Consider the following 57,671-nt stretch of genomic DNA (forward strand, 5'->3'; position numbering starts at 1 on the left):
CTTTATTATTACGTTAAATCTGACATCCCCAGTGTGCAAGTTTTAAAAGATGTACAACTGCAAACACCGATGCAAGTTTTTTCTCGCGACGGACTGCTCATCAACCAATTTGGTGAAAAACGACGTATTCCCGTTACGATAGATGAGATCCCTCAACCATTAATTGACGCACTTTTGGCTACTGAGGACTCCCGTTTTTACGATCATATAGGCATTGATCCTATCGGTATCGTACGCTCAGCGCTAGTGCTTGTTTCAACTGGCGAGAAAAAACAAGGCGCAAGTACTATTACAATGCAGCTTGCTCGTAACTTTTTCTTAACAAGAGAAAAAGCCTATATTCGTAAAGTTAAAGAAATCTTCATTGCACTGCATATTGAGAACTTACTAACCAAAGATGAAATACTTGCTTTGTATCTTAATAAGATTGAGTTAGGCAATCGTGCTTTCGGTATTGGTGCTGCAGCTCAAGTATACTACGGAAAAGAACTGAAGGAATTAACTTTAGCACAAATGGCGATGCTAGCAGGTTTACCAAAAGCCCCTTCTGCCTTAAACCCTATTCGTAATCCTGAACGTGCTAAAGCTCGACGAAACGTTGTACTTGGCCGAATGCTTGATGAAAAACACATAACGCGTGAACTCTACGAAAGTACGATTAACGAGCCAATTACAGCCCGTTTCCATGGTGCTGAGATTGAGTTATACGCACCTTATATCTCTGAAATGGTACGCGCAGAAATGGTCGAACGCTATGGCTATGAACGCGCTTACAACACTGGTTTTAAAGTTTATACCAGCGTTGAGTCTGATGTACAAAAAGCAGCTCAAACAGCAATTGTTGATAATTTACATGCTTACGATATGCGCCACGGCTACCGAGGTATAACGCAGTTACTGTGGGATTTTGAGACTCAAACCGCATTAAGCCACGCTGATATTATAGATAAACTCAAATCAGTAAAGGAAATTGGCCCATTACTGGCAGCAGCCGTACTGAGCGTTGATGAAAAAACAGCAACTGCGTTACTCAAAAATGGCGAACAAGTGACGCTTGATTGGGATGGTTTAAAATGGGCGCGTAAATACATTACGCGCTACCGCCAAAGTTTTCCGCCTAAAAAAGTAAGCGATATATTCAACCCAGGCGCGCAAATTTGGCTTCGCAAAAATAAAGACAATAGCTATGTACTTAGCCAACTTCCTGAAGCATCAAGTGCATTAGTGTCTTTAGACCCTAATGATGGCCGAATTAAGGCCATTGTCGGCGGCTATAGCTTTGAACAAAGCCAATATAATCGTGCAGTTCAAGCAAAACGACAAGTCGGCTCAAATATTAAACCTTTCATTTACTCTGCTGCGCTTGACAGTGGTTATACGCTGGCCTCAATTTTAAACGATGCGCCAATTAATCAGTGGGATAAAAGCCTAGGTGTTGCATGGCGACCTAAAAATAGCCCTGCGATATATAATGGTCCTATTCGTATTCGCCGCGCCTTAGCACAATCTAAAAACGTTATTTCAGTGCGTTTATTACGTGGTGTTGGTTTGCAGCGTACAGCGGATCATTTACTTAAGTTTGGTTTTCAAAATACAGATATCAATCGCAGTGAATCTTTGGCATTAGGCAGTGCTTCAATAACACCGATAGAACTTGCCCGTGGTATGAGTGCATTTGCAAACGGTGGCCATTTGATTTCACCCTATTTTATAAGCGAAATCCAAGACTTTACTGGTGAAGTACTATTTAAAACTGAGCCTTTGTTAACCTGTGATGCTATAGAAAATGAGCTATTTGCAGATCAAACGTTAACAACGACACAATTAAATCAACACGACCAAAATAACGCAGATATACCCGCCCTCCCCCGCTGTGCTCCGCGTGTCATTTCTAAACAAAATGCATTCTTAGTTGCTGACGCTATGAACAGCGCTATATGGGGTGGTGGCAGTTGGAGTCATAAAACAGGCTGGAGTGGTACAGGTTGGCGCGCACAAGCATTAGATCGACGCGATTTATCTGGCAAAACTGGTACAACCAATGACTCTGTTGATACTTGGTTTAGTGGTTTCAATCGAAACGTATTAACAACCGTTTGGGTAGGTTTTGATAATCCAGGCAATCCACTTGGACGCTCAACTTACAACAATAACTTATCCAGTGCTCAAATTTCCGGTGCTGAGTCTGGTGCAAAAACAGCACAACCTGCATGGGTTGATTTTATGCGTGTAGCGCTTGATGGTAAGCCTGAGGCGCCGATCGAACCGCCTGAAGATCTAGTATCGGTACGTATCGACTTAGCAACAGGACTATTAAGTAAAAAGAATGACTACACTAGCCGCTTTGAATATTTTGATAAAGGTACTGCACCTACTAAATATGTACTGCAAGATGTAGAAAATATATTTGAAGAAGACACAAAAACGGAAGAAGAGCTATTTTAAACAGAATATAGTCTCTTTTAAACTAAAAAAGCGCCAACTTGGCGCTTTTTTGTTATGTTTCTCATAACTTAACTTGGCATCACTTTAAGTTTTGTACTAACCAATATAAATCAGAATGCACACCCGCAGCGGTGACTTCTTTACCTGCGCCGGGGCCTTGAATAACTAACGCATTATCGCTATACCACTGGCTGTTAATCACAAAAATATTATCGCCTGGTGTTAAATTAGCAAGTGCATCGCCTTGTGTCGCATAGGCTAAACCAACTTTAGCCGTTACTTTGCCATCAAGAATTGATAATGCGCCAGTGTAGCGCAGTACTTTATTATCTTTGGCCGCGTCTTGCGCTTTTTCAGCAATAAAATTATCAAGTAAGTGTTTTTTATCCAAGAATGACTGCCAATCCCCTTGTGCTAACTCTGCAGGCATTAACGGTGTTAATGCGATATCATCTAACTCAAGCGTAAGTCCAAGCTCACGCGCTAAAATAAGCAACTTGCGCTGCATATCGCGACCAGATAAATCTTCGCGCGGATCAGGCTCAGTAAAGCCCATCTTCTGCGCTTCTAATACTAAATCTGAAAATGCTACACTACCGTCATAGCTACTGCACAACCAAGATAAAGTACCCGAAAAAACCCCTTCGATATGAGTAATACAATCGCCACTGTTTTGTAAATCAGCTAATGCGAAGTTAATCGGTAAACCGGCACCCACACTGGTGTTATAACGCCACAATAAGTTACGCTCAGCTAAGTTTTGACGCAAACTTTGATACCAGTCGTTATTTGCTGTACCGGCATATTTATTAGCACTAATCATATGACAATCTAAATTAACAAACGCAGGGTAAAGCTTACTAAACGCTTCACTCGCTGTAATATCAATCACTACTTTATGTTCGTAATCTAATTCACCAATATGTGCTAACAGATCTGCTTCTTGGTAGTCTACAGCCTCGTTTTGCCATTGCGTTTGCCACTGTTCAAGTGTTATACCACTTGGGCTAAATAACATAGAACGTGAACGCAATAAACCAACGAGCTTGACACTAAAATGCTGCTGTAAGCGATTAAGCTGCTGACTTAATTGATCAATAAATACCTCACCTACATTACCAATACCAGCAACAATGATCGCGAGCTCTTGACCTTTATTTATTAACTTGTCATGCAGTAATGTAAGTACATCGCTATCAATAGATTGATCGGTAAGCAGTAGTAAATAATCATTATCTTGATGACTAAAACGCGGCGCTAAACTTTGCTCACTCAGCACCTGCGTTGCTTGCTCAAGTAACTGAGTTACATCATTGCGTGGCGCAACAACCGCACAACCATGTAAATTTGATTCTATAATATTAGCTCGCCCTTGCAGGTGGCTGACGACTTGATGCGTCGCTTCTGCTGGTACTAATAGGTATGTATCGCCATTTTGAATAAAATGATGCAGGCTATGTTGAATTAACTGACTTAACTCTCCCACTTCACCAGCACGAAGCTGATCAATGCGCAGTAAATCAATATTCTCCAACGTCGTAATAAACCGTTTAGCTTTACTGTAACCTTCTTTAACAATTTCTGTGGCACTGGCATCCGTATCATAACTACTGCGTACCACTAGTTTTATGTCGGTATTTTTCAAAGGTGATAACGTCTTAGCATGTAAAACAGGGTTACCTAAACGCGCAAGTAAATTAGCTTGACCACGACAGACCTTAGAATACTTAAGCGCTTTTTTAACTTTACGCGGATCAGTACTAAATACACCTTGCGTGTCGGTCCAAATTGACACCTGATTAGCATGACAGTAACTCCCTAATAAAGTGGCACTGTAATCACTGCCATTGCGCCCGAGAGTAATCGTATTGCCCTGACAATCTGACGCAATAAAACCGGTTACAACATTAATACAGTTAGCCGAAACCAAGTCTGCACATGCTTGTTGATTTTTTTGGTGCAGCAACTGCCCGTCATTAAGTGTAAATAACTGGCGCGCATCAATATCTTTCGCCTCAAGTCCTAGTTGCTGTAAATAAGCAGCCAATAAACGGGCTGACCATACTTCACCGTGAGCAAGCAATGAAGCTTCCTGTAAGCTTTGCTGTTGAGCTTGCTGTGCTATTAAGGCTAACTCTTGCTTTAACACATCAATTGCGTCGTATTGCGCTGTTGGGCTTAATAGCTGCTCAATCAAAGTACGCTGATGATTATCAAGCTGTAATAAAATATCACTTACGGCTTGTTGATCTCCTTGCTGATAACTTTGCCATAACTTAACCAACGTATTGGTTGTTTTACCTGCTGCCGACACAACAACACAGTCACCTGCTTCGGTGTGTGCTAAAATAATATTTGCTACGGCTTGATAACGCTCCGCGGAGCTTAAGCTTGAACCGCCAAATTTATGAACTATATTTACCATTTTCTATTACCACAAAGCCGTATGTGCAGGCGTTAATTTGAATGAATTTGTTTGCTCTGTACTTTGCTGCGTCGAGTTACTCTTAGTAGTCGTCGAACTACAATTACCTTGGCCTGGCTTAACTTTGTTAAACACACGTTCTAAATCAGCAACTAAGTCTTTTACATCTTCAATACCCACCGAAATTCTGATCAACGTATCACCCACACCCGCCTCTAAGCGAGCTGTTGCATCCATACCAGCATGAGTCATCGTTGCAGGGTGACATATTAGGCTTTCTACACCGCCTAACGATTCCGCTAAACTGAATTCTTCTAGGCTCGTTAAAAATGCTGCTGCATCATTTACATCACCAGCAATATCAAAACTTACCATGCCACCAAAACCACGTTGTTGTTGTTTTGCTAACTGATGTTGTGGATGAGATTCTAAACCAGGGTAATATACTTGGCTCACATAGGGTGAACTTTCTAAATATTGCGCAATGATAAAGGCATTTTCTTGGTGCTGACGTAAACGTACATTTAAAGTCCGCAGGCCACGTAATGTTAAATAACTATCAAATGGTGCACCTGTAATACCAATATTATTTGCCCACCAAGCAAGCTCGTCACCCAGCTCTTGTGTTGCTGCAATGACAGCGCCGCCAACAACATCGGAGTGGCCATTAATATATTTAGTGGTTGAATGCACAACAATATCAACACCAAATTCAATTGGGTTTTGTAAGGCCGGTGATAAAAACGTGTTATCTGCGCCAACTAAAGCGCCGCACTGCTTTGCAATTGTCGTAATCGCTTTAATATCAGTTAAACGTAAAATTGGGTTGCTTGGTGTTTCAATCCAAATTAGCTTAGGTTTAATCTCAAGTATTTTTTGATGGTTTTCAGCGTTTGTTAAATCTAGAACCACTAATTTTAATAAGCCGCGCTTTTCAAGCGAAGTAAACAAACGGTAGCTGCCGCCATAACAGTCATGTGGAATGACTAACGTATCATCACTATTTAGTAATTGTGTTGCTAAATGTACTGCCGCCATGCCGGTAGCAGTTATAATGCCTTTGGCACCGCCTTCAAGCTTTGCGAGTGTTTCGCCAAGTAGATCACGATTAGGATTACCGCTACGGCCATAATCATATTCGCGCTTAGTATCAAAATCGGCAAATGAATAGGTGGTCGATAGGTGGATAGGAGGCACAACAGCACCGTGATGTTTATCAGCATCAATGCCATTACGTACTGCGATTGTCGCTTTATTTTTTTTGCTCATACCGTCACCTATATTAACTGGATGTTTAGACGTCTAAAAGGTTAGATGATCAAATTTAAGAAGTCAAAACATTTATACCCCTAGATGGCTAAATAACTAGTATTTGACTATCTTTTTTAAAACGATAGAATTTCCGCATCTTTGCGCTACAAAATGGTCGCGCAAACAATTAACAACCTGAGGCAACGATACATCTTATGGCTAAATGGAATGGTGAATATATTCACCCATATGCAGAACACGGGAAAAAATCAGAACAAGTTAAGAAGATCACCGTTTCGATCCCGTTAAATGTATTAAAGGTTTTAACTGATGAGCGTACTCGCCGTCAAATTAATAACCTTAGACATGCAACAAATAGTGAATTACTTTGCGAAGCATTTTTACACGCATTTACTGGCCAACCATTGCCAAACGATGAAGACTTACGTAAAGATAATCCAGAAAAAGTACCAGAAGAAGTTAAAAAGATTATGCAAGAGATGGGTTTAGAAGTGCCTATCCTGAATGAAGACTGATCTTCACCTGTAAATAACGTGCACCTGTTTCAGGCAATGATTTGGATACAAAAAACCTCAATTCAGTGAATTGAGGTTTTTTATTGCCAAATAGTGCCTATTACGCCATATAGTTTTCAGGCATATCAATTTGTGCAACACCTGAATCAATAGCCGCTTGCGCCACTGCTTTTGCAATGCGCGGTAATAAACGCGGGTCCATTGGTTTAGGGATAATATACTGTGGTCCAAATTCAAGTTTATCAACACCTGCTGCTTTTAATACTTCAGCAGGCACTGGCTCTTTAGTAATACTGCGAATTGCCTCAACTGCGGCAATTTTCATTTCATCATTTATTTTGCTCGCACGTACGTCTAATGCACCACGAAAAATAAACGGGAAACACAACACGTTATTTACTTGATTTGGATAATCAGAACGACCCGTTGCCATAATCAAATCATCGCGCGCACCATGAGCAAGCGCAGGTGCAATTTCTGGATCTGGGTTTGAACATGCAAAAACAACTGGCCTATCAGCCATCAGCTTAAGATCTTCCGGTGCAAGCAGGTTTGGTCCTGATACACCAACAAATACATCAGCATCAGCAATAACATCTTGCAAAGTGCGCTTATCTGTATTGTTAGCAAACAACTGTTTATATTCATTTAAGTCATCACGACGCGTATGAATAACACCTTTACGATCAAGCATATAAATGTGCTCACGCAATGCGCCACACTTAATTAATAGCTCCATACATGCAACAGCGGCTGCACCGGCACCCAAACAAACGATAATCGCATCTTCAATGCTTTTACCCTGCACTTCAAGTGCGTTAATCATACCCGCAGCAGTCACAATAGCTGTACCGTGTTGATCATCATGAAACACTGGAATACTACAGCGCTCAATCAATGCTTTTTCAATTTCAAAACACTCTGGGGCTTTAATATCTTCTAGGTTGATACCACCAAAAGTATCAGCAATATTTGCAACGGTATTGATGAAATCTTCTGTGGTTGTGTGTTTTACTTCAATATCAATTGAGTCAAGGCCAGCAAAGCGTTTAAACAACAAAGCTTTGCCTTCCATAACTGGTTTTGAAGCAAGAGGTCCTAAATTACCTAGGCCTAAAATAGCAGTACCATTGGTAATTACTGCAACCATATTACCTTTGCCAGTATATTTATAAGCATTAGCTGGATCTGCGGCAATTTCACGCACAGGCTCAGCCACACCAGGGCTATAAGCTAGAGCGAGATCTTGTACGGTTTCTGCTGGCTTAGTAAGCTCAACACTGATTTTTCCTGGAACGGGGTGCGAATGGTAATGTAAAGCTTGTTCACGAAAGTCTGACATAACGCGATTTTATCCTGCAAGTAAGTTAAAAGTGAGAGTAAGCAGTTCTATTCTATAGTCTGTATCTTGGAACGATACCTATATTACAATTAAATTCAAGCAATATCAGGTCTATCCTGTTATAAGCTAGATCTGTTAATTTTATGCGTTTTATCGACCAGTTTTGTAAAAAAACCTCAAAATCCAGCAATAACACGCCAAGAAAGCATCAAAAAACCTGTTCTAAAATCATCTAAATAGTACTTTATTACACCTAAAATACACATTCCCTATAAAAGATATAAATATACGACGTTAGCGTCATTTAGGCTCATTAAATGACTTTTTATCAACATAACATCAATTAATTAAACAAAATATATTACTGAATATAGTTAAAATCTAACTGTTTGTCTGTTATTTAGTGGCTATAGTCACTATAAAAACTAAAAATGATGGTTACTTTAGGCAGGGGTAAAAAAGGGTGAATTTAACCGCTGATACTTGGGCGTGTTGTCCTTTGTGGATTGAAATTTGTTCAATCTAGGGGCGATTTAATCGCGGCGCGAGGTTTGGAATCGAGTGGGCTAAGTAAAAACCGAGCAAAGCTTCCGCGTCCTGCTCACGCCCCTTTGTTACCTCCATGTAGGTAACAAAGAGTTAATCGCCCCAAGGAATAACTCTTTAGGCAGCGCATGTTTGGCATTTATACTGCGTTATCGCCTATTTATGGGGAACACCACACTGCATAGGCGCTGCCTTGCTTAAATACCAAACATGCTGCAAAATTAATCACGAAAGGTCACACGCCCTAACCAGTTTTAATTAAATTGCAGGCATAAAAAAAGCACCCTAAGGTGCTTTTTCCGACACAACAGCAATAATTACTTGCTGCTAAGTGCACCGAAACGCTTGTTAAAGCGATCAACACGGCCACCAGTGTCTAAAATCTTTTGCTTACCAGTGTAAAACGGGTGACACGCAGAACATACGTCTAGGTGAATGTCTTTACACAAAGTAGAACGAGTTTCGAACTTATTTCCGCATGAACAAGATGCTGAAATTACTTCGTACTTAGGGTGAATACCTTCTTTCATAGAAACCTCTAGTTAAGGCCGCATCGCTCTCCAAACCCGAAGTCTGGCACCATACGTCGTTAAAATCAAAATAATTAGGACGCGTATTCTAAGCAACAACCCTGCCGACGACAAGCTTTAAATACATTATTTGCTAATAATATAAACAAAAAAAATAAACAGCCTATTTGCTGGTAGGCTTTTTTCTGCAATTTTAGTACATTATCACTCTTACTTGCTTTTATTTGAGTTGTTATGAGTTTTGTTGAAGTTGCTATAAAGGTGCCATTACATCGCACCTTTGATTATCGCCTACCTGAGCAACTTGATGGGTTGAATTCACAGCTACATGTTGGCTCACGCGTATTAGTCCCTTTTGGTAATCAACGAAAGGTTGCGGTGGTTTTAGCACTTAAAGACACAACCGAGGTGCCTTTAAATAAAATAAAAAGTATTTTTGAAGTTATTGACGACGCGCCAATATTAACCACAAGCCACCTAGATCTATTACGATTTACTGCTCGTTATTATTGCTACCCACTAGGTGAAACAATCCATATAGCGTTGCCAAGTGCACTACGCCAAGGCCATTGCCCTGATAAAACGAGTATTTCTATGGTCGCGTTAACTGAAAAAGGTGCCAAACTTCCTTCGTTAAAAGCAAAAAGCCAATTAAATTTACTTAAACAATTAGCGCAATCAGGTAAATCATCCTTAACAGAATTAAAAGCGTTAGGGTTTAATAAAAAAACCATTGATAGTCTGATCAGCAAAGAGCTCATTAATCAAAGCATTGAGCACGACAACTTGTGGCAGCAGCAAGCACCAACAGTCGGTACTAAACCAACGCTGAATAAAGAACAAGCAGTCGCCTGCACAGCAATAAATCAAAGCACTGGCTTTAATAGTTTTTTACTTGAAGGCGTGACCGGCAGCGGGAAAACAGAGGTTTACCTACAGTGCCTTGAAGAGGTGTTAAAACGCGCAGAACAAGCACTCGTCTTAGTGCCTGAAATTGGCCTAACACCACAAACAGTCAACCGGTTTCGCCGTCGTTTTCCCGACACGCCTATTATGCTATGGCACTCAGCATTAACCGATAACGAACGCCTGCAAACCTGGCGATTTTGTGAAAAAGCCAGCTGCGCAATCGTAATTGGTACTCGTTCGAGCATTTTTTTGCCTTTTTTAAAACTTGGGATGATCATTGTTGATGAAGAACATGATAGCTCTTTCAAGCAACAAGATACCTTACGCTATCACGCTCGCGATTTAGCCGCGTATCGCGCTTTTCAGCATAAGATACCGCTCATACTCGGCTCTGCTACGCCAGCTCTAGAAACATTGCATAAAGCGATTAATAATAAATATCAATTACTAAGCCTTACTCAGCGCGCACAAACCAGTACCGACAATAAATTTCAATTGCTTGATATGAAAGGCCAACCAGATCAAGCAGGCATTGCACATGCAAGCCTTGCAACCATTCGCCAACACTTAAAGCGCAACAAACAAGTCATGGTGTTTTTAAATCGCCGTGGTTTTTCGCCCACGCTAATCTGCCATGAATGTGGCTGGTTAAGTGAGTGCACGCGCTGTAGCACTAGCGCAACCTTTCATAAAGCAATTGGTCAGATGATTTGCCACCACTGCGGTGAACAACACCCAGTACCCCATCAATGCCCTGATTGCGGGAGTACACAAATATTCCCTAACGGTAAAGGCACTGAACAAATTGAAGAATTTTTAACAGGTGAATTTCCAGATACACCGATAAGCCGCATCGATCGCGATTCAACACGGCGAAAAGGCAGCCTAGAAAAAGCCCTTGATGAAATTAACTTAGGCGGCTCACGCATCTTGGTTGGTACACAAATGCTCGCTAAAGGGCATCATTTCCCGGATGTAAGCTTAGTGCTGATTTTAGACGTAGACAGCGGTTTATATTCCTGTGATTTTCGTGCTACAGAACATTTGGCACAGCTAGTTACCCAAGTAGCTGGGCGAGCTGGACGCAGCGGGGAGCCTGGGCAAGTATTACTACAAACTCATTTTCCTGAACACCCACTATTACAAGATTTGGTAAACAATGGTTATCAAGATTTTGCCCGCTTTGCGATACAAGAACGTGAGGACGCACTATTGCCCCCCATTACCAACATGGCAATTGTGCGAGCAGAAGGACACAGCATAAAACAAGTCGTCGATTTTTTAACAGATTTAGTTCCAGTGCATGGTCTAACTGGTATACAATTGCTAGGTCCAATTCCTGCTCCATTAGAGCGAGTAGCAGGTAAGTATCGTTTTCAATTACACATTCAAGCGCACGATCGCCCTCTTTTACACCAATATCTCGCGCAGATGGTCGATTATTTAAGCACCAGTAAATTAGCACAGAAGGTGCGCTGGAGCTTAGATGTAGACCCAATAGATATGATTTAAGGTAAGAAACAAAAAGCCATGGCACGACACGATTTTATCAATAAAGAACCAGGCAAACGTTCCAGTAAAAAACAAGCCCCACCAAAAAAGCCATTTCCAGTATTGTTAGTATTGCTAACTATGCTTCTTGTTGGTGGTTTTAGTTTTGGCCTGTGGTACGTAAAAAATAATGCAGATCCAAAACTTGTAGAGCAGCAGGCAAATCCAACGCAACCCACAGTAAAAGTTGAGCCCGCAAAACCGCGTCCGCCTGAGTTTATTAAAGAAATAAAAGAACACGAAATTCAAGTTGAAGTAAAAGAGCTTGAGCAAAAAGGTCCTTATGTCATGCAATGCGGATCTTTTAGAACCCATGGTCAAGCTGAAACCCTCAAAGCTAAAATTGCCTTTGCAGGTTTAATTGCTGAGATACGTGAAACCACTGGCACCAATGGTATTTGGTATAAAGTACGTTTAGGCCCCTATAAAACCAAGCGCTTAGCTGAAAGCGACAAAAACAAACTCAAGCGTAGCAAAATAACTGGCTGCGGAATTTGGCTTTGGACTTGAATTTAGCCCATTAACCCATATTAACTCATCATCAATCGCTTTTAACGAGTCGCCCCTGCGGCTCGATGATGAGGAATAACATGACCACTATTGTAAGTGTACGTCGCGGCGATAAAGTCGTCATTGGTGGCGATGGCCAAGTTTCGCTTGGCAACACCGTAATGAAGGGCAATGCCCGCAAAGTTCGACGCCTTTATAATGGCAAAGTGATCGCTGGTTTCGCTGGCGGCACTGCTGATGCCTTTACCCTATTCGAACGTTTTGAAAGCAAACTTGAAATGCACCAAGGTAACCTAACCAAAGCCGCAGTAGAAATGGCTAAAGATTGGCGAAGTGACCGCGCGCTGCGAAAATTAGAAGCCCTCCTTGCTGTTGCAGATTCAACCGCCTCACTGATCATTACAGGTAACGGTGATGTAGTGCAGCCAGAAAATGACTTAATAGCAATCGGCAGCGGTGGTAATTTTGCTCAATCCGCCGCCACCGCATTATTAGAAAACACCGATTTAAGTGCCCATGAAATTGTAGAAAAAAGCCTAACAATTGCCGGCAATATCTGTGTATTCACAAATAACTTCCAAACCATCGAAGAATTGTAATAGGAACTGCTATGTCTGCTATGACTCCCAGAGAAATCGTCCATGAACTTGACCAACATATCATTGGCCAAGCAAAAGCAAAAAAAGCCGTGTCTATTGCACTTCGTAATCGCTGGCGCCGCATGCAATTAAATGAAGATTTGCGTGCTGAAGTAACACCAAAAAATATTTTACTTATCGGCCCAACCGGCGTAGGTAAAACTGAAATAGCACGTCGCTTAGCTAAACTTGCCAACGCACCTTTTATTAAAGTGGAAGCAACGAAGTTCACTGAAGTGGGCTACGTAGGTAAAGAAGTAGAAACGATTATTCGTGACTTAGTTGACGTATCAATCAAAATGACACGTGAACAACAAACCAAAAAATTTAAGCACCGCGCTGAAGAAGCCGCAGAAGAACGCATTTTAGATGCCCTACTGCCACCGGCAAAAGATTCGTTTGGTGAAAACCAGCGTGATGAAGGCTCGTCGACTCGTCAAGTTTTTCGCAAAAAATTACGTGAAGGTCAGTTAGATGACAAAGAAATCGATATTGATGTAGCGCAAGCACAGCCCAATGTTGAAATCATGGCACCTCCTGGTATGGAAGAAATGACCAATCAACTGCAAGGCATGTTCCAAAATATGTCGGGTGACAAGCGCACTAAACGCAAACTTAAAATTAAAGAAGCGTTTAAGCTGTTAATTGAAGAAGAAGCTGCAAAATTAGTTAACCCTGAAGAGCTAAAAGAACAAGCTATTTTTGCCGCAGAGCAAAATGGCATTGTTTTCATCGACGAAATTGACAAAATTTGTAAGCGCGGTGACTCTTCAGGCCCTGACGTGAGCCGTGAAGGCGTGCAACGTGACTTACTGCCGCTAATTGAAGGTTCAACCGTTAGCACTAAGCATGGCATGGTTAAAACAGATCACATGTTATTTATTGCCTCGGGCGCATTCCAAATGTCTAAACCATCTGACATGATCCCAGAGCTGCAAGGTCGCCTGCCTATTCGCGTTGAACTTGAAGCGCTCACCGCAGATGACTTTAAACGCATTCTAACAGAGCCACACGCATCGCTTACTGAGCAACAGCGTGAGCTACTTAAAACTGAGCAAGTTACAGTAGAGTTTAGCGATGACGCAATAGAGCGCATAGCTAAAGCCGCATGGCAAGTAAATGAGAAAACCGAAAATATCGGCGCTCGCCGCCTACACACTGTGATGGAAAAGTTAATGGAAGAAATTTCATACGACGCATCAGAGCAGGCCGGTACAAGCATTGTTATTGATGCCGCATATGTTGAAAAACACCTAGGCGCATTGGTTGAAGATGAAGACTTAAGTCGCTTTATTCTTTAATTTCCTCTCTTATTTTAAGATATACTTTAAAGCCTCCAGTTGGAGGCTTTTTATTTACGCGAGTTTAGCCATGAAACAAGTCACTAAAGTTCATTATCACAGTGTTAGTAAAAACCTTGATGTTTATTTTGACGATAACAGCCATTGTACTTTTAGCTGTGAGTTTTTACGTGTTCACTCCCCTTCAGCAGAAGTACAAGGCCACGGCAACGAACCGATGAAACTCGTACTTAATAAGCAATCCGTCGGTATTAAACACATAGAACCCGTAGGCCACTACGCACTGCGCTTAGACTTTGACGATGGCCACAACAGCGGCTTATTCAGCTGGGCATACTTCAGCCACCTACAAGCCCAACATGATGAATTATGGCAAACCTACCAACAACGCATCGCAGAGCATCAAGCTAGCAAAGACAGCGTACCGATAAAGTTTGTGCCTTAATGAGCTATAAGTTTTAAGTGGTAAGTTTTAAGTTTTAAGCGATAAGTTTTAAGCTGCTCGGCGTTAAAGTTAACTATGTGGTTCTGGTTGAGTGCAACGAAGATAATCAGAAGGCGCTAGGTAGCTAGATTCTAGGTTTTCATAAGCTCTAAAATAGCCTAAACAGATTAGATTAATGAGCTTCAATCAAACCTGACCGTCGCGTTTGTGCCATGAGCGGACTGTCAGTAAGTCTCAAGTCGATATTGCTCCCCAGTCTTTGAGCATACTCCTATACACTAATGATCAACGGTCTGTTATTACTTTTGGAAAGTTCATAAGTATTAATAGCAAATATTCACCTTTTTATTAAATCTCACCATGACATTTAGAAAAAGATCTTCCACTACCGCAATAGCAATCATCAAAAGGTTCTTTTAATCCATGTTTTTTAAAAAGCTCTAATTGGCGTAATTCAATATGTTTCTTTTGTTTTTTTTCAATAAACGATGCAATTTTTTCGTCTAGATATACTTCAGGACTCCAGTTATCTAGAAGCTTAGGAATAAAAAAGGAATCAATAGCAGAAGCTGTTATACCCAATGGAGCGTTAAATAAGCCAATAATTGTAGGGTATAAAAACCTTACAGCACTTGCTTTTATAGATTTAGTCTTCTTTTTCAATACAGCGGAAACCAACTTTTCTTTATCAAAGTCATTTGATTTTAACCACTTTCTGAAGATACTCGCTTGGCCTGAATCTCTGATCTTTATCACATCATCAACGCTTAAAATATTTCTTTTAAACAAATAAAAAAGATCTGGAATCCCTTTTTTTTGTAATAAATATTCAAACCCCTCAGTTTTTGTTACTGAGTTTGAATTTAAAATAATTTTTTGTCTCAGATAAGATTCTGAAATAGAATCTTGTATTATTGATTCAGCATTGCACTTACTTTGTAAAACAAAACCTTGAGCTACCTCACAAACCCTAAGTTTAATTGATTTTTCAACTAAGTTAGGAGTATTGTCTACAACCCCCAGAGCAGTTCGCAATTCCTTAGAATTGAAATCTCTTGTAATTTCACTAATTATTTTTTCTTCATCAGAATATTCCGCATCTTGATCTATCAGAATCTTTTTTGAGTCAACTAATTGCCTTAGCTTTGACTGTTCTTTACTGCTTTGGCATTTTATATTGGTATATCCATCAAAAATATCTCTAATTGGCTTTAACTTCCCTAATACACTTAACTTTAAACCACCATCTTTCTCTAAAAATGCAAAGTCACGCAGATCATATAAGACTGTTAAAGCGTCTTCTTTCATCAAAGTCATAATATTTCGAGAGCCTAACAGCTCAATACACCTAACAAAATCATCGTACCTCAAAATCACCTTATCATGCATTAGCAAACCAAGAAATAATTGCTTAAGAGAGTTATCAAGGGCAGCATCATATTCCATTTTACTAAATGCGAACCCTGAAAATCCTTTGGGTATCTCTTCGAAACTTTGTTTATCGTTACTGTATATTGAAAAACTACCTAAAGCTTTCGGAAATGAATTAATTAATACATTTGACAAATTTATCCCTCTTCATAACTGACATCTAAATGTTTGCTCACTATAAAAAATATATATGAGAATACTATCTATACAAAATTACCTTCAGAATCGTAATAGAAACACCACTGCATATTGATTACTTAGTTAAGGTGCGATCAACGTAATACAAAAATCCCTTGGAATCATCCACTAACAAAAAATTATTTTGCTTTTGGAAATACCTGTTAGTGCCATTTCCGGACGTTCGTAACACCAGCAATAACACCGCGGAAAAACGTCCGAATTGATTGCTTTTGTTAGATTTCATTTGTATGGCCATTCATCATGCCCAAATTCAATAGTACGTGAATCATCAAACATCAAAGCATTTGTACGTGTAAATGATTTATCAGATATATCCATATAAACCTCTATCGTTACATCAAAAAACTCACCTTCTTCAACCGTAGAGCTATATGAAGGAATATAGATATACTCTTTATCCTCACTGTCCCATATAGCTGAGTCATAATCTTCACCACTCACGTCAGCGGTGAAATCAATATGCATGGAGATACTTAAAAGGGCTCTTTCCTCGTCAATTTCAATAACACTTAATTCAAGGTTCTGAATTTCAGTAACGTTTACATTCTCTACGTGAGCACCTACATCGGGCCGAAAACTAAACTCGCACTCTTTAAACTCTTCCTCGATGATGGATAGCAGCCATTCTTTTTCGGTTTCAAATATCTCATGAACTAAGTATGTTAATTTCTCTTCGGTTTTGTTGTATAAATCTATAAAATCATTGAGAGACTTCAGGTAATAGAACCCTTTATTGTTCTTGCACCATTCTTCCGCGTCACCATCACCACTAACTATATAGATTCCTTCCTTATGATCCTTAGCCCAGCTTTCTAATGAAAGAAACGATATTGCATCAGGAAATTCATCTTTCTTTTTTGCACTAAATGGTGGTGACTCATCAAAATATTTCGATAATAAGACTGAAGTATCAACGACGCTTGAGGATAGAACGGATGCACGTGAAGTGCTCACATAATCTGTCCATACTCTCTTGCCATGAGAATCCAACACGTCCTCATTTAGAACTTCATTTATGAACGAAATAGCATCGGATATCTTTACGCTTATTAAGTCAGACTCTTTAATGAATTTATTCAATGCTAGTCGGGCATTTTTGGTCTTTTCTCTTATTTTCGTCTCGACCTCTTTTACAACGACATCAGTGAGAACTAAGTTTATCATTCGCCAAGAAGCTAGCTCCCGAAGGCGCTTCAAAGCTGACCGCTCTAGCTGAATACCGTGCCTGACAAAAACTTGAGTATCTACGAATACATGCCTTGTTTTAAGCGTATCACTCAAAATATTCCCCTATGAAATCTAGCAATTTAATATTGCGTTCATCGCGCATATTTCTGCCGACGCCACGCTCACCTTTCTACAATATATACGTTTTAACAAATAACCTAAGGTACTACTATCACTCAGTTTTCTAAAACTTTAAAGAAAAGTTTAATAGAACAATATACGCGCGTAGCTCATTTTCATAAATATATGAGCAAAGAGCAGTTTGAATAATCAATTAACTCTTATATTTAGCTAATCTGAATGTCCGGTCATCGCTCATACCCGAATTCTTATGTAGCGAGCTAAGCTTAAAACTCCATAAACACCGGAGTACAACTAATGCACCAGTTAACTATATATCAGCCTAAAGAGCCTTGGAATAAAAATAAGCTTGTAGGACAAAAGTTACCTCTAAAATTACAGCAAATATGGGCTATCCGAATACGACTAGAACTTTTTCATAAAATAAGAGATCTAGCACTATTTAACCGTAAGCGTCTAGCAAAGTGCACCTGCCAATAGCTCATCAAACCGATTAAGCTATTTCTTAATTTCAATTAGGAGATAGCCATGAGAAAAACACGTAGCCTTGAGCAGTGGCGTAACATTATCGAAGAACAACAAGCCAGCGATTTAACTATTACTGAGTTTTGCCAGCAACATGCCTTATCTAAAACAAGCTTTTATGCGGCACGAAGTAAGCTTAATACTGAATCCAGTCGTTTTGTTCAAGCAAAAGTCACTAAACACGTCGCCCCCACTGAACAGCAACAGCCGATCATGCTTACTATCGGCAGCGTAAAAATTAGCTTACCACCCACAATGCCTGTCGCTTATTTGAGTCAATTATTACGTGAGCTTGCCTTATGAAAATGTTTGTTGAACCCGCGCGTATTTACTTGCATCGTGACGCCGTGGATTTTCGAAAGTCCATTGATGGTCTGGTCGCACTCGTTGAAAGCGAGCTTGAACGTGACGCTTACACTGGCGCATTATTTTTGTTCTGCAATAAATCGAAAGATAAACTCAAGCTGGTTTACTGGGATAAAACGGGGTTTGCTTTGTGGTACAAGCGTTTAGAAAAACAAAAGTTCAAATGGCCAAGTAAAGTCAGTTTGCAAGAATTTGAACTCAGTCCTGGGCAATTGGATTGGTTGTTGTCGGGATATGATGTGCTTGGTCATGAAGAATTGCAGTATCAATAATGATCTTGTAGTGCATGACTACATATCAACGTGCTTACAGCACCTTGCTGAGCAGCCCGGTGACCTTGAACCGCTATTACCTTGGAATATTAAGCAAGGCTAGGTGTCGTTAGCTATACGCTTACATTTAACCTAGCCATAGATAGCAAACTAAGAGGGTGTGATTTAGTTTCACTAAAAGTTAATGACATCGCACATGGTAAAACAATCCAATCAAGGGCAATAGTCGTTCAAAAAAAGACTGGTATGCCTGTTCAATTTGAAATTACTGGAAATACAAGGAAATCAATTGTGGCGCTCATAGAGCAATTTACTCTCAATTCTTATGATTACTTGTTTAAGTCACGAATTCATTCCTCTGAACACCTTTCAACCCGTCAATATGGACGTATAGTTGATTCTTGGGTCACCTCAATTGGGTTAGATAAGACTCAATATGGCACTCATTCTATGAGACGTACCAAACCATCACTAATTTACAAAAAAACTAAAAATTTAAGAGCCTGTCAGCTTCTACTTGGCCATAGAAAACTGGAGAGCACAGTCAGGTACTTGGGAATAGAAGTTGATGATGCGTTAGAAGTATCAGAACAGATCGATGCTTAAATTTGAACCTAAGCCAGACTCGAAGTTAGAGTCTGACACGTGCCATCAGCAGACATTGGTAATGCTGCCAATATAGGCAGTCCAACCAAATTGCTGGCGTTTGTGATTAGCCTTATTAGCTTACTTTTTCCAATGTATAAATAATACCTTGTCGAGGTAATACCCCACCTTCTACTTTGAAATTTTTATGAGTATCACCCTCAGAAATTATTTTTAGCTCATTAGATAAAGATGGATAAACAGTAAATATATAGCCTTTTGGAAATACAGCATTTATATTCAAATCAATTATTGGATACTTAGTGTGTTGACAATCATATACTGTGTCAGTGAATATTGTCGAATACTCAAAAGTTGATTCTATATAGTCATTAGATGGAACTGTTACAGTATACTTAACTAACTTCCCACCACTTTCAGTATCTTCAATTGTAATATTTTTATTGTTATCTGTATTCAATGGATCATATTCAATTAAAGCGGTACCGTCACTTGATAGACATCTAGCCATATTTATAGTTTGATCTCCTGAAGATAGGGGTTCCATAACTATTTTTACAGGATCTGTAACAGGCTCTTTACTAACATTATGTAATTCATAATGTGTTGTAGCCGTCATTTTAATTTCCCCATCAACCTCTTCAAAAACATGCGTCCAATGAGCTTTTTTTCGGATTGCTTTGTTTTCTATTATTTCAGTTTTCACTATTTGGAAAATTTCTTTCGGGATAAGAGTTTTGAAAAGGGCATCAAATACATTTACATTTACTGCTTCCCTTAACTTTTCTAACTCCTCTTCATGTTTTTCTTTTTGGTCTTGCTCTAACTTTCTTGCCACAAATATTGTTGCGAACAGAGCTACAGCTAAACCATAGAAAAAATTCGCAACCAACTTATAGCTCTGAACAATAGTTGGAACAACAATTATTGTTTTAGTTTCTGTCTGATTTGGACCCGTAGCCACATTTACACTTTGATAAGTTACAGGGTAATTGTTTGCTTGGAAGTCAATGGCAACACCAACGATTACTATAGATAGAATGAATAGTATCCACCCAAATGATTTTGCATAATATTTTTTCTGACTCATTATTACCTCGGTGATTATCGAATAGACAATCAGCTAACATTTTAGTATTTGTGCGACACGTAGTTTATGTCGCTTAATCGCTTGTTGGGTGAATAGCTACCAGCTCAGTGTGAGAGCGTTGGTGTTGTTTATGCTATGGGAATTTGCTTTTTAGAGGCTCAAGCTAAATCAGCTTACCTATTATAATTTCAGCTTTCCCTGCATTGCTCAGCTTTTATTAGGTAGCCATTACACCTAAATTCTACTCGATAAGCAATTATATTTAGTCAACCCCGCTGAGCGCTCGTTGCTGAAGTACGCCTATGTGCCAATTGCAGACGGTCAGGAGTTATAATGTCTGTGGTCAAGGTTTGACTCCTTTGGCTTCACTTACATCTCCCTATAAACAAAACTAAGTTTCCTATTAAGCGATACAGCTAACCTCACCACCAAAATCCAATCTGGTCGACAAAAAAATAACTATTTGGTCATTCCCAAGAATTAAAAATTAAACAGGTTCAAGTCATAAACCAAAATAACTATTTCAACATGTAGAGCTCTTTCTCAAAGTCATTCAAACCACCTAAATGAATTACTTTAAGAATACAGTTAGATAATATGTGTGATGCTTTATCAAGGACATCCCTAGAGGGCACCTCCTTTCCAACATCCCTTACCGGAACGACATCTTTAACCTTGGCATTATGGATAGCAGACGAGCGAATGTTGTAGAAGGCTTTTAAGTAGTTATAATTCACTTCTCGCTCCTTATATTTATCTGAAGACAGCTTGGCACCAAGTAATCGTACTTGTAACGACAGCTGTTCTGAACTTTCACTCTTCGTTAGAATTGATTCAGCACACATCCCTAAATCAACCGCCTTATCAACAAGGTCATGAGAATTCATAGAAGACGATTTACGTTTAAGCGCCAATTCAGTCGCCCCTTTGGTTTTACTATTTAACGCGTTGTACTTGCTAAACACGTTCCTCAACGTGTCTTTATCATCAAAATACAAATCATCATTGTAAAAAGGACGTAGCACTTGCAGTGCGCTAATAATATTCATATCAATAAAGCCAGAGCATGGCACTGTATCGTCAAAAAGCATTCTATTACGCGTAATACACGCACCATATTCCTTTGTGAAGAGCGACAAGAAATTTGCCTTCAAGGTATGCGATTCTAAAATATCGTGAAGTGATCTTCTTTCATCACGAACCACATCGTCATAATCATGAACATCAAACACATTTTGATGAACTGTGGTTACGATAAAAGAAGGCCTATCCCCAGGGTAATCACGACTGATATCATACCAATCCCTATTAATCCTGTTTTTAACCCCATCTGGGAGCGCTTCAAACCCACAAATACGCGTATTCTCATCAAAATAATAGTTTGCTCAGGATAAACGCCTTCCACCAGTGAAATAAGATGCAAAGGAACGGTTTGGTTATCTGCAAAATCAAGAAAATATTTAAACGCTTGCTTAGCATCTACATCATTCGCTTTCTTACAAAGCCACTTAGCCACATCAAACGGGGATATTGTAGTGCGACCTGTTGACGTTCCCCACAATCTGTTTACTAAGTTAGGATAACTCGCTAATAACGCATCCATTAATTTAAGCGGCTTTTTAGCCACCCCACCTTTAACAACCATGCTTCGCCAATCAACAAGTGGACTCACCATTTTCAAAAAGTGTTCATCTTTACGACACTCGTCTATAAGTGAGATTATGTCCTTTTGATACGCTTCCATACTCTTTCCATTACACGTTCAATTCACGCGCTATAGCAGGCCCATTGCCACACTAAAGCCCGCTCTTTGATTATTAAAGCCAATTGGGTCAAAAAACTTGATTTCATACACCATAATTTACCACTGTACTGTTATAGCTCAAAGCTGAACTACTTCAAAGTGCCAAAAATGGACGGTGGTAACGCTTTGTTATAAATTTATTTATCCAATTCTGATTTGTCTTTTAAAACGAAACCATCTAGTCGCCCTTTATGGAAAACACGCTGAACTGACATTACAGCCTTTGCTTGATAATAATCGATACCGGCTGCAACCATCTGTTCCCTTATTTCTATCATTTTAACGAAACTTTCAGCCATAAACTTTTGTGCTTTTTTGTCTAACGATTCCCATAGCGGCATATAAAGATGCTGATGTACATTTACAAAAAAAAGCCCCTCTTTAAGAACAAATTCTGAAGGAGAAAACTCTACAACTACTACTAATTTTTCATTTTCTATATCGTCGTAATCAAACCAGTTGCAGCCAATAGACTGAACTTGATTATCATCGATCATAATGCCATCCGGTCCACATAAAGAATCTAACAATGGCTTTATTATATTGTCTATATCGGCAGACGCAGTGGTTTCATACCTTTTTTGCTCATGGCTATACCATTCAATTGAAATCTTCACGTCACCCGAAAGTAAAAAACTAACTGACTTTAATTCTTCAACCACAAATTCTTTAAATTCTGATCTTCTATCAGACTTCGCTTGAAGTGACACAGGAGATCTTTTTATTTCAAAAGAAAACCTACCATCTTCTGATGGTCTCTTTCCGTCTAGCATAAAACTCCTTAAACTTATAACAACTTTATCAGAGGACACTTTCCTCTTAATATTACCAAGCTAATGACAACTCACCTGGATTTCCTTGTTATGTGCGATTATAAAAAATATAGGTTTGCTAGCTAATATGTGTAGTTAGTATTTTTCAAATACCACCTTTCACTATGGTTGATCTATATCAGCCATAACTTGCAATGAGGCGACAGTGATTATCCAATTTTGTTAGAAATGTGTGAATGCTCGTTTGAGGCGTCAAGTCCCTATATTGTCCTGTAATTGACTGAGATTGATCCGCAATAATTAGTGCTGCTGCCGTGTAAATGTTTTTTAAAACCAATTTTTTACAAAGCAAGTCATATCGTTCTAAGTATGAAACTCCCTGAACCCTGGGATAAATACCCAATGCATTGGGTCGATAAGTAGTACCTCTAATGCTTTCATCTGCAAGAAAGCCAGGCATTACTGGAAAGTGGTTCATATTAATAGATGGAAAGTTACGACTAGCTACAGAATCTTCTACTAGAATCAGGTAGCCTGTAAATATTTCAGCATCAGTTCCAAAAGCTCCTTCTTCGATAGCGGTGTGGAGATCAGTGCCGCTACCAAGAACTTCCTCTGTCCTGTTATTAAAGTTATTCCCAATTGATCCAACTTGAGATTTCAACTCAATAGCTGCAACTAAACGCCCCCTAGAAACGGCGACCACATCCCAGGACTTATGGGGTCTGAAATATCCGGGTAGTTGGGAAGCCTGCTTATTTGTGTGTATTTGTACCTCGGGTATTCCTGAGTGCAAAATAACTGAGTTGATGACTTCAATAAATCCATCTAAAGTTTTTCCACCAAGAACTCCTTGCCCTCCAGATCTAACATTCCAGAAGTTTCTAACCGCATTATTTATCATATTCGACATTTAGTACCCTAGTATCTGCTTTTCACTTTCAGAAAAATTATACAGTGAAAAAACAATTTTCTTAGCCTCTGAAAGATCACCAACTACAGCAGCATTTTCTAGCTGAAGTCTGGTTGTTTTGGAAATATTTTTCCACTGTGGTAAACGAATTTTCCTCAAATGTTGCGCTTGAAATCTTAAATTTCCACCTGAAACCTTTGTTGAATATACAGAAACAAACAACTGCCCTAAACCTGATAGGAGAACTGCTTGCAACGCCCTTAAGCTCCAAGATTCTGAACATATATAATAGATTGAGTTATTAGGATGAAATCCTTCACTATATATTACAGTTAATTGTGATTTTATATCTGGTATTAACAATTTAGCTTTATCAGCACGTTCAGGATATACGCGATCAATAGTTTTAAACCATGCATCCGGTTGCTTTTTAGCAATGTGTCTAGACTTTAGTACCTCGGAATGTATTTCTAGGTATGATTGTAGTTTTGGAAAGCGTTCTAAGTCAATAACACCATTTTCGTCGTAAGTATTAATAAGAAACTGTTGTGCATCTCGGTGATATCCGTCCTTTAGATCTCCAGCCTTCACCATAGGGATTTTACGGCACTGCTCAATATCAAGATTGCCATTTACAACATATACTTTATTATTTCCAGTCGCAGCACCAATGTAAATTTTACAACCAGAATCTTCGATTAATGGAAACTCACTTTCTAATCTACTGATTAACTTTAACTCATCGGGCGAGCCAAACATCCAAGGTTTATCAGAGTTCACAACATCTTTTCTTACAATAGCGCCTTCGAAGTCAACGATATTTCTATTTAATGATCTAGCTACCAAATTAGAGAATAACTCATCAATGTTCGGATTATGAATGATGATGGTTTGTTTATTGCTTTGCTTGGAGATTTGCGTTATTGCTGGGTATGTAAGTACTTCTGCTTTAAAAGCATTTTGCCCATACAAATCGACAAATAGATCAAGTTGATATGAATTGGAAATATATTTTCTCAGGGATGATCCATATCTGTTTTTCGTCCATCGATCTGTACAAATAAAAGAAAGAACACCTTTATTATTGAGTAAGGATAAGGATTTTTCAAAGAATGCAATATAAATATCTGCTCTTTCTTTCATCGTAGAAAATGTTTTCCTATATGCTTTAAGCAGATCTACAGGTATGTTTTCAATTCTAATGTAGGGAGGGTTCCCGATAACATGTGTAAAACGGGACTGCTTTTCCTCAAGTAAAAAGTCAGTATTTTTATACCATTGCTCAACAAGTTCTTTGGAGTCTTCAAAGCTGAAGGTAGAATTTAATACCTCAAGCGTTTTTCTTTTGGCGTTTGAAATATTCTCACTTGAAATGTCATAGGCTGTGACTAATGAATTGAATCTACCGCCATTTACAATCCCGTTTAATGATGCTTTTTTGCAAAGCTCTTTAGCTATTGCTAATACGAAATCACCTTGACCACAAGATGGCTCTAATATTCTTGTTTCCGTAAGCAGTATGGCTTGATCAATTCCTGAAGTCTTAATCATAAAATCAACGATGTTTTGTTTGGTAAATACCTCACCCTTTTCAGCTCCAGAATCACCCCAAGCTAATGCGCATTTAGATAACAACTCGTTTTCGCTTGAAATATTCACTGGTTCTGCTTAAGCCTTAAATAAATGGTGAGAAATTTTATCATAAAATCCGCATAAATTAGATCTGGCATAAATATATTATGCTGAAGTGATAAGTGGGTGTTACATTATTGCACTCGACAGATGCTCGTTTATCCGAGGAAGCACATAACATCTTTGTCAGAGGACACTTTCCCTATTTTAGTGCGAAGACATCCTTATTTAGTGAACTTATATTAATAGCAAATACTATAAGTTATTGCCAACTATAAATATTACTCTTCCTGCGGCTTATATAAACATGTAAAAAAGAGGAAAGTGTCCTCTTATTCTTACTAAGTTAATGACAACTTACCTGAGTGACGGCTTATCGCTCATAGCTGCCTATTAGATAAAGTCCTAATCTATTCATCGAAACTGTAAGAAGATATGTGCCACTGCAATATGAGCTACTACAAATAGCCATAACTATTTACCGTTAAGAGCCATCAAGTTGAATAACTGCCCATTTAATTATCCAAACAAAAAAGCCATAAGCTCAAAGCAACTCAAGGCTGCTTAAAACTTATGGCTTATGGCTTATAACTTATAAGTTATAACTGACGGCTGACGGCTAAACCTTAAACTTATCTATCGCTTTATGAAGTACACGCGCTTGTTCAGAGACTTCTTCACTTGTTTGTGCATTGGTCACTGAATGGGCCGATGCATCTTCAGCAATATCACGTATCCGTACCACGTTTTTATTTACTTCTGAGGCGACTTGGCTTTGCTCATCAATTGCCGTTGCTATATGCGTACTCATATCCATAATCGTTTGTACATCTTCAGTAATCGAGCTCAGTAACTCACCCGCTTTAGTCGCTTGTGCTGCGCTTTCTCCACCTTGTGTACGGCATTGTTGCATGATGCTAACCACTTCTTGAGTGCGCTCTTGTAACGTTGAAATAATACTTTCTATTTCTTGCGTTGAGCTTTGAGTACGTTGCGCCAACGAACGAACTTCATCTGCAACTACAGCAAAGCCTCGCCCTTGCTCACCCGCACGAGCAGCCTCAATTGCGGCATTTAATGCCAATAGATTAGTTTGCTCAGCTATCGCTCGAATTACATCAAGTACAGACCCTATAGTCTCACCATCTTTTTCAAGCTGTGATACAACACTAGAGGCTTTACCTAAAGATTCAGATAATTGATTAATATGATTAACTGTTGATTCAACTTCACGGCGGCCTTGCTGAGCACTCACATTCGTTGATTCAGCTTTTTTAGCTGCGGCTTCTGTATTATGTGAAATATCTTGAATGGTTGCCTGCATTTCAGTTGCAGCGGTTGCCACCATATCAGCTTCATGAAGTTGTTCTTGCATACCTGAACTTGTTGCCGCAGTTGTTTCTGATAAATGCTCTGTTGCTACATTAAGCGTTTTTAGCGCCGTATTAACTTCATAAATAAGTTTTTTAAAGTCGCTAATCAAACTATTAAAGTCAATTGTCATCGTGGTTACTTCATCCTTTCCTATCTGCTCAATAGTAAGGCTTAAATCATTGTTACGACGAATCTCATTAATTGTATGATAAACCCGTTCAATAGGAATAATGATAGATTTGCTTGTAAAGTAAACGAGCGCCATTACGATTATACTGGCAAAAATAAATATAATAATTGCAAACATCTGCGCATCACTGGCTTGTTTTTCAACTTGCAGCTTTATATCGCTGGTAATTTTAGAGACAACCGCATCACTTTCTTTTACGCTTGACTTCATTTTACCTAATGCACCTGAATTTAAATCAAGGCCTAAAGCAACTTGCGCTTTAACTAGTGCATCAAACTTAGTTTGGTAACTACCAAGTAAGTTTGTTAGCTGACTTTGGTAACCACTATCAAAGCCTGCTTGAGCTATTTTTTTATTCAGTAACTCAGTAATATCATTAAACTTATCAAGATACTTAATATCAAAGCGCAGCATAAAGTCTTTTTCTGAACGGCGCAGCTGCAACATTAGCGAAAGAAGTTCGTAGTTTTCACGCTCTTTCAATAGCGTCTCTACTTGATGCACGGCACCGCGTAACTCACCATATAGGGCATCTTTTGGGTGTAAACCAATTTCTCTTTGTAACACTACAACTGTATTAAAATCTTGGTAATATCGCTCAGCTAATATTTTAAATTGATCGACTTCTTTATTTGGTACACCTAACTCATCAGTAACGGCTTTAAGCTTTGATATCTTAGCTTCAAGTTGTTGGTATTCATTTTCGAATAGCGCCAAGTCCTCCTCTTGCTTATAGAATAAAAAGTTCTTCTCAAACTTTCTCATAGATAGTTCGTGGATATCTAGCTCTTCAGCGTATTGAATTGTTTCATTTAACTTAAGCATAATGCGTGCTTCATAAATGATAACAAATAACATTACGATCATAGCTAAACCAACGACTACCGCATTGAATTGCAAGCGACGTTTAATCGTCAAATTTTGAAGTAAACTCATTAACAACAGCCCTTAAATTAGTCTCACCATATAGTATAGTTAAATAATATTTTCTTCGCGCATATTATCTAACAATTTATAGACAATTTAAGTCAGTTGCCTTATTTAAGCACCAAAAGCCCTCAACTGACTCCTGACCACAATGATCTATGAAGTTGGTGTGTACTTCCCCACTGCCGAGCCGTTAACCACTCAATCAACGGTTGCGGATCGCTTGGGAAATTAATTAACCTTTTGTTTTCACTATTAATCCAATCATCTAATGCATAAGGATTTAAATACCTCATTACATGAGCCGCTTTCATAGCAAGTAACGTTTGTGCATTCGCATCTTGCTCAAATTGACCAGCTAATGGCTTTAACAATAATTTTTTACCTAATTTAAGCGCTTCACTTGACAGTTCAAAACCAGCATTAGCAATTACGCCACTTGCATTAGCTAAATCGTTTAAAAACCCCTGGCGTGATAACCCTCTCAAATGAATGTGAGAGCAAGACTCATTGCTTGCATTGGGGTGGTAACAGTAAAATTCTTTTTCAGGAAAATCTTTTAGATAATCGACCACGCTAGTCAGATTTTCAAAAGGTAAATACACCAACACTTTATTATCGACACTTACAGGATTTTCATGAGGATGATTAGCAATAAAAGGTGGAATAATATTATCGGCAAATGGCTGCCAATGGACCCCTAAGTAAATATCTGCTGGGGCATAACACTTAATTAATGAACGATGGAATAGCCCGTGTCTAAACATTGGCACCTTTGGTGATAAAAAGGCAGCTTGATGACTCATGCCAATAACAGGTACGCCTTGGCGCTTTGCAGCCCAAGCAGTGATAGGTTCAAAATCATTAAAAACAAAATCATAACCAGATAAGTCCAACTGCTTTATATCAGACAACAATTTACACATTCGCGCATTTTTAATTGTACGATAACTATTTATTTGGCCATTTTGTGTTGAGAAAGATAACCCGCGAAAGCTGCGATAGTTAGTGAATGCCTCCATATCAAAATAATTTTCCTGAGCTCGTCCTGAAAAAACATAATCAACGTCAATATTCATACTACTAAATGCGTTTGCCATCACGCGAGCTCGTGTTATGTGGCCGTTTCCAGTTCCCTGAATACCGTACAATACCCTCATAAATAACCCACCACTAGTATGGCTGCCAAACCACAACTTGAACCTATTAACCCTCCCAGTACAACATCGGCAGGAAAATGAACACCTAGCACAACTCGGGATGCAGCAACGCCTACCGCCCATAAAAACCACACAACGCTTAATTGTGGAAAATATTGAGCAAGAATTATTGCCACTAAAAAAGCCCCCGCACTATGGCCTGATGGCAAACTAAATTTGTCACCCGGCACAATATACGCGCCTTTCACTAAGCAATCACAAGGACGCACGCGTGCAAACCCATTTTTAGCGATATAGTAAATAGGACGCTCGATTAAAAAGCCCAGTAATAAAGTAACCGCCAACAGCTCTTGTTCGCTACCTAGCCAGCTAACAGCAAAAGCGATAACAAGATACAAGCCTCCGTTGCCACTTTTAGATAACCCTAATGCGGAATTTTTTAGCCATAAAGGGGAATTACCATTAAACAGCTTAAGAAATAAATTTTCATCCAGCTGCGCAACCTTCTTTAATATATTGTACTCACTCATTGCTTGCTCCTTTTTCATGCAAACCTGTGCACAATTTCAGCATAGGTGCTAGAAATAACAATTAGGTGAAAGTTTTAAGACACTAATATTGCTTTTACTGTTTTAGCGCATTATTTGTTTAAAAAGAGCGCTATTTACTGGTATTAAGTCGTTGTTATTGCGTTTCAGCAAGGTATACTGAAGTACAAGCTAACGTATCTTTAGAGGATAATAAAATGGATTACAGCACTTCAGATTTATGCGATCACTTTGCCGACGTGGTCGACGTGCTCGAACCTATGTTCATCAATTTTGGTGGCCGTCATAGCTTTGGTGGTCGCATCAAAACAGCTAAATGTTTTGAAAATAATGAACTGATCCGTGAGATACTCTCTCAAGAAGGCGAAGATCGCATATTGCTCATTGACGGTGGTGGCTCTACACGTCGGGCACTTATTGATATAGAGCTGGCAGAGTTAGCCACAGAAAATAACTGGCAAGGTATTGTTGTCTATGGTGCAGTGCGCCATGTTGACGAACTTGAAGAGATTAATTTAGGTATTCAAGCAATTGCATCTATCCCTGTCGCTGCTGATAGCGAAGGCGCTGGCGAAGATGGCATTGGCGTTAATTTCGCTGGCGTGTCTTTTTTCGATGATGATTATGTTTATGCAGATAGCACTGGTATTATTTTATCTGGTGAAGAACTTGAACTGGAAATCATAGAAGACTAAAAGTGACCGCCTACTTAAATATCTACGATGAAGCGACTGTTAAACCTTGGTGCAACAGTCGTGCAAATGAAAAAAAAGCATGGCAGTCAATCGCCCTCCTCGACACCCATGTTGACCCATTACAAGCGATGCAAGATGCCGCCCAATTTGGTATTCGTTATGTGCTCATTGGCATTTGTGAAGATATCGGTCCTCGCGCTAATGTAGGTAATGGTGGTGCGCAAGATGGCTGGCAAGCATTTGTTAAACGTTTCTTAAACCAACCCGACAACCAATTTTTAGCCAGTGATAAGGTATTACTTTTAGGCGAAGTTGATGTTGCCGATTTAACCCTTGCTGCATCAAGCTTAAGCAATCAACACCCAAGGCAACTTGAGCAATTACGTGACTTATGTGCCCAACTTGATCAGCGTGTTGAGCAAGTTTTAAGTTTAATATTTACAGCAGGTTTAGAGCCAATTGTTATTGGCGGTGGTCATAATAATTGCCTGGGTATTATTCGCGCATTAAGTAAACATAAAAATAACCCTATTAATGCGATTAATTTTGACCCTCATGCTGATTTTCGCGATTGCGAAGGTCGTCATAGTGGTAATGGCTTTCGTTATGCTTATCATGAACAACTCTTAAATAATTATCATATTATTGGTATGCACGAGCTAAAAAACAATCAAGCAATTATTGATGCTTTAGCTGCTGCCAACTTTAACTATGATAGCTATCAGTCACTGCAAGTAAGACGTGAAAAAACACTTAGCGATGCATGCCAACAAGCTTTGCAAAACTTAACAGATGCACCACTTGGTGTTGAAGTCGACCTTGATAGCATTTCATTAATGCCCGTCAGCGCGTATACCAATTGCGGTTTTAGTGTTAGCGACGCAGAACATTTTGTGCATTTAGCTGCTAGTCAAACAAATAGTCACTATTTACATCTATGTGAAGCAGCACCAAACCAGCACCCTAGTGGATTGCAAGCAGGTATTAACGATGCCGGACAAATCATTTGTGCACTAGCTAATGCGTATTTACAAGCGCGGGAAAATGTAAAAAGCGTTTAATGCTCAAGCTGCCATTGCTTTAACCATGTAATCATCCCTACACTGCTTAGCGGATGACTAAAGTAATAGCCTTGTGCAGCGTAAGCATTTAAACTTTTCACAAAATTGAGCTGCTCAATCGTTTCTACCCCTTCGCAAATCACTTTGGCATTCTGTTTATTATGCATTTCGACCATACCGCCAACTAAACTGCGAATATGACCTTGATGACTAAAGTCGGCAGTCAATGCTGGTGCAACCTTTACATACTCCACCGCTAAATTTGGTAATTTAGCTAACCAAACCGGGCTATCACCTAAACCATCAACGCATACCTTAATTCCAATACTATTAAGGCGTGCAACCATTGCTTTACCTTGATCATCTAAACTCATAAATAAATTTAACGGGCATTCAATTATCAAATCCCCAGGCTGAAGCTGGTGCTCAGTAAAAACATCATCAATAAAATCAATAAACTCTTCATTAAGCATTTCCGAACCAAACACGTTTATGCTCAAGGGTATCCTAATACCCTCCACACGCAGTGCCATTGCCAATTCTGCCGCACGTTCAATCACAAATGTAGCAAGTGGGAAAGCAAGTCCTGCAATACGTATGTCATCAATAAAACGGTGTGCTGATAATATCCCTTGCTTTGGGTGTTGCCAGCGTAGTAACAGCTCTAAGAACTCAATTTTTTCATCTGTATTTCTTATCACTGGCTGAAAATAGAGCTCAAGCTCTCGTGCAAAGTCTATATTAGTCAACTCTTTTAAGCGCGCCTGCTGCTCTAGCTGCTCTATTTTCATTTGTTGGTGATAAGCAACTACCTGCTGTGGTTCTACACTATCAAGCGCTAAGTAACCACATGAGATAAGATTATCAAAACTACCTTCCTGTTCATCACAATCTACATAACTCGCACGTGCCTTCACTTCAATTGTACAATTTGCGACATTGAAAGGCTTTAGAGTCGCACCTAATATTTGACTAATTAGCTGTTCATGCAGGTGCTTTTGCTGCTCCAAATTACATATAAATGCGAAATTTAACCCACCTAAATGTGCTAACTTTTGGTCCCCACCTAAACTAACAACTTCATCCATATTCAAAAACTCTTTAATACGGTTTGCCGATTGAGCTAATAATAAATCCCCAAAATCTCGTCCTATATGTTGATTTACTTCTTTAAACCCTTCTAAGCGAATAATTATTAATACACCGCGATAATGCTGTGGCTCACGCCACGCATAATAACTATTACGTAATTGCTTACAACTAGGAAGACTCATTAACGGGGATGCTGCAGCAAAGCCTTCTTGCTCTAAGCTTTGTGTTTCGGTGCTGTGCGGTTCTAAATCTTGCTCATCAAAATAGCCAGATGCTGCCAGTATAATACTTGCCAATGTGACTAAAAATAAGGGTATGCCTAAAAGCAAATTAGCAGCAAATAATATTATATATATTATTGCTGCGCAGTAACTTAGCGTGAGTAACGTTGAGTTATTTTGTTTAGATGCTTGCCATAAGTGAAGGCAAATGCTCAATGCTAACAACAATTCTAAATAAGGAAATGCAGCACTTAATATCGCTAGCGAAATAACCCCGTTGAGTATATAGCTAAATCGCAACTGCGATTTATTAACTACACACAAAGCGCAAACCATCGCCATCAATACCATACCGGCTAAAAAAACGGGTAACTGTGTATTGTTTAAAAAAGCGCTCCTTGCTGCGTATTCAAATCCAGTATTTGTTAATAGCGCAATTAAAGACATTGAGTAAGTACAACATTAAAATAGACTAATTAAGTCTACCCAATATCCACAGATTTAACAGTTTATTTACGCCTAATTGATAACTTAATTGCGCTGGGTGAGAAATTTGCCAATGTGCAATGTCAGCTCGTAGCCCTATTTTTAATTCACCACGGTCTTTTAAACCAAGTGCTTTAGCTCCATTGCACGTCACTCCAGCTAAAGTTTCCTCTGGCGTTAAACGAAATAATGTACACCCCATATTCATCATTAATTGCAAAGAACACATGGGTGAGGTGCCCGGGTTAAAGTCTGTTGAAATAGCCATTGGTACATTGTATTGCTTTAATAACTCAATTGGCGGCTGCTTAGTTTCACGTAAAAAATAAAATGCGCCGGGTAATAAAACAGCCACAGTACCCGCTGCGGCCATAGCCTTTACTCCCGCTTCATCTAAATGCTCTATATGATCTGCCGATAAACCTTTAAATTCAGCAACAAGCTCTGTGCCATGTTGGTTAGATAACTGCTCGGCATGGCATTTTACAGGCAAACTATGTTTTTTTGCGGCTGTAAACACGCGACGTGTTTGCTCATTACTAAAACCAACATTTTCACAAAATACATCAACCGCATCAGCTAAATTAGCTGCAACAATCTGATCTAACATTTCGTTACACACCAAATCAATATACTCATCACTACGACCTTTATACTCAGGTGGTAATGCATGTGCCCCTAAAAAAGTGGTTTTTACATCAACGGGATGATTTTCACCAAGTAGGCGCGCTACTTCGAGAATTTTTACTTCATTTTCGCAGTCAAGTCCGTAGCCCGACTTGATTTCAATCGTAGTTACACCTTCAGCATAGAGTGCATTGAGGCGATCTTTCGCCAGCACAAATAACGCTTCATGGTCAGCCTCTCGTGTTGCCATTACAGTGCTGGCAATACCACCACCTTGCGCGGCAATTTGCTCGTAACTAACACCTTGCAAACGCTGTTCGAACTCTTCAGCCCGTGAGCCAGCAAAGACTAAGTGAGTATGACAATCTATTAAACCGGGTGTTAGCCACTGCCCTTTAGCAGACACTGTCGGTGTAGCTAACACATCAAATGTTGGTAAGTCACTTTGCTTACCAAGCCATGCGATATGACCATCTTTAACCGCCAGCGCCGCATTTTCAATTGCACCATACGGTGCATCAATATTGCTATCCATAGTGGCTATATTGGCATCAGTGATCAGTAAGTCCCAGTCATTGCTGTTATCTGTCGCGGTTAATGTGGTCATATCGGTTCCTAAAATTCTTTTTTATTAGTCTAGCAAGCCATCTTGTATATACAAGATAAATATGTCATCTTATAGTTAATAGGTAATTTAAAAAGATTGTAAAAACTCTAATGACGACACCTAAATTCGCACAAATAAAGCAGTTTATTGTTGATAATATTCGATCCGGCGCATGGCAAGAAAACCAACGCGTGCCTTCAGAAAACGAATTAGCTGAACAATTTAGTGTCAGTCGGATGACAGCACGCCGAGCATTGAGTGAACTTACAGAAGCGGATATCCTCACTCGTAGCCAAGGTTTAGGTACGTTTGTTGCCAGCTTTAAATCACAATCATCATTGCTTGAAATTAAAAATATTGCAGATGAAGTTAAAGCCCGCAGCGGTAATTACAGTTGCACTGTGTTAGTACTTGAATCTATCAGCGCCGTTGCACCTATTGCCATTGCTTTAGGTGTTGAAGTAGATAGCCTAGTGTATCGCAGTGTATTGGTGCACAACGAAAATGATCAGCCGCTGCAAGTAGAAGAACGCTTTGTTAATCCTGCTTTGGCAAAAAGTTACCTACAACAAAATTTTACCGTATTAACGCCGCACGAATATTTATCGAGCGTTGCGCCGTTAACAGAAGCTCGCCACACAGTGGAAGCGATAATGCCCAACAGCGAAATGTGCCAATGGCTAAACTTATATCATGAAGAACCTTGCTTACAGGTTATACGCCGTACGTGGTCATCATCAGGCATTGTTAGCTTTGCACGTTTAGTGTCACCAGGGAGTAAATATCGCTTAGGTGGCCATTTAACATTTAAAAAATAAAATAATACACGAATCAAAAAGATGCGCTTAATTGCGTATTTTTTAAAACAAAATCAGTTGTATATACAACAGGAGTACTCCATGAACAACAGACTTGATGAATCTCGCGTTATCCGCGCGCCACATGGCGATAAGATCAGCGCTAAAAGCTGGCTCACAGAAGCCGCTAAGCGCATGTTAATGAACAACTTAGATCCAGAGGTTGCTGAGCACCCGCACTCGTTAGTGGTATACGGTGGCATTGGCCGAGCAGCGCGCGATTGGCCTTGTTTCGATAAAATAATCGAAACCCTCGACAGACTCGAAGACGACGAAACGTTACTCGTGCAATCAGGTAAACCAGTTGGGGTATTCAAAACTCACAGTAATGCACCACGGGTTTTAATTGCAAACTCAAACTTAGTGCCGCATTGGGCTAATTGGGAGCATTTTAACGAACTCGATAAACTTGGTTTGATGATGTACGGTCAAATGACTGCGGGCTCGTGGATTTACATAGGCTCACAGGGTATTGTACAAGGTACATACGAAACCTTTGTAGCGATGGCAAAACAACACTTTAATGGTAACGCCGCTGGAAAGTGGGTACTTACCGGTGGTTTAGGTGGCATGGGTGGTGCACAACCTCTTGCTGCAACCATGGCAGGATTTAGTGCTTTAGTTATCGAATGTGACGAAACTCGCATCGATTTTAGAATAAAAACCCGTTATGTTGATGTTAAAGCGACTGACTTAGATCATGCTCTTGAACTTATCAACGCTGCTTGCGCCAAAGGTGAAGCTCTATCTGTTGGTTTACTCGGTAACGCCGCTGACGTATTTAGTGAATTAGTTAAGCGTGGTATTACCCCTGATGTTGTAACCGATCAAACCTCAGCTCACGACCCACTCAATGGTTACTTACCACAAGGTTGGAGCATGGACCATGCTGCAAAAATGCGTGAGCAAGAACCACAAGCCGTGGTTAAAGCTGCAAAGCAATCTATGGCGGTGCAAGTAACTGCTATGTTGGCATTACAGCAAGCAGGCGCGGCAACCACTGATTATGGTAATAACATTCGCCAGATGGCGTTTGAAGAAGGCGTGACAAATGCCTTTGATTTCCCAGGTTTTGTGCCCGCTTATATTCGCCCATTATTTTGTGAAGGCATTGGCCCATTCCGCTGGGTTGCACTCTCTGGTGATCCAGAGGATATTTACAAAACTGATGCAAAAGTAAAAGAACTTATCCCAGACGATAAGCACTTACACAATTGGCTTGATATGGCCCGTGAGCGTATTCAATTTCAAGGCTTACCCGCGCGTATTTGCTGGGTTGGGCTAAAAGACAGAGCGCGTTTAGCTCTGGCGTTTAATGAAATGGTTAAAAATGGCGAACTAAAAGCACCGGTTGTAATTGGTCGCGACCATTTAGACTCAGGCTCGGTGGCCAGTCCAAACCGTGAAACCGAAGCAATGAAAGACGGCTCAGATGCTGTATCAGATTGGCCATTACTTAACGCATTGCTGAATACTGCAGGCGGTGCAACGTGGGTTTCTTTGCATCACGGTGGCGGGGTTGGTATGGGCTTTAGCCAGCATTCTGGTGTGGTTATTGTTGCCGATGGTACTGACGAAGCAGCTGCACGTATTGGCCGTGTATTATGGAACGACCCTGCAACAGGCGTAATGCGCCATGCTGATGCAGGTTACGATATTGCAATTAACTGTGCTACCGAGCAAGGCCTCGATCTACCAATGTTAAATAAGGAATAATCATGTTTGAACTTACTCTCACACCTGGCCAACTTGATTTAGCGACACTACGCCAAATTAATGTATCGCCAGTAAAATTGACGCTTGCCCAAGATAGCGAAATTAAAATCGCTGCCAGCGCACAAACTGTTCAAGACGTGATTGATCAACATCGTACTGTGTATGGTATCAATACCGGTTTTGGCTTACTCGCTAATACCAAAATTGCCGAACATGAATTAGAGCTGTTACAGCGCTCAATTGTGCTTTCGCATGCTGCCGGCATTGGTGCCTACATGGATGACAGTACCGTAAGATTAATGATGGTACTGAAAATTAATTCATTATCTCGTGGTTTTTCAGGCATTCGCTTAAAAGTCATTGAGTTTTTTATGCAATTGCTTGAAGCACAAGTTTACCCTTGCGTACCAAAAAAAGGTTCGGTGGGTGCATCAGGTGATTTAGCGCCATTGTCACACATGTGCTTACCACTGCTTGGTGAAGGCGAAATGCGCTACCAAGGTAAACTAATTAGCGCTGTTGAAGGCCTTAAAATTGCCAACCTGGAGCCACTGACTTTAGCCGCAAAAGAAGGTTTAGCACTATTAAATGGCACTCAAGCTTCAACTGCATTTGCATTACAAGGTTTATTTCGTGCTGAGGATTTATATGCGCAAAGCTGTGCGATTGGCTCTATCAGCATTGAAGCCGCAATGGGCAGTCGTTCACCATTTGATGCGCGCATCCATGATATACGTGGCCAACGTGGGCAAATAGATACCGCTGCAATTTTCCGCGAGATGTTAAGTGAGCAATCACAGATCAGTGAGGCCCATGTTGATTGTGAAAAAGTACAAGACCCATATTGCCTACGCTGCCAACCACAAGTACTCGGCGCATGTTTAACGCAGATTCGCCAAGCCGCTGAAGTATTATTGTGTGAATCAAATGGAGTGACTGATAATCCACTGGTATTTGCAGATGTGGGCGATATTATCTCTGGTGGTAACTTCCACGCAGAACCAGTCGCAATGGCAGCTGATAACTTAGCATTAGCGATTGCCGAAATAGGTGCACTCGCTGAGCGCCGTATCGCGTTATTAATTGATTCAAACCTATCAAAACTGCCACCTTTCTTAGTTGAAAATGGCGGTGTTAACTCTGGCTTTATGATTGCGCAAGTTACAGCTGCAGCATTAGCATCAGAAAACAAGTCACTGGCACATCCAGCGTCAGTCGATAGTTTACCTACTTCAGCAAACCAAGAAGATCATGTGTCGATGGCAACTTTTGCGGCGCGCCGTCTAGGTGAAATGGCCGACAACACGCAAGGCGTACTGGCAATTGAATGGCTGGCATCAGCACAAGGTTTAGAGTTTAGAAAGCCATTACTCGCATCTGAAAAAGTTGAACAAGCCAAAGCAACTCTGCGCACAAAAGTTAGCTACTACGACAAAGACCGTTATTTCGGCCCCGATATCGAAGCAGCTAACTTGTTATTACAACAAGGCGAGCTGTGTAATTTATTACCTAAAGGCGTATTACCATCGTTTTAAATATCAAACTGGTAGTTAAAACCAAGTGATTCAATAGCCGAACCATCAATGATGCGTTCGGCACTTTCGTCACTAATAAAGGTAGGCGTCTGAGTACCATATTGCTGGCATTTTTGTTGATAATAATCTGCTTTTGTAGGGTGAGCAGGATTGACTACATTATAAATTGGCGCTGCAATTTGCCACTTATCCAACACGCTAATAATCGCATTAATCACATCTTGCTGCTGCACCATATTAACGCTTTGTCTACTTGAGCTTTGTAGTTCTTTACCAGCCACAAAACGACCAGGCTCTCGATCTGGCCCGATCAAACCACCTAATCTAAGTACTTTTCCGCCCGCATTTAAAACACACTGCTCAGCCTCAAGTAACGGTTGCTGGCGTGGGCTAGTTACTACGATCGGGCTTTGCTCATCATAAATTAAGTTATCTGGCCCATACACTGCCGTTGATGAGCATAATAAAAAACCTTTCGCATTCATATTACCAGCAAGTCCAATCGCTAACTTTAAAGTCTCTAAATAATGGCTATCAGCCTGACGACTACGGGGGGGTATAGCACACACCCACCAAGCATCTTGTAAATCGAGTTGATGACTTAACTGATTATTTTCAAACACCAATCGGCGCTGAAATGCATGTTGATGTTCAATACCACGATGGGTTCCTTGCACATCCCAGCCTTGTGCTAGTTGCTGCAAGCATAAAGGGTGCCCAAGCCAACCTGCACCTAATACAATTAAACGTTCTTTTATTGTACCCATTTTGTAACATCGTCCTTACAATTTAATAAAATGTTATTCATTTGTCTTACCTCACAATATGGAGATTAGGACTAATATATGATTATATAAGCTTGCTTACTCTACTAAATAATAAGAATGTGTGCACTTATGTTAAAAAATTTATCATTGCGAAAAAAAATATTATTGCTAATCGGTGGCACTATCACTGTGCTGTTGATCGCTGCTTCATCTTACTTTGTTAATCATATCGCTTCATTATCACGCCAAAGTATTGAACGGGAAGCTCACAGTTATCTGCAAAGTGAGCAACTCTCAATGCAAGGTTATTTTGCCCAATACGGAAAACTGGTCAATACATTCGTTAATAATCCCCATTTAGTAAATTGGTTTGATGCATGGGATAAACGAGATCAAACACTAACAGGTGCGCCTGGCTACGATGAAGTAAACCAAGATTTTGTGCGTATTAGTAGCAATGATGAGAATATCTTATCAGCATTTTTTGCTTCAGCTAAAACGGGTGAATACTTTAAAGAACACGAACGGACTACTCACTACAATGGTCAGCCATATTACGCGTATAAGAGAGGATGGTGGCAGGATGCATTAAAAATAAATCGCTTATATGTTGGCCCAATTTCAGTTGATCTAACAACTGGTAATGCTTCTGCCGTTGTGCAACAACCAGTGTATAACCAACAAGGTGAATTAGTTGGTTTCGGTGGTGTGGACTTACAGCTCAACAAAATCAATAAAATGGTTGAAGACGTTCGTTTTAATGGTCAAGGCTATGGCTTCTTGCTTGATGGAGACCAAAAAGTTGTTCATTTATCTAAACGTACTAATCATAAACTTTCAGTAACTGACGAGGGACCCAATGGCAAACAAGGCTTAGATGCCCTCGAAAAACAATTCAGCGACACTCAAGGATTTACTGAACTTAATCTGCAAATGAAGAATACTATTAGCGGTGATGCTACAGTCATTTTAAAAGGCCAAGAGTATTTTGTTGTTTATAACCGCTTACAATTAGAGCAGCCATCTTTAGACTGGTATGTGGGTATTTTAGTGCCAAGAACAATGATTGATGAGCCAGTTAACGAAGCGGTCATGACGACGACGACATCTGTTGTGGTTATTCTATTGATCATCATTGCAATGATCTTGTGGGCTACTCACATGATCTCAAAACCGATAATTACACTGACTCATATTATGCGCGACATTGCCTCAGGCGATGGTGATTTAACTCAAAAAATCACCATCGATAGCCAAGATGAAGTTGGCCAGCTTGCGTTGCACATGAACACATTTATCGATAAGTTGCGTGCCATGATGCTCGACACAGCGGCTCAAGCAGAACAACTAACTAACGCCGCGGCGCAATTAAAATCAGTGTCGCAAAAAACCAATGATGAAATTCAGCAGGAAAAACAACAGGTCGATAGTGTTAGTGCCGCAGTGACTGAAATGGCCTCTACAGTAATGGAGATCTCGCGTAACGCTCAACACACCAATAATGCAGCTGAAGAAGTGCAACATATCACCGCAGACGGAACATCGCGCTCGCAAAATGCACAAAGTGTGATGACGGCACTCGCTGAGCATATTGGCGAAGCATCAAAAGTGGTTGCGGGCCTTGAGCAAGAAAGTAGCAATATTGGTGCGGTTGTTGACGTGATAAATGCCATCGCAGATCAGACGAACCTGTTGGCGCTCAATGCTGCCATTGAAGCCGCGCGTGCTGGTGAGCAAGGCCGTGGCTTTGCTGTTGTTGCCGATGAAGTTCGATCGCTTGCAAGTCGTACACAAGAATCAACGGATGACATTCGCAATATGATTTCACGCTTACAGCAAATTGCGCAGCAAGCTTCCACTATGATGCAACAAGGACAAGAGCGCGCACAAAGTTCGGTGGCACAAACACAAGAGGTGTTAGATGCATTGCAGAACATTGCAGACTCAGTGACTAAAGTACAAGATCAAAGTCATCACATTGCCACCTCAACCGAGCAACAAACAGTGGTTGCTGAAGATATAAATAATAGCTTAGCTGCTATCAACCATTTAGTGAATAGTACTGCAGATCATGCACTTGAACTTGCAGACGAAGCGCGCGACCTCAATGATCTTGCAAGCTCATTGAACAATACTGTAAACCAATTCAAACTTTAACGACTCTACAAACCATAAAAAGAGTGCGCTTACAGCACTCTTTTTTGTTGCAGATCAATACTGACATTACACAGCTTTTTTATAATTGTTGAAACAATCGTAAAGGTGCGCGTGATGATTAATTTACCCAAGTGGGATCAAAGCTTAATAAATAAATACAATGTGTCTGGACCAAGGTACACCTCCTACCCCACGGCATTGTCGTTTGATGATGGCTACCAACAGCAAGATTTGCTCCGTGCAATTAATTCATCCAATAATCGCAGCTTATCTTTATATATTCATATCCCGTTTTGTAGCCAGCTTTGCTATTACTGTGGTTGTAACAAAGTGATTACCCGCCATCAATCAAAAGCTGATCTGTATCTTGATTACCTTGAAAAAGAAATCATTGCGCAAGCACCGTTATTTGAACAATATCATGTTGAACAGCTACATTTAGGGGGCGGCACACCCACTTTTTTAACCGCCGAACAAATGAGTCGCTTAATCTCGTTATTAAACCAACACTTTAAATTTACAGCCAATGCTGAGCGTGGTATTGAAATAGATCCACGATCACTAGCTGATGGTATGCTCAGCCACTTACGCACACTTGGTTTTAATCGCGTGTCGTTTGGAATTCAAGATTTTAATGATGCAGTACAGCTTGCAGTCAATCGCCCACAAAGTGCCGATGATGTGAAAGGCTTGATTAGTGAAGCCCGCAAGCTTGGCTTTACATCAATTAACGCTGATATGATTTATGGCTTACCTTTGCAAACGCCTCAGAGCTTTAAAGAAACGATAGATCAGCTTATTGCCCTTAGTCCTGATCGTGTCTCTGTATTTAATTATGCACATTTACCCGAGCGCTTTGCCGCGCAGCGCAAAATTAAAGATGCCGATCTGCCTAACGCGCACGATAAACTTACCATGTTTAAAAATACCTTAGAGCAAATGAGCGATGCTGGTTATCAATTTATCGGGATGGATCACTTTGCTAAAACCACAAATGAATTAGCCGTCGCGCAAAATAGTCAACAATTACATCGTAACTTTCAAGGCTATACCACCCATGGAAACTGTGATTTACTGGGGTTAGGCGTATCGTCTATTTCACAAATCGGCACTGCCATTTTACAGAACCAAAAAGAGTTGAAGCATTATTACTACGCCCTAGATCATCAACTTGGCTGTGCAATAACTAAAGGAATGCAACTGGACAGCGATGACGTGATACGCGCAACTGTCATCAAACAACTTATTTGTCACTTTGAACTCAATATGCAAAGCATTGCTGATCTATATCAACTCGACTTTGAGCACTACTTTGAAAGCTCGCTCAAAGCTCTAGAGCCACTAATTGCCGACGGTATGGTAGCTATTGACGGCAAACGTATTATTGTCACCGCTCGTGGTAATTTGTTTATTCGTATAATTTGTATGTGCTTTGATGCTCATTTGCAAAAACAAATAAACGCGACGCGATTCTCACGAGTAATTTAGCCTAAATGGTCAAAACAAAAAAGCAGACCTAGGTCTGCTTTTTCAATTTAGCTATTGTGAACAAGTTAGTTAAAAACGACATTCTCGCTGCCCGGAGCAGCTTTGAAGTCTTCAATGATTTTCTCACAGTCAGCTTTAATCGCATCAGCGTTACTTTCTTCAGCACGCCAGCGTGCACTATCTAGCTTAAATATTTCTTTCTTTGAATACTTTTTACGCGCATCATGAGTCGGCATTTCTTTAACCACTTCATACATCGCAAAAATACCAGGATAACGCATAGTAAGGTCATCATCATGTTCAAAGCTATATTGCGACATCAACACCCAAATACGTAAACAGCCTTCAGAGAACTCACACTGCTCTTGATGCATTGCTCGAGCAATCAAATGAATACTATCTGCAAGCTTAGCATTGCGCTCTAAACGAGATTTAGCAAGCTTTGCTTGCTGCTTAGCCTGCTCTTTAGCTATGAGCTTCTTTTGCGCACTCACCTTATACAGCAATTGCCCTGCATAAAATGCCAACCCTGCGATGATCACAGCGCCCACACACAGAGCTAAGATCATCACATTCATTATTTATCGTCCTCATCATCTAGCCATTCATTGGCTAAATCATTAGATAAATAATTATCAAAGTCACTGTTACTTTCTTCGATGAAATCTTCATCATCAAAGTCATCCCCGTCTTCATCTTCTATACCAAGCAATTCACATAACTCTTGATGACGGTCGATACGACTGTTGAAGTATTTTGCATCTTTACCTGTTAATAGAGTACCGCTTTCATGTATCTCAACTAGTTTTAACAAACGCTCATCATTTTCTAGCGCTTCCAGTTCTTGCTCTGGCGTAAACTCTGGCTGCACAACTTTTTTCAACTCAACTTGTGGCTTGAAGTTACGCTTTAATTCAATGACAGGCTCTGGTGCAACAGCAACTAAAGATATTGGCTTTTTACTACCAACACGCTTATCTTTATTATGCTGATTACTTTTTGTATCAGGCTTTAAAGCTTCAATCGAATTACGTGAACCTGACTTAGCGCCTTTGGTTTTTTTAACTCGTTGTTCTTTCAGTGCACGCATTTCTTTAAGCTTATCTTGGCTTAAACGAACAGGGCCATTTGATGGGCTTTTACGTGATTTTTTCGTTCTACTCATATCTTGATCATCTCACTTAAGAGGTTTTGAGCAACACTCATTTAGCGTTGCGATGCTGGCCTTGCCAGAAGAATTTGGTTTGTGCGGATTGAGGTTGGGTAACTCGACTACTAGCGCACTTTATACTTTTAAGTATAAACGGTTGCCATTGTAACAGGACAAATAAAAAGGCGGTAGAGAAAACATCTCTACCGCCTGCTAATCTGAGCGCCATTTAACTGGACACTTCTCCCTTCGACTTTTTAGTCTTTATTTTTATTGTTATTATTGTTGTTCCATTTTTTTATTATATTTACCTTCCGTGTGGCATTCCATTTTATTATTATTTTTTAACTTCCATGACTTTTTATTATTATCGGTCTTCATTGACACTTTTTTAGTATTTCCTTTGAGAACATCAACCGATGTTTTAACCCCAGTATTATCGCCGTACTACTTTCCGTATAGTTAAATCCATATTGTTTTTATTGTTTCAGCGACAGGGGTTAATTTACGCATTAATAAATTTGTTACAACTAATTTATATAATATTTATTGCACCGCTCAAATTGCAACATGACGAAAACATTAAATTACAATAGGTTACTTCAATAAGTGAAATTAAAATAAGACTTAGCTTACAACGCAGTATGGTCAATGTCTCACAGGTGAGTAGGTTATATCGGCAAATTCTGGACACAAAAAAAGCAGCGAATGCTGCTTTTTATCATTAGTATAGAGCTTAGTACTAAAAACCAAGCTATTCCATACTACTTTAGTGTAGACCACCTAAGTACTTAGAAAGTACTTCGATATCTTTATCTGTTAGTTTTTGAGCAATATCTTTCATCATTCCATTTAAATCATTTTCACGTGAGCCATCACGGAATTTCTCAAGCTGTGCTTTGATATATTCTGGATGTTGGAAAGAAATTTTTGGAAACTTAGCTAATGAAGAACCATTGCCGCGTGGACCATGACATGATGCACACGATGGAATACCACGTTCAGCATCTCCAGCTTTAAAAAGCATTGCGCCAACTTCAACTACATCTTTAGGTGTTTCACCTTCAGACATGTTTAATGACGAAAAATAAGCTGATAAGTCTTTCATGTCTTGATCGCTTAATGGCATTGCCATTGCGCTCATAACAGGATCCATTCGGCCGCTTTTGCCACCCGAAGTCATACCAAGTTTAAATTCGGTAAGTTGCTTGTATATGTAATCTGCGTGTTGGCCTGCAATTTTCGGGTAGATATTAATCGGTGCATTACCGTCTGGGCCGTGACAAGCCGCACACGTTGCTGATTTTTCTTTACCTGCGTTTACATCGCCATCAAATGCTGTTGCGTTGCTTGCTGACAACGCACCAAGCAATATAGTTAAAGATAGTGCTATTTTTTTCATGGTGAATTCTCTGTTCCGACCCTGTATCATCTACAATATGGATGTTGTGATATGTATATTCTACACGATAATAAATTCTCTGGCACGTTTTCTACTCACATTAAACTTATAAATTATAGGGTTTTGACCTAGATTAAGCTTTAGTTGCATAGTTTTACTCAATTTTAAGCCCTTTTGAAGACCTAAAGACGCTTTTTAATACGGCTGTAATAGTATAAAATACGCGCCTTGAGTAAAATTAGTTTACTCTTCTTCTTTATTTATGTACTTAGGAAAGCCTGTGCTCAAATCTCGTATCAAATATAACACTGCGTCGTTCGTTACCAGCGCTCCAGACATCACTAAATTACCTGCTGATACGGGAATTGAAGTTGCATTTGCTGGTCGCTCCAACGCAGGTAAATCGAGTGCGCTAAATGCACTAACAGATCAAAAACTAGCACGTACCAGTAAAACGCCTGGTCGTACACAGCTGATCAATACATTTGAGCTTGCTGATGTTGATGATATGCGTTTAATCGATTTACCTGGTTATGGTTTTGCTAAAGTACCAATCGAAATGAAAAAGAAGTGGCAGAAATCATTAGGTGAGTATCTGCAAAAACGCCAAAGCTTAAAAGGTATCGTGATTTTAATGGATATTCGCCACCCATTAAAAGATTTAGACCGTGATTTAATTAACTGGGCTATTGGCAGTGAAATTCCTGTGTTAGCGCTTTTAACAAAGGCTGATAAGCTAAAACAAGGTGCACGTAAAGCACAAGTATTGCAAGTTCGCCGTGAACTTAGCACACTTGATGGTGATATCACTGTGCATGCCTTTTCATCATTAAAAGGCACAGGCTTACCTGAAGTTGCTAAAAAATTAGATGAATGGTTCTTAGGGCCTATCATCGCTATCCCGCCACAAGAACCAGAACAAACACCTGAATCAGATGCGAGTTAAACTCAGCTTAGTTAAACAACTACACATTTAAATAAAAACGCTGCCCTGCAGATTGAATGAAATAGCCTTGCTCATCAGCTTGTGCTATTTCTTCAGCCCACTGATAAAATACACTTCTCGCTATTCGTGCACTACATCCATTTGGTAATTGTAAATAAGGTATGTCATTGCCTTGATAGTTTTGCATTACCAATGGTAAATCAGCACTGACCAACCACGTTCTTTCTATGTTGTCACGACAACACAGTACTGTGCCTTGCGCTGTCTGCTCCATGTGCCATGCAATAATATTAAAAGGCGCATCAATAACTGTAATTGCGATTTTCTCAACGGGTGTTTTTAAGTAAAACTGACCTTGCTCTTTACATAATACGCTAGCAAATAGCTTAACCATTGCACTGCGTGTTATCTCGCTACCTGCATAATGCCATTTGCCTTGCGCATCAATAACAATGGGCAGCTCCCCACAATGAGCCGGTTGCCAACTATCAAACGGTTTGCTTGGCTGACTCAATTGGGCAGCCAACTCTTTGAGTGAGATCACTGTTTTTTAAGTGTAAGTGTAAACGTGACGGGTACTGCGGTTGCTATAGAGGGTAATCCAGCTAACTTTTGTAACTGTGTAATGCCTTCAGTCACACTAAAGTCAGCGGCATTAATAATCACAGGTGTAAACGAACTTACCGTCATATCGCCGTTTTCTAATACTGTCACTAATACATCAATGTTCAATGTTTTTGTTTGACCATGAAAATTCAGCTCTGCTTTTTTTCCTTCAAGAAGGTGCAAACCTGGCTTTAGTATTTTTACTGCGCTTGATAAATCGGCGCTAAGTGTCGCAGCAGGAAATTTAGCAACCTTAAAAAGCAACTGACTCATGCGCTCGTTACGAATAGGAATAAGCGTTTCAACTGAATTAAGGTCTATTTCTAATTTAAATTGACCTTGCTCCAAAAGCTCACCCGTTAATGCCTTAAAGTGATGCGCCTCAGCAATTGAATTACTTTTAATTGATACAAAACTAACTTTACTATGCTCGTTATCAAGCTGCCAATCTGCATGCGCAAAGCTGGCTGAAAATAAACTAGTGAGTGATAAACCAATAATCGCAAATGACTTAATCATGACGCAACTCTTTAAAAATGAAAATGAGTCTTAATAGTATCACTTGCATTATTAAGTGCAATCAACGTCTTGATAATTAACATCTAAATAACAAAAAAACGGCCCCGCAAATTAATGCGGGGCCGGCATAGCAAACTGGGGAGAAGCTATCAATACGTTGCACCCTTTCGAGTGCATCATCAACAGGATGTCCTACAGGATGAGGACGGCGCGGACTTTACCAAACTAGTTCACATAAATAAACTAAATACACAGACGAATTGAAAGAATTGATAAACATATAACTAATCCTACAAATTATATTTCAATTTAACTTAAAATTAACATTGATAAAGCGGTGATAATTTGCTCTATTGGGAATAATAGAATAAAAGCTCCACACCATTTTACTGCCCAGCGCAATTTAATAGTGTGATTATAAAACACACAAAAAGAGTACTCTTAATGAAAAAAATAATCGTTCTATCTATTTGTAGCTTATTGTTTATTTTTAGCTCTGCAGCAAGTGCAGGTTATACCCAAACTAAATACCCCCTCGTGTTAGCACATGGGATTATGGGTTTTGATGATGTATTAGGGATTGATTACTTCTATCGTCTACCAACAAATTTAAGTAAAGATGGCGCACGCGTTTATGTCACTTCGGTTTCCTCTGTAAATAGTTCTGAGCAACGAGGTGAACAATTATTGCTGCAAGTCGAGCAAATAATGGCATTAACAGGGGCGAGTAAAGTTAATTTAATTGGCCATAGTCAAGGGGCTCAGAGTATTCGTTATGTAGCATCTATTCGCCCAGACATTGTAGCTTCAGCAACCAGCGTTGGAGGCGTTAACTTTGGTAGCCCTGTTGCAGACGTTGTTCGTCAAGGTCTTACCCCCGGCTCAAAGCTTGAGGGAGTAGCCAAAACAGCATTCAATGCTTTTGGCGGGTTAATAGCCTTACTTTCAGGTAATAGTGGTTTGCCACAAAATGCGGTGGGTGCACTTGAGAGCTTAACCACTGAAGGTGCACTCGCGTTTAATCTAAAATACCCTGAGGGTTTGCCTGCATCACAATGCGAACAAGGCCCTATGCAAGCAAGTAATGGGGTTTACTATTTTTCATGGAGTGGGACGCGTACACTTACTAATATTTTTGACCCGTCAGATGCCGCATTAGCAATCACATCACTCCTTATCCCTGGGGACGATGATGGGTTAGTATCTCGTTGTAGCAGCCACCTTGGTTATGTTTTGAAGGACAACTACAAAATGAACCACCTTGATGAAGTAAATCAGATGATTGGCTTTCATCATATTTTTGAAACTGACCCATTAACGGTTTACCGCCAACATGCGAACCGTTTAAAAAGAATGGGCTTATAGAGTATGTCTCGCTCATATCGAATAGGACTTGTGGTAATCACCACAGTCCTTGTTGTTAGTTACTTTCTCTACCCCGCTGAAAAACGAGCCTCCTTGCCAGCTGTAACAATACCCACAGCGGTTGACGACATATTTGAACACGTTATTTTAGCTGAGCAAGAACGCGAGCATTTTAATATTGAACAAACACAACACGCCTGCACGCAAATAGTACAATGTAAAAAACATGCGGCTTTATTTACACGTTACTTAAGCTTTAAGCAGGAACTTGCTCAGTTGCAATATACGCTGATTGCGCTACCACTGTCAGAGCAATTAAAAACAATGATCGCTTTTCAAAGCCGCTTTTTTAGCGACGATGAAATCGCTTTACTATTCGATGACGACAACCAATGGCAACGCTATACGATTGCTAAGCTTGAAATTAACGAAGATGAAACAATAAGCGATGAGTTAAAACAACAGCTACTAGTGAATCTTGAAAGTGCATTACCTGAACGCCTTACTCAAGCACTAAAACCCAGCAAACAGTTACAGGCATTGAATAATGAATTTGAAAAGGCACTCATCAATTCCGATTACAACCAACTGGCGAGCGAGTTTGGTGATGCGAGCGCAACACGTTTAATCGCATTGCAGCAACAGCGAGAACAATGGCAAGCATTGAGTAAGCAATTAATCTCTCAAATAAATTTATTAAATGAGCAATATGATAAAGAACAAGCCAAACAAAAAATTACAGCTTTACTTGATGAACATTTAACACCTAACCAAAAGCGACGATTTTTGGCAATTTATCCTCGTACATAAAAAACGCGGCTCTAGCCGCGTTTTTTCACTCTGTAAACTCCTCAGAGCTTGTTTACCTATTAATGTGCTTGCTCCCAGTTGTCACCAACATCGGCTTCAACAATTAATGGCACATCTAGCTTCGCAGCTTCTGACATTAATCTACAAATTTCTACCGTGTATTTTTCAGCACATTCTGTTTTGATTTCAAATACTAATTCATCGTGTACTTGCATCAATAACTTCACTGTATTGGGTGCTTGCTCATGCACCCATTTGTGAACTGTCAGCATAGCTTTTTTAATGATGTCTGCCGCAGTGCCTTGCATTGGCGCATTAATCGCTGCGCGTTCAGCACCTTTACGACGAGCACCGTTGCGAGCATTAATTTCAGGTAAATGTAAGCGACGACCAAAAATGGTTTCAACATAGCCATTTTCAGCGGCTTTTTCTCGCGTTGATTCCATGTACTCTAATACCCCCGGGAAACGCTCAAAATATTTGTCGATATAGTGCTGTGCTTCATGGCGTGGCACATCAAGTTGACGTGCTAAACCAAAGGCTGACATACCATAAATCAAACCAAAGTTTACCGCTTTCGCTTTACGGCGCATATCTGTGGTTACATCATCTAAGTCAACACCAAACACTTCAGCCGCAGTTGCACTGTGTACATCTAAGCCTTGTGCGAACGCATTCAATAAGCCTTTATCTTGCGATAAATGCGCCATTATACGTAATTCAATTTGACTGTAATCGGCAGCGACAATTTTATAACCCTCAGCGGCTATAAATGCTTCACGAATACGACGCCCTTCTTCTGAGCGAATTGGAATATTCTGTAAATTTGGATCCGTCGAGCTTAAACGCCCTGTTGCTGTCACTGCTTGATGATACGAGGTATGCACGCGATTAGTCTGCGCATTGACCATTAGCGGTAGTTTGTCAGTGTAGGTCGATTTAAGCTTAGATAAACCACGGTGCTCAATAATAACTTTAGGCAACGGGTAATCATGCGCTAATTCTTGCAGCACTTCTTCAGCGGTTGATGGGGCACCTTTTGGCGTTTTCTTAATAACTGGCAGCTCAAGCTTTTCAAACAATAATACTTGTAACTGCTTAGGTGAACTTAAATTAAATGGTTCGCCTGCTATTTCATGCGCTTCTTTTTCAAGCTCAATAAGTCGCTCACCTAAACGCTGGCTATGCGCTGCTAGCATCTTGCTATCAATCGCTACGCCGGTGCGTTCTATATCTGAAATAACACTAATTAATGGTAATTCAATTTCTTCGAATACTGATTTAAGCTTATCGTCGGCTTCAATTTTAGGCCAAAGTACTTGGTGCAATCGTAGGGTTATATCCGCATCTTCTGCTGCATACGGCGCGGCTTTTTCAAGTTCAATTTGGTTGAACGTTAGCTGTTTTTTGCCTTTACCTGCAATATCTTCAAAGCTGATATTCTTATGACCTAAATATTTTAATGCTAAGGAGTCCATATCGTGGCGTGTGCCTACACTGTTAAACACGTATGACTCAAGCATGGTATCGAACTTAATCCCTTTTAGTTCAAAACCAGCATTCGCTAATACGCTTTTATCGTATTTAAGGTTTTGCCCTACTTTGGCTTTATTTTCATCTGCTAAAATTGGCCCAATCTTCGCCATCACAGTCTCTAAACTTAATTGCTGCGGTGCGCCGGGGTAATCGTGGGCAACGGGTAAATAAACCGCTTCACCAGCCTTTATGGCAAAGCTCATGCCGACTAACTGCGCTTGCATGTAATCTAAGCTGGTTGTTTCAGTATCAAAAGCAAATAATTCAGCAGCATTTAATTGCTCAACTAACGTATCAAGCTGTGTTTCAGTAAGGATTGTTTCATAGTGAGCGTCTACCACTTGCGGCAATTCACTCACTTCACTTGGCACGGCTAAATGAGTCTCAGCATCTTTTGGATTGTCGAGTAACTCAGCCAACCAGCGGCGGAATTCACATTCACCATATAAAGCAATCAACGCATCACGATCAGGTTCTTGTAGCTTGAACGTATCTAGATCTGATTCAACCTCAACATCACACTTTATTGTCGCAAGTTCATAACTCAATGGTAAATGAGGTACTGCTGCTGCCAGCTTTTCACCTATTTTACCTTTGATCTCACTCACATGATCTAATACACCTTGTAATGATCCATATTTTTGTAACCACTTAACCGCTGTTTTTGGTCCACACCCGTCTACACCTGGTATGTTATCAACCTTATCACCCATCAAAGCTAAATAATCAATGATCAATTCAGGGCCAACACCGAACTTTTCAACCACAGTGACGGGATCTGAAATGCTATCAGTCATCGTATTGATCAAAGTAACATGCTCATTAACAAGCTGAGCCATGTCTTTATCACCCGTTGACACTAATACGTGACGTTTTTGCTCAGAAGCAATACGTGCAAACGTACCAATCACATCATCGGCTTCAACACCTTCAATGCTGATCAACGGAAAGCCCATCGCTCTAATAATATCGTGTAGTGGCGCTATCTGAGTGCGTAAATCATCCGGCATAGGCGGGCGATTGGCTTTATATTCACTGTACATATCGTTACGGAAGGTTTTACCTTTGGCATCAAAAATCACCACCATATGACTTGGATCATACTGCTTGATCAGACTTTTCATCATATTAACTACGCCATAAATAGCGCCAGTGGCTTCGCCTTTAGAGTTTGTTAAGTGTGGCGGAGAATGATAAGCACGAAATAAATACGATGAACCATCAACTAAAATAAGTGGGTTTTCGGGGATCTGAGCCATGGTGTAATTGGATCCTAAATGAGATAAAAACTAAATAATTACAAGCATGCCATAAGGCAGTACAGAAAACGACTGTGAATTAGTTACGCAAGTAATCATTAAAAGAGTAAGCTGTGGATAACTATGTAGATAACAACCACGGAAAATTCTTCCAAAGTAGTGAAAACGACTTAGAAAAAATGTAAGTTATTGTTTTATTTAAAAAGATAATACGATGTTCTTTTTTATTATTTTATTAGCTGAATGTGGAAAAAATTTTTAAGTCTTTGTTCATTCAATCTAGTTTCTCGATTATTTTAAAGCTTCTAAATAACCGGACGAGCATTCTACCACAATGGATCAAAGATCATAGCGATCCTTTATAATTTTTTCCTATTAGCAAACTTAAAAAAAAGTATATAGCGTGCTTTTACTCCGCTTAAAGTTAATTTTAAAAGTAAAATTATTTTAAATTAACTTTCTAAGATCATCAGTGATCTTATAGAAATCACGACTACGATTAGTTAACTTGCGCTTTGGACTAGGGCGTGTGGTTGTTCCCCATAAATAGACGATAACGCATTATAAATGCCAAACATGCGCTGCCCAAAGGGTTCTTCCCAGGGGCGATTAACTCTTTGTTGCCTACACCGATGTAGGTAAGGGCGTGAGCAGGACGCGGAAGCTTTGCTCGGTTTTTACTTATTCTCACTGGATGTGAGCCAGTAGAATAACGCAGGAACAGTTATCGAGCCCGCTCGATTCCAAAGCTCAAGTTAGTTGACCATGCTAAACTGATACGACTAAAACTAAAGGAGAGTAAAGGCATGAAAAAGATAGCTGTAATTTTAGCTGGTTGTGGTGTTTATGACGGCGCAGAAATCAACGAAGCTGTATTAACTTTATTACATATAGCTAAAGCAGGCGCTAGTTATCAATGTTTTGCTCCTGATATTGATCAATTGCACACCATTAATCACCTCAATGGTGAAGAAATGCAACCTAACCGTAATGTGTTAGTGGAAGCCGCACGTATTGCTCGCGGTGATATAAAAGCTCTCACAGAGCTCACTGCAAATGACTTTGATGGCTTAATTATTCCTGGTGGTTTTGGTGCAGCAAAAAACCTATGTGATTTTGCTATAAAAGGATCTGATGCACAGGTGAATCCTCAGATGTTACGTGCTTGCCAAGCCTTTGCTAATGCTAATAAGCCAGCAGGCTATATGTGCATCGCCCCTGCAATGATCCCATTGATTTATAATACTGGCGTAAAAGCAACAATTGGTAATGATGCTAATACAGCACACGCCATGCAAAAATTAGGTGCTCAGCACGTTGGTTGCGCAGTAAGTGACATCGTAATTGATGAACAGTACAAACTCGTGAGCACCCCTGCTTACATGTTAGCGCAATCGATTCTAGAAGCAGATGCTGGAATTGAAAAGCTAGTTGGCGCAGTATTACGCATGAGCTAGCAACCATACCCGAGCCACCTCAAGATACAGAATTCAGCGTTTCACAGGGGCTTAATATCAAGGCGTTATTTTGCAACAATGGCAGTCCCTTTTAAGAAGTAACAACGATGAGAGTAAGTACCTTTAAAACACCCAGTCGGTTGTTTTTAAAGAGATTTATACTGCGTTGCTTTTATAAAAGATTGATTTTAACAATAGAACGACTATTACTTGCAACCAATGCCTTGCCTAAATCGCTTTAAATTCCAACGACGCTCGCATCTTGAGATGGTTTAGGTATAATAATTAGAATAACTTAGCCCGTTAGACGTTTAGCGTGGTTAAGTTATTCCACTATAAACTTCATCATGCCTAACGTGCCTAAAATACCAGCCAAGTCCCTTAAACCGACAAGTTCCATTGTGTCATTTCTTGCGCTAACGCAAAAAATATTGTTTTTTCATAATAAAAATCCATCGTAGCGTTTTATAAATGGTGGCTAAGCGTTATAATCGTTCTAAATTCCGTCATCTATCGTGATTGATCACGTTCAAATCGAAGTGAGCAAGGCAAAATGAAAAAACTATCAGCTGCATTATTATTGCTAACAACTACCGCATACGCACAGCCATATGATAACTCTATGACTGAAGATGCAATCAAAAAACGTATCGCACCTATTGGTGCCGTTTACTTTGAAGGCGCTAAAGCAGCAGTTGCTGATGTGCCTACTGGCCCTCGTACTGGCGAGCAAGTTTACCAAGCATCATGTTTTGCATGTCACGGTACAGGTGCATTAGGTGCACCTAAATCTGCTGACGATTGGACGCCTCGCTTAGCTAAAGGTGCTGACACACTTTTAGAACATGCTATTAATGGCTTTAATGCAATGCCTCCTAGAGGCACGTGTATGGACTGCTCTGATGATGAGATTCAAGCAGCTATTACGTTCATGACTAAATAGTAATACTTAATTACTTAGACTAAATAATGAAAGGCTGATTTTTATCAGCCTTTTTTATTGCCGAAGTATAAAAATAAAGTCTTATATCATTATTTTTCATTATCCCTTTCTAATACTATTATCCACTTGACGATTAAGCTAAAAAATGAAAATATAAGAATAATAAATATACAATAATAACAATCGGTCCTACGTTAGTGGAAGATAAAGCAGCTTTACTACAAAAACTAGAGCACAAGAATGCACGTTTAAATGCACTAGTACAGAAGTACAAGCAATCACATCACTTGCAAAATGCCCTGATACAATTATCAGAGCAAGCCAGTACTGTTGCCGAATTAAGCCTGCTCTACCCCGCCATACATAACATTTTGCAAGATTACGTACCAAGTAAAAGCTTTTATGTTGTTCTACTAAATCAATTTACCAATACACTTGAGCTGTCTTATTTTGCAGATGAAAAAGATGGTATTTCGGTGCCTCTTCATCAAGACCATAATTTTAGCTATGGGGTTACCGGTTATGTATTTAAATGCGGAAAAACCACCTACTATCAAGGTGATGAAATGCAGGCTGCTGCTGATAAAGGTTTATTCCGCGTGCTTGGTACGCCTGCGGAACATTGGGTTGGTGTGCCCGTCTACCGAGAGCAAAGCATAATTGGTGTATTAGTTGCGCAGAGTTACGATAAGCAACAAAGCTATAGCGAACAACAGATAGAGCTACTTGAAGTAATGTCGCTATATCTATCAACAGCAATCGAGCGGGTTAAAAAACGGGAACTACTCGAGTCAGAAGTAAAAATTAGAACGCGCGCACTCACTCAAAGTAACGAAGCACTTAACTTAGAAGTAGAGCAGCATAAAAAAACCCTAGAACGCCAGCATATTTTGTTTAAAATCTCAGAGCTTGCAACACAGAGTAAACACATAGAAGAAGTGTACCAACAAGTACATGAAATAATAAAATCAATTACTTATGCTGATAACTTATATATAGCCTTACATGACCGAGAGTCTGGTTGGCTGAGCTTCCCCTATTGCATTGATGAGTTTAATCACAATACCCAACCTCGTCCCTTTGCTAAGGGTTACAGCGAATTAGTGATCAGCACTGAACAAACGCAGTTAATTGATGATAAGCGAGCAAACATTCTCATTGATTCTGGTATAATTGAACGACCAACCCAAGTACCTGAATCACAGACTGCCACAAGCTGGCTCGGCGCTCCACTGAAAACAGCGCAAGGTGTTATTGGTCTTATTGTTTGCCAAGCCTATAGTAACAAACATAACTTTAGCCAAGATGACTTTGAACTAATTACATTTGTTTCGCATCAAATAGCGACCGTATTACAGGCTCATTTAGCTAACCAAGCATTAAAAGAAAGCCATCAAGATCTTGAACTTCGCGTTGCAGAAAAAACAAAAGAAATCAGCCAAACAAATATGCATTTGCATATGCAAATCGAAGAGCGCAAAAAAATAGAACAACAATTGTACCATGACGCTCATCATGATCCTCTTACAGGACTACCAAATCGTAGTTTGTTTTTAACCCAGTTAGAAAAAACATTACAGCATTATCAGCGCTACCCTGAGCAAGAGTTTGCAGTACTGTTTATTGATTTGGATAAATTTAAAGACATAAATGATCAACTCGGCCATCAGGCTGGAGATCAATTTTTAATCGGTGTTGGTGAGTCATTCTCCCAATGTATACGCGAACACGATTTATTAGCGCGATTAGGAGGCGATGAATTTGTTATCTTATTAACGCATTTAACCTGTCGCCAGCAAGCTGAAGACATTGCTAAAAGATTGATTAAAATAATGAAAAAACCATTTTGTATGAAAGGAATTTGCGTACAAAGTGGTGCAAGTATAGGCATTACATATTCAAAAAAGAATTATAAACATACCGATGAAATTATTAGAGATGCCGATGCCGCGATGTATTACGCAAAAAATGCAGGTCGTAGCCGTTTTGAATTTTATCATCCTCTGCTGAGTGTTAATGCAGCTTCAAGTCATCATGTGTTTGAATCAAGCCACCATTTAGACTCACTCCCGATGAATTTTCGCAGCTCTGAAATTGTTACCCTTAGTGAACAATATCAGTCAGAAACATTACTTGAAGCATTTGGAGAGCATCCTGTACTTGGCAGTACCAGTTTTGACATACTCAAGAAATTTGCAGCTGATAAAGCGCAACAATTAGAGGTTGAGTTACAACTACTGCGTAATGCATGCGAGCAAGCTAAATCGGCACAATTAGCGATGATTTTATTTCCCTGCTCAGGACTACTACTAGAAAAAACGGAATTTAGGGCCTTATGCCAATCACTTAAAAACTTGAATATTAAAAACCATATTTGCCTGTTATTTAACGAACAAGAAATTCGTTATGCATCGGCGGTACAAGTAAGTAACCTAAAAACTTTAAGCGAACAAGGATATTCAATTGGCTTAAATGACTTTGCCAAAGACCGTTGCGAGCTAAATTTATTGACCGAGTTACAGTTTGATTATTTATTGCTTAGCTCTACTTTTAGCAAACGTGTTTTGCAGCAAGAAAGCTACGATTTACAGCTGCAAGGCGTGTTAGCAATTACGAAAATAAAACAAATAAAAGTCATTGCAAAGGGCCCTTCAATTCTTAATTTTAGAGCCCTACTCGATACCCATGGATTATCACTTTTTGTTGGGAAACAACATGCGATAAACATTCCCCTTATAAAAAATGCTCCACTCAATAACGAACAGATACTTAATTAGCCCAGCCCTGGATAAACATACCCAAACCACTACTCTGGTTTTT

Annotated in this window: 48 protein-coding genes and 1 pseudogene (2 of these 49 running past the window's edge); 24 read left to right on the forward strand and 25 right to left on the reverse strand. The window is 39.8% G+C overall.

All coding sequences use genetic code 11. The annotated features are described in order from the left end of the window. Positions 1-2,445: the 3' portion of a PBP1A family penicillin-binding protein gene (locus tag ACJJVX_RS19605; protein WP_169326849.1), read on the forward strand. 72 nt of this gene lie to the left of the window's left edge; 2,445 of the gene's 2,517 nt are visible here — the last part of the coding sequence; its start codon lies off the left edge, out of view; it ends in the stop codon at positions 2,443-2,445. Between the two features lie 79 nt (positions 2,446-2,524). On the opposite strand, the gene metL is transcribed toward ACJJVX_RS19605, so the two are convergent. Both metL and metB read right to left on the reverse strand, forming a co-directional pair. Further along, the gene (gene metL / locus ACJJVX_RS19610; protein WP_054454774.1) at positions 2,525-4,870 is read right to left on the reverse strand and encodes a bifunctional aspartate kinase/homoserine dehydrogenase II; all 2,346 of its coding nucleotides are present in this window, start codon (positions 4,868-4,870) and stop codon (positions 2,525-2,527) included. A 6-nt stretch (positions 4,871-4,876) separates the two neighbouring features. After that, positions 4,877-6,139 (reverse strand): cystathionine gamma-synthase, encoded by a 1,263-nt coding sequence (gene metB, locus ACJJVX_RS19615; RefSeq protein WP_054204882.1) that lies wholly within the window; start codon positions 6,137-6,139, stop codon positions 4,877-4,879. Positions 6,140-6,336: 197 nt separating this feature from the next. Here metB and metJ point away from each other — a divergent pair, with 197 nt between their 5' ends. Next, positions 6,337-6,657, forward strand: a complete 321-nt coding sequence (gene metJ / locus ACJJVX_RS19620) for a met regulon transcriptional regulator MetJ (protein ID WP_054204883.1) — start codon at positions 6,337-6,339, stop codon at positions 6,655-6,657. Positions 6,658-6,757: 100 nt separating this feature from the next. On the opposite strand, the gene ACJJVX_RS19625 is transcribed toward metJ, so the two are convergent. Together ACJJVX_RS19625 and rpmE are read right to left on the reverse strand one after the other, a co-directional pair. Then, positions 6,758-7,999 carry a malic enzyme-like NAD(P)-binding protein gene (locus tag ACJJVX_RS19625; RefSeq protein WP_054204884.1) on the reverse strand — a complete coding sequence of 414 codons (1,242 nt, stop codon included), beginning with the start codon at positions 7,997-7,999 and terminating at the stop codon, positions 6,758-6,760. Positions 8,000-8,862: 863 nt separating this feature from the next. Then, on the reverse strand, positions 8,863-9,075 hold the full coding sequence (gene rpmE, locus ACJJVX_RS19630; RefSeq protein WP_054204885.1) for a 50S ribosomal protein L31: 213 nt from the start codon (positions 9,073-9,075) through the stop codon (positions 8,863-8,865). 234 nt (positions 9,076-9,309) lie between these two features. On the opposite strand from rpmE, the gene priA reads away from it, so the two are divergent. The 5 genes from priA to ACJJVX_RS19655 all read left to right on the forward strand — a co-directional run bounded on the left by priA (position 9,310) and on the right by ACJJVX_RS19655 (position 14,429). Next, a complete protein-coding gene (gene priA, locus ACJJVX_RS19635; protein ID WP_064435814.1) occupies positions 9,310-11,496 on the forward strand; it encodes a primosomal protein N' in 2,187 nt (728 codons plus the stop codon). 18 nt (positions 11,497-11,514) lie between these two features. Beyond that, positions 11,515-12,045 (forward strand): SPOR domain-containing protein, encoded by a 531-nt coding sequence (locus ACJJVX_RS19640; RefSeq protein ID WP_054454770.1) that lies wholly within the window; start codon positions 11,515-11,517, stop codon positions 12,043-12,045. 80 nt (positions 12,046-12,125) lie between these two features. After that, a complete protein-coding gene (gene hslV, locus ACJJVX_RS19645) occupies positions 12,126-12,644 on the forward strand; it encodes an ATP-dependent protease subunit HslV (protein ID WP_054204888.1) in 519 nt (172 codons plus the stop codon). 11 nt (positions 12,645-12,655) lie between these two features. After that, complete coding sequence (gene hslU / locus ACJJVX_RS19650) at positions 12,656-13,984, forward strand: HslU--HslV peptidase ATPase subunit (protein ID WP_054204889.1); 1,329 nt, start codon at positions 12,656-12,658, stop codon at positions 13,982-13,984. A gap of 70 nt (positions 13,985-14,054) precedes the next feature. Continuing rightward, positions 14,055-14,429: a gamma-butyrobetaine hydroxylase-like domain-containing protein gene (locus tag ACJJVX_RS19655; protein ID WP_054454769.1), complete on the forward strand. Its 375-nt coding sequence runs from the start codon at positions 14,055-14,057 to the stop codon at positions 14,427-14,429. A gap of 348 nt (positions 14,430-14,777) precedes the next feature. Here ACJJVX_RS19655 and ACJJVX_RS19660 read toward each other — a convergent pair whose 3' ends face one another. Both ACJJVX_RS19660 and ACJJVX_RS19665 read right to left on the reverse strand, forming a co-directional pair. Beyond that, the gene (locus ACJJVX_RS19660; protein ID WP_290190702.1) at positions 14,778-15,995 is read right to left on the reverse strand and encodes an SEC-C domain-containing protein; all 1,218 of its coding nucleotides are present in this window, start codon (positions 15,993-15,995) and stop codon (positions 14,778-14,780) included. A 285-nt stretch (positions 15,996-16,280) separates the two neighbouring features. Then, positions 16,281-17,342: a PIN domain-containing protein gene (locus tag ACJJVX_RS19665; protein WP_405633136.1), complete on the reverse strand. Its 1,062-nt coding sequence runs from the start codon at positions 17,340-17,342 to the stop codon at positions 16,281-16,283. A 555-nt stretch (positions 17,343-17,897) separates the two neighbouring features. On the opposite strand from ACJJVX_RS19665, the gene tnpA reads away from it, so the two are divergent. From tnpA to ACJJVX_RS19685, 4 genes and pseudogenes are all read left to right on the forward strand, one after another. Further along, positions 17,898-18,197 carry an IS66 family insertion sequence element accessory protein TnpA gene (tnpA, locus tag ACJJVX_RS19670; RefSeq protein WP_405633138.1) on the forward strand — a complete coding sequence of 100 codons (300 nt, stop codon included), beginning with the start codon at positions 17,898-17,900 and terminating at the stop codon, positions 18,195-18,197. Next, positions 18,194-18,532 carry an IS66 family insertion sequence element accessory protein TnpB gene (gene tnpB, locus ACJJVX_RS19675; RefSeq protein ID WP_405633141.1) on the forward strand — a complete coding sequence of 113 codons (339 nt, stop codon included), beginning with the start codon at positions 18,194-18,196 and terminating at the stop codon, positions 18,530-18,532. Before tnpA ends, tnpB begins: the two co-directional genes overlap by 4 nt. Then, positions 18,510-18,635 carry a hypothetical protein gene (locus tag ACJJVX_RS19680; RefSeq protein WP_405633144.1) on the forward strand — a complete coding sequence of 42 codons (126 nt, stop codon included), beginning with the start codon at positions 18,510-18,512 and terminating at the stop codon, positions 18,633-18,635. Before tnpB ends, ACJJVX_RS19680 begins: the two co-directional genes overlap by 23 nt. A gap of 26 nt (positions 18,636-18,661) precedes the next feature. Continuing rightward, positions 18,662-19,138: pseudogene (locus ACJJVX_RS19685) on the forward strand (tyrosine-type recombinase/integrase); the annotation flags it as partial. A gap of 115 nt (positions 19,139-19,253) precedes the next feature. Here ACJJVX_RS19685 and ACJJVX_RS19690 read toward each other — a convergent pair. The 9 genes from ACJJVX_RS19690 to ACJJVX_RS19730 form a co-directional block, all read right to left on the reverse strand. Continuing rightward, on the reverse strand, positions 19,254-20,228 hold the full coding sequence (locus tag ACJJVX_RS19690; RefSeq protein WP_405633146.1) for a hypothetical protein: 975 nt from the start codon (positions 20,226-20,228) through the stop codon (positions 19,254-19,256). A gap of 518 nt (positions 20,229-20,746) precedes the next feature. Further along, the gene (locus tag ACJJVX_RS19695) at positions 20,747-21,367 is read right to left on the reverse strand and encodes a hypothetical protein (RefSeq protein WP_405633148.1); all 621 of its coding nucleotides are present in this window, start codon (positions 21,365-21,367) and stop codon (positions 20,747-20,749) included. Positions 21,368-21,477: 110 nt separating this feature from the next. Next, a complete protein-coding gene (locus tag ACJJVX_RS19700) occupies positions 21,478-21,972 on the reverse strand; it encodes a hypothetical protein (RefSeq protein ID WP_405633150.1) in 495 nt (164 codons plus the stop codon). A gap of 197 nt (positions 21,973-22,169) precedes the next feature. Then, positions 22,170-22,805: a RusA family crossover junction endodeoxyribonuclease gene (locus ACJJVX_RS19705; protein WP_405633153.1), complete on the reverse strand. Its 636-nt coding sequence runs from the start codon at positions 22,803-22,805 to the stop codon at positions 22,170-22,172. A gap of 178 nt (positions 22,806-22,983) precedes the next feature. Then, positions 22,984-23,718 carry a PaeR7I family type II restriction endonuclease gene (locus ACJJVX_RS19710; protein ID WP_405633155.1) on the reverse strand — a complete coding sequence of 245 codons (735 nt, stop codon included), beginning with the start codon at positions 23,716-23,718 and terminating at the stop codon, positions 22,984-22,986. Next, entirely contained in the window at positions 23,719-25,377 is a 1,659-nt protein-coding gene (locus ACJJVX_RS19715) for an Eco57I restriction-modification methylase domain-containing protein (protein WP_405633158.1), read from the reverse strand. A gap of 592 nt (positions 25,378-25,969) precedes the next feature. After that, entirely contained in the window at positions 25,970-27,850 is a 1,881-nt protein-coding gene (locus ACJJVX_RS19720) for a methyl-accepting chemotaxis protein (RefSeq protein WP_054455763.1), read from the reverse strand. 122 nt (positions 27,851-27,972) lie between these two features. Continuing rightward, positions 27,973-29,001 carry an MJ1255/VC2487 family glycosyltransferase gene (locus tag ACJJVX_RS19725; protein WP_170173858.1) on the reverse strand — a complete coding sequence of 343 codons (1,029 nt, stop codon included), beginning with the start codon at positions 28,999-29,001 and terminating at the stop codon, positions 27,973-27,975. Then, a complete protein-coding gene (locus ACJJVX_RS19730) occupies positions 28,998-29,531 on the reverse strand; it encodes a phosphatase PAP2 family protein (protein WP_054204894.1) in 534 nt (177 codons plus the stop codon). The genes ACJJVX_RS19725 and ACJJVX_RS19730 overlap by 4 nt, the downstream gene beginning before the upstream one ends. A 215-nt stretch (positions 29,532-29,746) precedes the next feature. On the opposite strand from ACJJVX_RS19730, the gene rraA reads away from it, so the two are divergent. Next, positions 29,747-30,244, forward strand: a complete 498-nt coding sequence (gene rraA / locus ACJJVX_RS19735; protein WP_054204895.1) for a ribonuclease E activity regulator RraA — start codon at positions 29,747-29,749, stop codon at positions 30,242-30,244. 2 nt (positions 30,245-30,246) lie between these two features. Beyond that, on the forward strand, positions 30,247-31,305 hold the full coding sequence (locus ACJJVX_RS19740) for a formimidoylglutamase (protein WP_170173859.1): 1,059 nt from the start codon (positions 30,247-30,249) through the stop codon (positions 31,303-31,305). Here ACJJVX_RS19740 and ACJJVX_RS19745 read toward each other — a convergent pair. Next, positions 31,302-32,960 carry a GGDEF domain-containing phosphodiesterase gene (locus ACJJVX_RS19745; protein ID WP_054204952.1) on the reverse strand — a complete coding sequence of 553 codons (1,659 nt, stop codon included), beginning with the start codon at positions 32,958-32,960 and terminating at the stop codon, positions 31,302-31,304. The two genes, ACJJVX_RS19740 and ACJJVX_RS19745, sit on opposite strands and share 4 nt — an antisense overlap. A 130-nt stretch (positions 32,961-33,090) precedes the next feature. Further along, positions 33,091-34,338 (reverse strand): imidazolonepropionase, encoded by a 1,248-nt coding sequence (hutI, locus tag ACJJVX_RS19750; RefSeq protein ID WP_405633162.1) that lies wholly within the window; start codon positions 34,336-34,338, stop codon positions 33,091-33,093. 110 nt (positions 34,339-34,448) lie between these two features. Here hutI and hutC point away from each other — a divergent pair, with 110 nt between their 5' ends. The 3 genes from hutC (at position 34,449) to hutH (ending at position 38,446) form a co-directional block, all read left to right on the forward strand. Further along, the gene (gene hutC / locus ACJJVX_RS19755; protein ID WP_054204898.1) at positions 34,449-35,156 is read left to right on the forward strand and encodes a histidine utilization repressor; all 708 of its coding nucleotides are present in this window, start codon (positions 34,449-34,451) and stop codon (positions 35,154-35,156) included. A gap of 81 nt (positions 35,157-35,237) precedes the next feature. After that, positions 35,238-36,911 (forward strand): urocanate hydratase, encoded by a 1,674-nt coding sequence (gene hutU / locus ACJJVX_RS19760; RefSeq protein WP_054204899.1) that lies wholly within the window; start codon positions 35,238-35,240, stop codon positions 36,909-36,911. 2 nt (positions 36,912-36,913) lie between these two features. Continuing rightward, positions 36,914-38,446 (forward strand): histidine ammonia-lyase, encoded by a 1,533-nt coding sequence (hutH, locus tag ACJJVX_RS19765; protein ID WP_054204900.1) that lies wholly within the window; start codon positions 36,914-36,916, stop codon positions 38,444-38,446. Here the strand turns inward: hutH and ACJJVX_RS19770 are convergent. Beyond that, positions 38,443-39,213, reverse strand: coding sequence for an NADP-binding protein (locus ACJJVX_RS19770; RefSeq protein WP_342883509.1), 771 nt, complete (start codon positions 39,211-39,213; stop codon positions 38,443-38,445). The genes hutH and ACJJVX_RS19770 overlap by 4 nt on opposite strands. A gap of 129 nt (positions 39,214-39,342) precedes the next feature. Here ACJJVX_RS19770 and ACJJVX_RS19775 point away from each other — a divergent pair, with 129 nt between their 5' ends. After that, positions 39,343-41,370 carry a methyl-accepting chemotaxis protein gene (locus tag ACJJVX_RS19775; RefSeq protein ID WP_054204902.1) on the forward strand — a complete coding sequence of 676 codons (2,028 nt, stop codon included), beginning with the start codon at positions 39,343-39,345 and terminating at the stop codon, positions 41,368-41,370. Between the two features lie 114 nt (positions 41,371-41,484). Next, on the forward strand, positions 41,485-42,858 hold the full coding sequence (gene hemN, locus ACJJVX_RS19780) for an oxygen-independent coproporphyrinogen III oxidase (RefSeq protein ID WP_064435815.1): 1,374 nt from the start codon (positions 41,485-41,487) through the stop codon (positions 42,856-42,858). Between the two features lie 65 nt (positions 42,859-42,923). Here the strand turns inward: hemN and ACJJVX_RS19785 are convergent, their stop codons facing one another. From ACJJVX_RS19785 to ACJJVX_RS19795, 3 genes are all read right to left on the reverse strand, one after another. Then, on the reverse strand, positions 42,924-43,436 hold the full coding sequence (locus ACJJVX_RS19785) for a DUF2489 domain-containing protein (protein WP_054204904.1): 513 nt from the start codon (positions 43,434-43,436) through the stop codon (positions 42,924-42,926). Beyond that, positions 43,436-44,023 (reverse strand): Der GTPase-activating protein YihI, encoded by a 588-nt coding sequence (gene yihI, locus ACJJVX_RS19790; RefSeq protein WP_405633168.1) that lies wholly within the window; start codon positions 44,021-44,023, stop codon positions 43,436-43,438. The genes ACJJVX_RS19785 and yihI overlap by 1 nt, the downstream gene beginning before the upstream one ends. 754 nt (positions 44,024-44,777) lie before the next feature. Continuing rightward, complete coding sequence (locus ACJJVX_RS19795; RefSeq protein WP_054204906.1) at positions 44,778-45,410, reverse strand: cytochrome c; 633 nt, start codon at positions 45,408-45,410, stop codon at positions 44,778-44,780. A 280-nt stretch (positions 45,411-45,690) separates the two neighbouring features. Here ACJJVX_RS19795 and yihA point away from each other — a divergent pair, with 280 nt between their 5' ends. Continuing rightward, on the forward strand, positions 45,691-46,356 hold the full coding sequence (gene yihA / locus ACJJVX_RS19800) for a ribosome biogenesis GTP-binding protein YihA/YsxC (RefSeq protein ID WP_054204907.1): 666 nt from the start codon (positions 45,691-45,693) through the stop codon (positions 46,354-46,356). A gap of 19 nt (positions 46,357-46,375) precedes the next feature. On the opposite strand, the gene ACJJVX_RS19805 is transcribed toward yihA, so the two are convergent. Then, entirely contained in the window at positions 46,376-46,900 is a 525-nt protein-coding gene (locus ACJJVX_RS19805; protein ID WP_405633171.1) for a DUF1285 domain-containing protein, read from the reverse strand. Next, entirely contained in the window at positions 46,897-47,481 is a 585-nt protein-coding gene (locus ACJJVX_RS19810; RefSeq protein WP_405633174.1) for a YceI family protein, read from the reverse strand. The genes ACJJVX_RS19805 and ACJJVX_RS19810 overlap by 4 nt, the downstream gene beginning before the upstream one ends. A gap of 444 nt (positions 47,482-47,925) precedes the next feature. Here ACJJVX_RS19810 and ACJJVX_RS19815 point away from each other — a divergent pair, with 444 nt between their 5' ends. After that, entirely contained in the window at positions 47,926-48,846 is a 921-nt protein-coding gene (locus ACJJVX_RS19815; RefSeq protein ID WP_054204910.1) for a triacylglycerol lipase, read from the forward strand. A gap of 3 nt (positions 48,847-48,849) precedes the next feature. Further along, positions 48,850-49,656, forward strand: a complete 807-nt coding sequence (locus tag ACJJVX_RS19820) for a lipase secretion chaperone (RefSeq protein ID WP_082379026.1) — start codon at positions 48,850-48,852, stop codon at positions 49,654-49,656. A 59-nt stretch (positions 49,657-49,715) separates the two neighbouring features. Here the strand turns inward: ACJJVX_RS19820 and polA are convergent, their stop codons facing one another. Continuing rightward, positions 49,716-52,451 (reverse strand): DNA polymerase I, encoded by a 2,736-nt coding sequence (gene polA, locus ACJJVX_RS19825; RefSeq protein ID WP_342883504.1) that lies wholly within the window; start codon positions 52,449-52,451, stop codon positions 49,716-49,718. Between the two features lie 806 nt (positions 52,452-53,257). Between polA and elbB the strand changes: the two genes are divergently transcribed. The 3 genes from elbB (at position 53,258) to ACJJVX_RS19840 (ending at position 57,628) form a co-directional block, all read left to right on the forward strand. Then, positions 53,258-53,908: an isoprenoid biosynthesis glyoxalase ElbB gene (elbB, locus tag ACJJVX_RS19830; RefSeq protein ID WP_054204913.1), complete on the forward strand. Its 651-nt coding sequence runs from the start codon at positions 53,258-53,260 to the stop codon at positions 53,906-53,908. Positions 53,909-54,461: 553 nt separating this feature from the next. Next, a complete protein-coding gene (locus tag ACJJVX_RS19835) occupies positions 54,462-54,851 on the forward strand; it encodes a cytochrome c5 family protein (RefSeq protein ID WP_054204914.1) in 390 nt (129 codons plus the stop codon). A 197-nt stretch (positions 54,852-55,048) separates the two neighbouring features. Beyond that, positions 55,049-57,628 carry a diguanylate cyclase domain-containing protein gene (locus ACJJVX_RS19840; RefSeq protein WP_054204915.1) on the forward strand — a complete coding sequence of 860 codons (2,580 nt, stop codon included), beginning with the start codon at positions 55,049-55,051 and terminating at the stop codon, positions 57,626-57,628. Positions 57,629-57,657: 29 nt separating this feature from the next. Here ACJJVX_RS19840 and rep read toward each other — a convergent pair whose 3' ends face one another. Then, a protein-coding gene (gene rep, locus ACJJVX_RS19845; protein WP_054204953.1) for a DNA helicase Rep crosses the window boundary here: on the reverse strand, positions 57,658-57,671 show its 3' end. It continues 2,005 nt past the right edge of the window; the window shows 14 of its 2,019 coding nt (coding positions 2,006-2,019); its start codon lies off the right edge, out of view; it ends in the stop codon at positions 57,658-57,660.

It is taken from the genome of Pseudoalteromonas sp. Ld20 (genome assembly GCF_045064175.1).
GTDB classification, from domain to species: Bacteria; Pseudomonadota; Gammaproteobacteria; order Enterobacterales; family Alteromonadaceae; genus Pseudoalteromonas; species Pseudoalteromonas neustonica.

Excerpts from the sequence above, each read along its gene's own strand:
- hslV (WP_054204888.1), top strand. The coding sequence starts at position 12,126 with ATGACCACTATTGTAAGTGTACGTCGCGGCGATAAAGTCGTCATTGGT.
- hutC (WP_054204898.1), top strand. The coding sequence starts at position 34,449 with ATGACGACACCTAAATTCGCACAAATAAAGCAGTTTATTGTTGATAAT.
- ACJJVX_RS19720 (WP_054455763.1), bottom strand. The coding sequence starts at position 27,850 with ATGAGTTTACTTCAAAATTTGACGATTAAACGTCGCTTGCAATTCAAT.
- metL (WP_054454774.1), bottom strand. The coding sequence starts at position 4,870 with ATGGTAAATATAGTTCATAAATTTGGCGGTTCAAGCTTAAGCTCCGCG.
- ACJJVX_RS19690 (WP_405633146.1), bottom strand. The coding sequence starts at position 20,228 with ATGAGTCAGAAAAAATATTATGCAAAATCATTTGGGTGGATACTATTC.
- hutI (WP_405633162.1), bottom strand. The coding sequence starts at position 34,338 with ATGACCACATTAACCGCGACAGATAACAGCAATGACTGGGACTTACTG.
- polA (WP_342883504.1), bottom strand. The coding sequence starts at position 52,451 with ATGGCTCAGATCCCCGAAAACCCACTTATTTTAGTTGATGGTTCATCG.
- rraA (WP_054204895.1), top strand. The coding sequence starts at position 29,747 with ATGGATTACAGCACTTCAGATTTATGCGATCACTTTGCCGACGTGGTC.
- metJ (WP_054204883.1), top strand. The coding sequence starts at position 6,337 with ATGGCTAAATGGAATGGTGAATATATTCACCCATATGCAGAACACGGG.
- hemN (WP_064435815.1), top strand. The coding sequence starts at position 41,485 with ATGATTAATTTACCCAAGTGGGATCAAAGCTTAATAAATAAATACAAT.
- ACJJVX_RS19815 (WP_054204910.1), top strand. The coding sequence starts at position 47,926 with ATGAAAAAAATAATCGTTCTATCTATTTGTAGCTTATTGTTTATTTTT.
- metB (WP_054204882.1), bottom strand. The coding sequence starts at position 6,139 with ATGAGCAAAAAAAATAAAGCGACAATCGCAGTACGTAATGGCATTGAT.
- ACJJVX_RS19655 (WP_054454769.1), top strand. The coding sequence starts at position 14,055 with ATGAAACAAGTCACTAAAGTTCATTATCACAGTGTTAGTAAAAACCTT.
- ACJJVX_RS19705 (WP_405633153.1), bottom strand. The coding sequence starts at position 22,805 with ATGCTAGACGGAAAGAGACCATCAGAAGATGGTAGGTTTTCTTTTGAA.
- ACJJVX_RS19835 (WP_054204914.1), top strand. The coding sequence starts at position 54,462 with ATGAAAAAACTATCAGCTGCATTATTATTGCTAACAACTACCGCATAC.
- ACJJVX_RS19700 (WP_405633150.1), bottom strand. The coding sequence starts at position 21,972 with ATGGAAGCGTATCAAAAGGACATAATCTCACTTATAGACGAGTGTCGT.
- ACJJVX_RS19625 (WP_054204884.1), bottom strand. The coding sequence starts at position 7,999 with ATGTCAGACTTTCGTGAACAAGCTTTACATTACCATTCGCACCCCGTT.
- ACJJVX_RS19745 (WP_054204952.1), bottom strand. The coding sequence starts at position 32,960 with ATGGCGATGGTTTGCGCTTTGTGTGTAGTTAATAAATCGCAGTTGCGA.
- ACJJVX_RS19680 (WP_405633144.1), top strand. The coding sequence starts at position 18,510 with ATGAAGAATTGCAGTATCAATAATGATCTTGTAGTGCATGACTACATA.
- hutU (WP_054204899.1), top strand. The coding sequence starts at position 35,238 with ATGAACAACAGACTTGATGAATCTCGCGTTATCCGCGCGCCACATGGC.
- hslU (WP_054204889.1), top strand. The coding sequence starts at position 12,656 with ATGTCTGCTATGACTCCCAGAGAAATCGTCCATGAACTTGACCAACAT.
- ACJJVX_RS19730 (WP_054204894.1), bottom strand. The coding sequence starts at position 29,531 with ATGAGTGAGTACAATATATTAAAGAAGGTTGCGCAGCTGGATGAAAAT.
- tnpB (WP_405633141.1), top strand. The coding sequence starts at position 18,194 with ATGAAAATGTTTGTTGAACCCGCGCGTATTTACTTGCATCGTGACGCC.
- priA (WP_064435814.1), top strand. The coding sequence starts at position 9,310 with ATGAGTTTTGTTGAAGTTGCTATAAAGGTGCCATTACATCGCACCTTT.
- ACJJVX_RS19820 (WP_082379026.1), top strand. The coding sequence starts at position 48,850 with ATGTCTCGCTCATATCGAATAGGACTTGTGGTAATCACCACAGTCCTT.
- ACJJVX_RS19770 (WP_342883509.1), bottom strand. The coding sequence starts at position 39,213 with ATGGGTACAATAAAAGAACGTTTAATTGTATTAGGTGCAGGTTGGCTT.
- ACJJVX_RS19795 (WP_054204906.1), bottom strand. The coding sequence starts at position 45,410 with ATGAAAAAAATAGCACTATCTTTAACTATATTGCTTGGTGCGTTGTCA.
- yihI (WP_405633168.1), bottom strand. The coding sequence starts at position 44,023 with ATGAGTAGAACGAAAAAATCACGTAAAAGCCCATCAAATGGCCCTGTT.
- elbB (WP_054204913.1), top strand. The coding sequence starts at position 53,258 with ATGAAAAAGATAGCTGTAATTTTAGCTGGTTGTGGTGTTTATGACGGC.
- hutH (WP_054204900.1), top strand. The coding sequence starts at position 36,914 with ATGTTTGAACTTACTCTCACACCTGGCCAACTTGATTTAGCGACACTA.
- ACJJVX_RS19725 (WP_170173858.1), bottom strand. The coding sequence starts at position 29,001 with ATGAGGGTATTGTACGGTATTCAGGGAACTGGAAACGGCCACATAACA.
- ACJJVX_RS19710 (WP_405633155.1), bottom strand. The coding sequence starts at position 23,718 with ATGTCGAATATGATAAATAATGCGGTTAGAAACTTCTGGAATGTTAGA.
- rpmE (WP_054204885.1), bottom strand. The coding sequence starts at position 9,075 with ATGAAAGAAGGTATTCACCCTAAGTACGAAGTAATTTCAGCATCTTGT.
- ACJJVX_RS19785 (WP_054204904.1), bottom strand. The coding sequence starts at position 43,436 with ATGAATGTGATGATCTTAGCTCTGTGTGTGGGCGCTGTGATCATCGCA.
- ACJJVX_RS19775 (WP_054204902.1), top strand. The coding sequence starts at position 39,343 with ATGTTAAAAAATTTATCATTGCGAAAAAAAATATTATTGCTAATCGGT.
- ACJJVX_RS19810 (WP_405633174.1), bottom strand. The coding sequence starts at position 47,481 with ATGATTAAGTCATTTGCGATTATTGGTTTATCACTCACTAGTTTATTT.
- tnpA (WP_405633138.1), top strand. The coding sequence starts at position 17,898 with ATGAGAAAAACACGTAGCCTTGAGCAGTGGCGTAACATTATCGAAGAA.
- ACJJVX_RS19640 (WP_054454770.1), top strand. The coding sequence starts at position 11,515 with ATGGCACGACACGATTTTATCAATAAAGAACCAGGCAAACGTTCCAGT.